General features: G+C 45.5%; 49 protein-coding genes (1 of these 49 running past the window's edge). 38 read left to right on the top strand and 11 right to left on the bottom strand.

What is annotated here, in order from left to right; all coding sequences use genetic code 11:
• Positions 1 to 574: the 5' portion of a peroxiredoxin C gene (locus tag EX191_RS18180; protein WP_005381738.1), read on the bottom strand. The gene continues 38 nt to the left of window position 1, outside the view; the window shows 574 of its 612 coding nt (coding positions 1–574); its start codon is at positions 572 to 574; the stop codon falls past the left edge of the window.
• A 199-nt stretch (positions 575 to 773) separates the two neighbouring features.
• On the opposite strand from EX191_RS18180, the gene EX191_RS18175 reads away from it, so the two are divergent.
• The 3 genes from EX191_RS18175 (at position 774) to aceA (ending at position 5348) form a co-directional block, all read left to right on the top strand.
• Positions 774 to 1679 carry a hydrogen peroxide-inducible genes activator gene (locus EX191_RS18175; RefSeq protein ID WP_005383681.1) on the top strand — a complete coding sequence of 302 codons (906 nt, stop codon included), beginning with the start codon at positions 774 to 776 and terminating at the stop codon, positions 1677 to 1679.
• 606 nt (positions 1680 to 2285) lie between these two features.
• Positions 2286 to 3914 carry a malate synthase A gene (gene aceB, locus EX191_RS18170; protein ID WP_193448209.1) on the top strand — a complete coding sequence of 543 codons (1629 nt, stop codon included), beginning with the start codon at positions 2286 to 2288 and terminating at the stop codon, positions 3912 to 3914.
• Positions 3915 to 4034: 120 nt separating this feature from the next.
• Positions 4035 to 5348 carry an isocitrate lyase gene (aceA, locus tag EX191_RS18165; RefSeq protein ID WP_005391585.1) on the top strand — a complete coding sequence of 438 codons (1314 nt, stop codon included), beginning with the start codon at positions 4035 to 4037 and terminating at the stop codon, positions 5346 to 5348.
• Positions 5349 to 5472: 124 nt separating this feature from the next.
• On the opposite strand, the gene EX191_RS18160 is transcribed toward aceA, so the two are convergent.
• A complete protein-coding gene (locus tag EX191_RS18160; RefSeq protein WP_005391583.1) occupies positions 5473 to 5922 on the bottom strand; it encodes a CBS domain-containing protein in 450 nt (149 codons plus the stop codon).
• A 323-nt stretch (positions 5923 to 6245) separates the two neighbouring features.
• Between EX191_RS18160 and EX191_RS18155 the strand changes: the two genes are divergently transcribed.
• From EX191_RS18155 to secF, 6 genes are all read left to right on the top strand, one after another.
• Complete coding sequence (locus tag EX191_RS18155) at positions 6246 to 7409, top strand: S1 family peptidase (RefSeq protein ID WP_193448208.1); 1164 nt, start codon at positions 6246 to 6248, stop codon at positions 7407 to 7409.
• Between the two features lie 270 nt (positions 7410 to 7679).
• Positions 7680 to 8732 carry a tRNA preQ1(34) S-adenosylmethionine ribosyltransferase-isomerase QueA gene (gene queA / locus EX191_RS18150; protein ID WP_046874341.1) on the top strand — a complete coding sequence of 351 codons (1053 nt, stop codon included), beginning with the start codon at positions 7680 to 7682 and terminating at the stop codon, positions 8730 to 8732.
• 150 nt (positions 8733 to 8882) lie between these two features.
• On the top strand, positions 8883 to 10031 hold the full coding sequence (tgt, locus tag EX191_RS18145) for a tRNA guanosine(34) transglycosylase Tgt (RefSeq protein ID WP_193448207.1): 1149 nt from the start codon (positions 8883 to 8885) through the stop codon (positions 10029 to 10031).
• Positions 10032 to 10197: 166 nt separating this feature from the next.
• Entirely contained in the window at positions 10198 to 10527 is a 330-nt protein-coding gene (gene yajC / locus EX191_RS18140; RefSeq protein WP_193448206.1) for a preprotein translocase subunit YajC, read from the top strand.
• 21 nt (positions 10528 to 10548) lie between these two features.
• Positions 10549 to 12405, top strand: a complete 1857-nt coding sequence (secD, locus tag EX191_RS18135; RefSeq protein WP_006741889.1) for a protein translocase subunit SecD — start codon at positions 10549 to 10551, stop codon at positions 12403 to 12405.
• 14 nt (positions 12406 to 12419) lie between these two features.
• Positions 12420 to 13367, top strand: a complete 948-nt coding sequence (gene secF / locus EX191_RS18130; RefSeq protein WP_005391572.1) for a protein translocase subunit SecF — start codon at positions 12420 to 12422, stop codon at positions 13365 to 13367.
• Between the two features lie 196 nt (positions 13368 to 13563).
• On the opposite strand, the gene suhB is transcribed toward secF, so the two are convergent.
• A complete protein-coding gene (suhB, locus tag EX191_RS18125) occupies positions 13564 to 14367 on the bottom strand; it encodes an inositol-1-monophosphatase (protein WP_047010191.1) in 804 nt (267 codons plus the stop codon).
• 231 nt (positions 14368 to 14598) lie between these two features.
• Between suhB and trmJ the strand changes: the two genes are divergently transcribed.
• The 20 genes from trmJ to EX191_RS18025 all read left to right on the top strand — a co-directional run bounded on the left by trmJ (position 14599) and on the right by EX191_RS18025 (position 33386).
• Positions 14599 to 15318, top strand: a complete 720-nt coding sequence (gene trmJ / locus EX191_RS18120; RefSeq protein ID WP_006741887.1) for a tRNA (cytosine(32)/uridine(32)-2'-O)-methyltransferase TrmJ — start codon at positions 14599 to 14601, stop codon at positions 15316 to 15318.
• 125 nt (positions 15319 to 15443) lie between these two features.
• Positions 15444 to 15950, top strand: a complete 507-nt coding sequence (gene iscR, locus EX191_RS18115) for a Fe-S cluster assembly transcriptional regulator IscR (protein ID WP_005381720.1) — start codon at positions 15444 to 15446, stop codon at positions 15948 to 15950.
• Between the two features lie 28 nt (positions 15951 to 15978).
• Positions 15979 to 17193, top strand: coding sequence for an IscS subfamily cysteine desulfurase (locus tag EX191_RS18110; RefSeq protein ID WP_005391556.1), 1215 nt, complete (start codon positions 15979 to 15981; stop codon positions 17191 to 17193).
• A gap of 38 nt (positions 17194 to 17231) precedes the next feature.
• Complete coding sequence (iscU, locus tag EX191_RS18105) at positions 17232 to 17615, top strand: Fe-S cluster assembly scaffold IscU (protein WP_005381718.1); 384 nt, start codon at positions 17232 to 17234, stop codon at positions 17613 to 17615.
• Between the two features lie 70 nt (positions 17616 to 17685).
• A complete protein-coding gene (iscA, locus tag EX191_RS18100) occupies positions 17686 to 18009 on the top strand; it encodes an iron-sulfur cluster assembly protein IscA (protein WP_005391554.1) in 324 nt (107 codons plus the stop codon).
• 55 nt (positions 18010 to 18064) lie between these two features.
• Positions 18065 to 18580, top strand: a complete 516-nt coding sequence (hscB, locus tag EX191_RS18095) for a co-chaperone HscB (RefSeq protein WP_012842113.1) — start codon at positions 18065 to 18067, stop codon at positions 18578 to 18580.
• A gap of 21 nt (positions 18581 to 18601) precedes the next feature.
• Positions 18602 to 20455, top strand: a complete 1854-nt coding sequence (gene hscA, locus EX191_RS18090) for a Fe-S protein assembly chaperone HscA (protein WP_046874339.1) — start codon at positions 18602 to 18604, stop codon at positions 20453 to 20455.
• Between the two features lie 13 nt (positions 20456 to 20468).
• Positions 20469 to 20807, top strand: coding sequence for an ISC system 2Fe-2S type ferredoxin (gene fdx / locus EX191_RS18085; protein ID WP_005391548.1), 339 nt, complete (start codon positions 20469 to 20471; stop codon positions 20805 to 20807).
• A gap of 44 nt (positions 20808 to 20851) precedes the next feature.
• Positions 20852 to 21046, top strand: a complete 195-nt coding sequence (gene iscX, locus EX191_RS18080; RefSeq protein WP_005391546.1) for a Fe-S cluster assembly protein IscX — start codon at positions 20852 to 20854, stop codon at positions 21044 to 21046.
• A gap of 161 nt (positions 21047 to 21207) precedes the next feature.
• Positions 21208 to 22506 (top strand): aminopeptidase PepB, encoded by a 1299-nt coding sequence (pepB, locus tag EX191_RS18075; RefSeq protein WP_048626046.1) that lies wholly within the window; start codon positions 21208 to 21210, stop codon positions 22504 to 22506.
• Positions 22507 to 22601: 95 nt separating this feature from the next.
• Positions 22602 to 23027, top strand: a complete 426-nt coding sequence (ndk, locus tag EX191_RS18070) for a nucleoside-diphosphate kinase (RefSeq protein WP_104971308.1) — start codon at positions 22602 to 22604, stop codon at positions 23025 to 23027.
• A gap of 378 nt (positions 23028 to 23405) precedes the next feature.
• Positions 23406 to 24533 (top strand): dual-specificity RNA methyltransferase RlmN, encoded by a 1128-nt coding sequence (gene rlmN, locus EX191_RS18065; protein ID WP_017633913.1) that lies wholly within the window; start codon positions 23406 to 23408, stop codon positions 24531 to 24533.
• Positions 24534 to 24968: 435 nt separating this feature from the next.
• Positions 24969 to 25919 carry a cytoskeleton protein RodZ gene (rodZ, locus tag EX191_RS18060; RefSeq protein ID WP_193448205.1) on the top strand — a complete coding sequence of 317 codons (951 nt, stop codon included), beginning with the start codon at positions 24969 to 24971 and terminating at the stop codon, positions 25917 to 25919.
• A gap of 6 nt (positions 25920 to 25925) precedes the next feature.
• Positions 25926 to 27044 (top strand): flavodoxin-dependent (E)-4-hydroxy-3-methylbut-2-enyl-diphosphate synthase, encoded by a 1119-nt coding sequence (ispG, locus tag EX191_RS18055; protein ID WP_005391537.1) that lies wholly within the window; start codon positions 25926 to 25928, stop codon positions 27042 to 27044.
• 26 nt (positions 27045 to 27070) lie between these two features.
• Complete coding sequence (hisS, locus tag EX191_RS18050) at positions 27071 to 28339, top strand: histidine--tRNA ligase (protein WP_046874336.1); 1269 nt, start codon at positions 27071 to 27073, stop codon at positions 28337 to 28339.
• Between the two features lie 126 nt (positions 28340 to 28465).
• Positions 28466 to 29080 (top strand): YfgM family protein, encoded by a 615-nt coding sequence (locus tag EX191_RS18045; protein WP_005391529.1) that lies wholly within the window; start codon positions 28466 to 28468, stop codon positions 29078 to 29080.
• 12 nt (positions 29081 to 29092) lie between these two features.
• Positions 29093 to 30253, top strand: a complete 1161-nt coding sequence (gene bamB, locus EX191_RS18040; protein ID WP_193448204.1) for an outer membrane protein assembly factor BamB — start codon at positions 29093 to 29095, stop codon at positions 30251 to 30253.
• A gap of 167 nt (positions 30254 to 30420) precedes the next feature.
• Complete coding sequence (gene der, locus EX191_RS18035) at positions 30421 to 31917, top strand: ribosome biogenesis GTPase Der (RefSeq protein ID WP_005391527.1); 1497 nt, start codon at positions 30421 to 30423, stop codon at positions 31915 to 31917.
• Positions 31918 to 31976: 59 nt separating this feature from the next.
• Entirely contained in the window at positions 31977 to 32852 is an 876-nt protein-coding gene (locus EX191_RS18030) for an alanyl-tRNA editing protein (protein WP_193448203.1), read from the top strand.
• 309 nt (positions 32853 to 33161) lie between these two features.
• A complete protein-coding gene (locus EX191_RS18025) occupies positions 33162 to 33386 on the top strand; it encodes a zinc ribbon domain-containing protein (RefSeq protein ID WP_031780210.1) in 225 nt (74 codons plus the stop codon).
• Between the two features lie 13 nt (positions 33387 to 33399).
• Here the strand turns inward: EX191_RS18025 and xseA are convergent, their stop codons facing one another.
• A complete protein-coding gene (gene xseA / locus EX191_RS18020) occupies positions 33400 to 34731 on the bottom strand; it encodes an exodeoxyribonuclease VII large subunit (RefSeq protein ID WP_193448202.1) in 1332 nt (443 codons plus the stop codon).
• Between the two features lie 231 nt (positions 34732 to 34962).
• Between xseA and guaB the strand changes: the two genes are divergently transcribed.
• The 5 genes from guaB to EX191_RS17995 all read left to right on the top strand — a co-directional run bounded on the left by guaB (position 34963) and on the right by EX191_RS17995 (position 42461).
• Complete coding sequence (gene guaB / locus EX191_RS18015; RefSeq protein WP_005391524.1) at positions 34963 to 36429, top strand: IMP dehydrogenase; 1467 nt, start codon at positions 34963 to 34965, stop codon at positions 36427 to 36429.
• A gap of 99 nt (positions 36430 to 36528) precedes the next feature.
• On the top strand, positions 36529 to 38082 hold the full coding sequence (gene guaA, locus EX191_RS18010; protein ID WP_005391523.1) for a glutamine-hydrolyzing GMP synthase: 1554 nt from the start codon (positions 36529 to 36531) through the stop codon (positions 38080 to 38082).
• 166 nt (positions 38083 to 38248) lie between these two features.
• Positions 38249 to 39772, top strand: coding sequence for a Na+/H+ antiporter NhaC family protein (locus EX191_RS18005; protein WP_193448201.1), 1524 nt, complete (start codon positions 38249 to 38251; stop codon positions 39770 to 39772).
• A 212-nt stretch (positions 39773 to 39984) separates the two neighbouring features.
• Positions 39985 to 41688 (top strand): chitinase, encoded by a 1704-nt coding sequence (locus EX191_RS18000; RefSeq protein WP_193448200.1) that lies wholly within the window; start codon positions 39985 to 39987, stop codon positions 41686 to 41688.
• 182 nt (positions 41689 to 41870) lie between these two features.
• Positions 41871 to 42461, top strand: a complete 591-nt coding sequence (locus EX191_RS17995; RefSeq protein WP_005391518.1) for an acetate uptake transporter — start codon at positions 41871 to 41873, stop codon at positions 42459 to 42461.
• Between the two features lie 99 nt (positions 42462 to 42560).
• Here the strand turns inward: EX191_RS17995 and EX191_RS17990 are convergent, their stop codons facing one another.
• Both EX191_RS17990 and EX191_RS17985 read right to left on the bottom strand, forming a co-directional pair.
• Positions 42561 to 44108, bottom strand: coding sequence for an alanine/glycine:cation symporter family protein (locus EX191_RS17990; protein WP_012842106.1), 1548 nt, complete (start codon positions 44106 to 44108; stop codon positions 42561 to 42563).
• 307 nt (positions 44109 to 44415) lie between these two features.
• Positions 44416 to 45672, bottom strand: coding sequence for a D-amino acid dehydrogenase (locus EX191_RS17985; protein WP_193448199.1), 1257 nt, complete (start codon positions 45670 to 45672; stop codon positions 44416 to 44418).
• Between the two features lie 106 nt (positions 45673 to 45778).
• Here EX191_RS17985 and EX191_RS17980 point away from each other — a divergent pair, with 106 nt between their 5' ends.
• Complete coding sequence (locus EX191_RS17980) at positions 45779 to 46696, top strand: LysR substrate-binding domain-containing protein (protein ID WP_193448198.1); 918 nt, start codon at positions 45779 to 45781, stop codon at positions 46694 to 46696.
• 63 nt (positions 46697 to 46759) lie between these two features.
• On the opposite strand, the gene EX191_RS17975 is transcribed toward EX191_RS17980, so the two are convergent.
• The gene (locus EX191_RS17975; RefSeq protein WP_193448197.1) at positions 46760 to 48499 is read right to left on the bottom strand and encodes an amidohydrolase; all 1740 of its coding nucleotides are present in this window, start codon (positions 48497 to 48499) and stop codon (positions 46760 to 46762) included.
• A gap of 289 nt (positions 48500 to 48788) precedes the next feature.
• Here EX191_RS17975 and EX191_RS17970 point away from each other — a divergent pair, with 289 nt between their 5' ends.
• From EX191_RS17970 to EX191_RS17960, 3 genes are all read left to right on the top strand, one after another.
• Positions 48789 to 50057 (top strand): O-acetylhomoserine aminocarboxypropyltransferase/cysteine synthase family protein, encoded by a 1269-nt coding sequence (locus EX191_RS17970; RefSeq protein ID WP_193448196.1) that lies wholly within the window; start codon positions 48789 to 48791, stop codon positions 50055 to 50057.
• Positions 50058 to 50264: 207 nt separating this feature from the next.
• Complete coding sequence (locus EX191_RS17965; protein ID WP_193448195.1) at positions 50265 to 51596, top strand: aspartate aminotransferase family protein; 1332 nt, start codon at positions 50265 to 50267, stop codon at positions 51594 to 51596.
• Positions 51587 to 52426: a beta-keto acid cleavage family enzyme gene (locus tag EX191_RS17960; protein WP_193448194.1), complete on the top strand. Its 840-nt coding sequence runs from the start codon at positions 51587 to 51589 to the stop codon at positions 52424 to 52426. The genes EX191_RS17965 and EX191_RS17960 overlap by 10 nt, the downstream gene beginning before the upstream one ends.
• Positions 52427 to 52501: 75 nt before the next feature.
• Here EX191_RS17960 and EX191_RS17955 read toward each other — a convergent pair whose 3' ends face one another.
• The 4 genes from EX191_RS17955 to EX191_RS17940 form a co-directional block, all read right to left on the bottom strand.
• Positions 52502 to 53869, bottom strand: coding sequence for a Na+/H+ antiporter NhaC family protein (locus EX191_RS17955; protein ID WP_168187822.1), 1368 nt, complete (start codon positions 53867 to 53869; stop codon positions 52502 to 52504).
• A gap of 180 nt (positions 53870 to 54049) precedes the next feature.
• Positions 54050 to 54637, bottom strand: coding sequence for a DedA family protein (locus tag EX191_RS17950; RefSeq protein ID WP_193448193.1), 588 nt, complete (start codon positions 54635 to 54637; stop codon positions 54050 to 54052).
• A gap of 204 nt (positions 54638 to 54841) precedes the next feature.
• Positions 54842 to 56377: a bifunctional GNAT family N-acetyltransferase/carbon-nitrogen hydrolase family protein gene (locus EX191_RS17945; RefSeq protein ID WP_005391488.1), complete on the bottom strand. Its 1536-nt coding sequence runs from the start codon at positions 56375 to 56377 to the stop codon at positions 54842 to 54844.
• Positions 56378 to 56496: 119 nt separating this feature from the next.
• A complete protein-coding gene (locus EX191_RS17940; protein ID WP_193448192.1) occupies positions 56497 to 57378 on the bottom strand; it encodes a LysR family transcriptional regulator in 882 nt (293 codons plus the stop codon).
• Positions 57379 to 57671 lie beyond the last annotated feature (293 nt).

Raw genomic sequence — 57671 nt, 5'->3', positions numbered from 1 at the left:
ACGCTGCAACACCTTTTGGAGATGCGTCCATACCTGCTTTACCTTCTTCCCATTGTGCAGGACATACTTCGCCGTGCTTCTGGTGGAAGTTAAGAGCGTCAACCATGCGTAGCATTTCGTCGATGTTACGGCCTAGTGGTAGGTCGTTAACTACTTGGTGACGTACAACGCCTTCTTCGTCGATTAGGAAAGAACCACGGAAAGCAACGCCTGCTTCTGGGTGCTCAACGTCGTAAGCTTTACAGATTTCGTGCTTAACGTCAGCAACTAGTGGGTACTTAACTTGACCGATACCGCCATCTTCGATAGCAGTGTTACGCCATGCGTTGTGAGAGAACTGAGAATCGATAGAAACACCGATTACTTCAACACCTTTAGCTTGGAAATCAGCTAGACGGTTGTCGAATGCGATTAGCTCAGATGGGCAAACGAAAGTGAAATCTAGTGGGTAGAAGAATACTACTGCTTTCTTACCTTTAGTGAACTCTGCAAAGTTGAAGTTTTCAACGATTTCACCGTTACCTAGAACAGCTGCTGCAGTAAAATCAGGGGCTTGACGACCTACTAGTACCATTTTTTTGCTCCTAAAAAGTATGGTTAGTTCCAAACCGAATTCAGTTGTGTCGGTTTGGTCCGTGTTTGTACGAGACAAACTATAGTACAGATTGTAGTATTGAAAAAAGCGAAATAAATAGATTGAGTTAATCGAAAAAAACGATAATAGCAAAACTCTTAACTCGATCACTGGAACGGCGGTAGATACAAATACAATTATGAATAAATGGCCCAGTTTGAAGCAGTTGCACTACTTAGTCACGCTGCATGAAACAAGACATTTTAGTGACGCTGCAGAGCGTTGTTTTGTCAGTCAGTCGACTTTAAGTAAAGGTATTCAAAACTTAGAGGAATTGATTGGTTGTCCATTATATGAAAAGAAAGACAAGAAAAGTCCACTGGTTTTTACCCAAACAGGAGAAATGGTAGTAAAGCAGGGGCGAGAGCTGTTAGCAAAAGGGCAAGATTTGGTCGAGCTTGGACGTATGTGCCAAGGCGACGATATGCAAGGCCAGCTAAAAGTGGGATGCATACCAACAATTGCTCCGTTTTTACTGTGTGATTTGGTGCAAGAGGTTAACTACCGTTTCCCACAACTGAATCTTTTATTAAGAGAAGACACGACAACAAACTTACTTCAAGCGCTTAGACACGGTGAGTTGGATGTGCTCATTTTAGCGTTGCCAGTGGAAATTGACGGTATGGAAAGTCGAGTGGTGGGTAAGGATCCGTTTCGAATGGTTATTAGTGCGAATCAAGCCCAATCGGTGCCTGTGCCGATTCGTTACGCAGATTTACCTGACGAATCCGTCTTTTTATTAGAGAAAGAGCATTGCTTAACGGAACACGCGGTATCTGCGTGTAAATTAACAGATAAAGAAAAAATTAATCCGTTTACAGCAACCAGCCTTCATACTTTGGTGCAAATGGTTGCGAATGGTTTGGGAACGACGTTCATTCCTCAAATGGCTATCGACCACGGCCTGCTGCATAACCAGAATTTAGTCGTGATCGATCCCCCAGGAAAGCAAGCCTATCGCGAAATTGGCTTAGTTTGGCGTCCGAGTTCATCAAGAACGAAAACATTTAATCAGCTTGCAGAAGTCGTTTCCGAACTGCTTTAGCTATTAGTATTAGCCTCTACATCTCCATTATTTATCTAAAAGCGCACTGAAAACAGTGCGCTTTCTAGTATTTTATTCTGTTGGTGAACTTTGACTTGTAAAATTTTACAGCTCTTCTTTGATGAAGCTTTCATAAAATAGTGAAATTTCACAATGTTAATTTTACACAAAACCTTGTATGTCTTGTTTGACCCTTGTTTGAATCCACCTTGCCAGCCCTTGTGAATACAAGGAGTTTGTTTACCAGTCTATATTCATACACTCGTTTGAAATGATAAATCGACCTTAAAATTAATGTAATTTAATTACGTAATAAATTACAAAAATAGGTGTTCGATAGGCGGTTTTTACCCTGCCGAATAAAACTTCGAATTTTCTGTTTTGTTTATCTTGGGGGTTTCGTTAAACCCTTTGTTGAGATAGCTTATTTAAAGGCCGATAAGACTTATGTCTAGATTGAAAATACACATAACATTACGCAATCTATCGACATGGCTAGACGAGTTGAACACAAAGTTAAAGGATGTAATTTGTTGTTCATAACTTACAAATGTAGCTTTACGCTGACTGCCCAAGATGGATAAAGCACGTTAAGGATGAATGATTATGCTTGCTCAGACAGAACAAAAAACACAACAACTAAAGCAAACCCAAGGCATGCTTGAGGTGAATGGAGTCGTTGCTCCAGAACATCAAGCAATTTTCCCTGTTGAAGCCCAAACCTTTTTATCTCTACTGTGTGAAAAATTTGCTGGACGTGTTGAGCAGTTGATGGAAGCACGAGAAGAGAAGCAAGCGCGTATCGATGCAGGTGAGCTGCCAGACTTTTTACCAGAGACACAAGACATCCGTGAAGGAAGCTGGAAGATCCAGGGAATCCCACAAGATCTGCAAGATCGCCGTGTGGAGATTACCGGACCAACTGATCGCAAGATGGTGATTAACGCACTGAATTCGAATGTAAAAGTGTTCATGGCAGACTTCGAAGATTCAATGTCTCCAGCATGGAGTAAAGTGCTGGATGGGCAAGTGAATTTACGCGATGCCGTGAATGGCACCATCAGTTACACCAACCCTGGCAATGGCAAGCATTATCAGCTGGAAGATGACCCAGCGGTGTTGATCTGCCGTGTTCGCGGCCTTCATTTAAAAGAAAAACACGTTACGTGGCACGGTCAGATCATTCCAGGTGCGCTATTCGATTTCGCTCTGTACTTCTATAACAACTACAAAGCGTTACTTCAAAAAGGCAGCGGCCCTTATTTCTACATTCCAAAACTGCAATCGCATCACGAAGCGAAGTGGTGGAGCGAAGTGTTCCATTTCACGGAAGACTATTTCGGTCTTGATACAGGCACCATCAAAGCGACTGTGCTGATTGAAACTTTACCAGCCGTATTCGAAATGGATGAGATTCTGTTCTCGCTTAAAGAACACATCGTTGGTTTGAACTGTGGTCGCTGGGATTACATCTTTAGCTACATCAAAACCTTGAAGAAGCACCCTGAACGCGTACTGCCAGATCGCCAAGTGGTCACTATGGACAAGCCATTCTTGAACGCTTACTCGCGATTATTGGTGCGCACTTGTCATAAACGAGGTGCTTTCGCGATGGGAGGAATGGCCGCCTTTATCCCAGCGAAAGACCCGCAAGAGAATCAAAAAGTATTAGACAAGATCCAGACTGACAAATCGCTAGAAGCAAACAACGGTCACGACGGTACTTGGGTAGCTCATCCAGGTTTGGCTGACACCGCGATGGAAGTTTTTAGTGCTGTACTGGGCGAGCGCACCAATCAATTGGATGTGAGTCGTTCAGAGGATGCACCTATTACAGCGGCTGAACTACTCGAGCCTTGTGAAGGCGAGCGTACAGAAGCCGGAATGCGCCACAATATTCGTGTTGCGCTGCAATACATCGAAGCTTGGATTTCTGGTAATGGTTGTGTACCGATTTATGGCTTGATGGAAGATGCGGCGACAGCTGAAATCTCTCGTGCTTCTATCTGGCAATGGATTCAACACGGCAAGTCGCTAGATAACGGATTGAAGGTCACTAAGGATCTGTTCGAGCTCTATCTAAAAGAAGAGATTGAAGTAGTGAAACAAGAAATTGGCGAGCAGCGCTACCAAGCGGGTCGATTTGAAGAAGCGGCAGACTTGATGGCAAGGCTCACTACGAGCGATGAGCTGACCAACTTTTTAACAGTTCCTGGTTATGACTACCTGGATTAATAAAGAATAACTGTAACACCAATAACGTGAAGGATTTTCAAGGCAGATAGGGAAGTACTGCCTGAGAACGGAAACTCAACGCACACGCATAAAGTGCAAATTATAAAGAGGGATAGACCAATGACTAACTTAACTCGCCGCCAACAAATTGAAGCTCTGGAAAAAGACTGGGCAACTAACCCGCGCTGGAAAAATGTAAAGCGTACATACACTGCTGAGGAAGTGGTGGAACTGCGTGGCTCTATGGTACCAGCTAACACAATTGCACAACGTGGTGCAGACAAACTTTGGTCACTGGTCAACGGTAGCGCGAAAAAAGGTTACGTAAACTGTCTGGGCGCGCTGACAGGCGGCCAAGCTGTTCAACAAGCTAAAGCTGGTATTGAAGCGATTTACCTATCTGGTTGGCAGGTAGCGGCAGACAACAACACCGCTTCAACGATGTACCCTGACCAGTCTCTATACCCAGTCGATTCTGTACCGTCAGTAGTAAAACGCATCAATAACTCGTTCCGTCGTGCAGACCAAATCCAATGGTCAGCAGGTAAATCGCCTGAAGATGAAGGCGGTATTGACTACTTCCTACCAATCGTAGCGGATGCTGAAGCGGGCTTTGGTGGTGTGCTTAACGCTTACGAGCTCATGAAATCGATGATCGAGGCAGGCGCAGCGGGCGTTCACTTTGAAGACCAGCTAGCATCGGTGAAGAAATGTGGCCACATGGGCGGCAAGGTATTAGTTCCAACGCAAGAAGCGGTACAAAAACTGGTTGCTGCTCGTTTAGCTGCTGATGTAGCGGGTACAACAACCTTGGTTATTGCTCGTACTGATGCGAATGCGGCAGATCTCATTACGTCAGATTGCGACCCATACGATAAAGACTTTATTGAAGGAGAGCGTACTCAAGAAGGTTTCTACCGCGTTCGCGCTGGTATCGACCAAGCCATCTCTCGCGGCCTAGCTTACGCACCGTATGCAGATTTGATCTGGTGTGAAACAGCGACGCCATGTTTGGAAGAAGCACGTAAGTTTGCAGAAGCGATTCACGCTGAATACCCAGATCAACTGTTGGCGTACAACTGTTCGCCATCGTTCAACTGGGAGAAGAATCTAGATGCAGAAACCATTGCTAAGTTCCAACAAGAGTTGGCAGACATGGGCTACAAGTACCAATTCATCACGCTAGCAGGTATTCACAACATGTGGTTCAACATGTTCGAACTGGCACACGCTTACGCTCAAGGTGAAGGTATGCGTCATTATGTTGAGAAAGTTCAGCGTCCTGAATTCCAGGCGGCAGAAAAAGGCTATACATTTGTTGCACACCAACAAGAAGTAGGTACAGGTTACTTCGATAGAATGACCAATACCATCCAAGGTGGTAACTCTTCAGTGACCGCATTGACAGGTTCGACCGAAGAAGACCAATTCTAATTGGCAGAGAAACACTTCCTTAATCAGCGTCAGTAATGGCATTTTGAGCGGCAACCCTGCCGCTCTTTTTTCGTTTAAAACGTTTAAGAAACGAAATTTACACCCAAGATAACGCGTTTGCGTATTATTCTTCTGGCTCGATTTCTTCGGGTTCCACTTCTTCTTGCAGTTCCAATAAGTTAATCGCAATGGTCACAAAGTCACTGTCAGTAATGATGCCTACCAATCGACCCTTGGTGACAACAGGTAAACAGCCAACTTTGTGCTTTTGCATGTAGATAGCGCTCTCTTTAAGCCCCGCGATGGGTTCGGCAGTCATGATGTTAGTGTGCATCATTTCGTAGAGCGGTGTATCTAGAGTAAAAGATTGTTCAGCCTCATCTGGGTGCAAGCTCGATTCTTGAGCAGCAAGAATGTCGCGTTGAGTCACCAAGCCTTGTAAGTGGTTATTGGCATCAACAACCGGAATATGGCGAATATCAAGCGCATCCATCATGCTTTTTGCATCACGCAAGGTGTGCGTGCGCAGTAAGGTATGAGGATTACGAGTCATCATGTCTTCAACCTTGATCATAGAGACCTCCAGCGGCATTGTCCTTCTCTTAAATATAGAGAATATTTTTCTGTATATCTGGGAGCTAACTCGTTTTTCATCAATTAAATAGCACAATACACTTGCGCTTCTTTTTGTCTGCGTAATCTGTGTCTTATCGACGTTTTTATTAATTTGAATAAGTCGGTTTGTGTGCGAGTCAGTTGGCATTTTTGATTGATATTGAATGGATCGCCAAGGTAATCCAATGAATTGAATCGCACATTTTTATTCGCTGGATTTTCCAAGATTCGTCTCTCGAAGAAGATACGTTCAGGCTTACCAAATTGAAGACAGCAACCTAAATGAAAAGAACAACGTGTAACAAACTCATTGCGCTGGCAGTGGCGGCATTCAGTGTGCAATCTGCACAGGCGATTGTGTTAGGAGATGAACTAACCGACTCTGTTGATCGTGTTACTTTACGAGCAAGTAATATGGCAGAGTTCCCACTGTGTGGCGGCACCATGCTGACGGAGCAGTGGGTGTTGACTGCGGCACACTGCGTGGTAATGGGGCAGGGAACGAACGAAGCAAGCTACTATGTGACCCCGCCGGGCGAGTTGTCGGTGAATGCGAATGTGCACGAACTTAATTCAGCAGGGCTTGATAACTTCTATCCGGTGTCTCACGTTGTGGTTCATCCTGATTACACGCGGATTTCAAAAGCTGAGACCGACAGTAATGGCAACGTGAAACCTATCCAAACCGGTTTAGACTCAGACATCGCGTTGCTGTATCTCACGCGCCCAGTGGCAAACGCGAGCTTTGCTGATTTAGCAAACAAAGCCGACATGGAGAGTATCGAAGCGCGTTTGGCTGCGGATTGGAACGATAATTACCTGACCAATCAACGTGTCGAAAATGTGCAAGTGTTTGGGTGGGGGACCACTCAGCCGGATGCTTCTGAACCTTCCAATACGCTCAAAACCACCATTAGTACATTTTTACCCATCGACAAATGTTATGAGCGTTTAGAAATTGGCAGCAGTTTTCCAGGGATCATCGACTCAAGAGAAAACCAAACCAAAATCTGTACGCTACCAACGAAAAACCGAGTATTAGAGCCGGATAGCCACACCCAATATGGTAACTCTGCATGTAAAGGTGACAGTGGTGGTCCGCTGGTCGATGTGGCGACGGGAAAACAGATTGGTATTGTTAGCGGTGGACCTCTCATTCTTCCGACTTGTGGCTCTTTGACGATTCCAAGTTTCTACACCAAGGTGAGCCAATATTACGACTGGGTACAGTCTTACATTACTGCCGATGTGCCACCAAGTAGCTACATCATTGCACCGAACTTTATTAAAGAGGCTAATAACGAAGTCGGCGGAGATAAAGAGTGTCACGACGGTATCGCAACCAATAACTGTGATTTCAAAGGGTCAGATGATGGTGGCAGTCTCGGTCTGTGGCTATTGGGTCTATTCGTGCCCTTGGCGTGGTGGCGAAGGCGTGAGGTTTGATAGGGCGATTTGAATACCAAACGAGTAAGCAGCGTTATGCGCTGCTTTGCTTTTTAATGTTCCATTTCTGTCGGCTTAAACTGAAAAACAATGCCAAGTGATCGCGGTTTTTCACGTTTTATTACACTCTTCATCATGGCTTTTACAGTGATATTCTGGGGATTTGCTTGCTATTGCAGCATGTAAACATATACTAGTCTGCTGCGAAAAACTCGTCGCAATTTTATCGTCGTCCTAGACGTGATTTGACCAATATATAAGACAAGTAACATGCAAGTATCAGATTTCCATTTCGACCTTCCAGATGAACTTATCGCTCGTTACCCTCAGCCAGAGCGTACCGCTAGCCGACTATTACAAATGGACGGCAATACCGGAGAGCTAATTGATGGCACATTTACTGATGTATTGGGCCAAGTTCAACCCGGTGATCTAGTGGTGTTTAATAATACTCGTGTTATACCTGCTCGTCTTTTTGGTCGTAAAGAGTCGGGTGGTAAGCTAGAGGTGCTGGTGGAGCGCATGCTTGACGAGAAAAGCATCCTCGCGCACGTTCGCTGCTCTAAATCTCCAAAACCAGGTACAACCATCATTGTTGGCGAGAATGATGAATACTCAGCAGAAATGGTGGCGCGTCATGACGCTCTATTTGAACTGAAATTTAACGCTGATAAGACGGTATTAGAAATTTTGGAAGAAATCGGCCACATGCCACTTCCTCCTTACATTGACCGCCCAGATGAAGATGCAGATAAAGAGCGTTACCAAACCGTATATAACCAGAAGCCAGGCGCAGTAGCGGCGCCGACAGCGGGTCTTCATTTTGATGATGTTCTACTAGAGAAAATCAAAGCGAAAGGCGCAGAGTTTGCTTACGTCACTTTGCACGTTGGGGCAGGTACATTCCAGCCAGTAAAAGTAGAAAACATCAACGATCACCATATGCACGCTGAGTACGTAGAAGTACCGCAAGAAGTCGTCGAAGCAATTAAAGCGACGAAAGCGCGCGGTGGACGAATTATTGCTGTTGGTACTACATCGGTACGCTCACTTGAAAGCGCAGCGCAAGACGCATTGAAAAAAGGGACTGAGTTGGTCCCATTCTTTGGTGATACAGAAATCTTTATTTTTCCTGGCTACGAATATCAGCTTGTGGATTGCTTGATTACCAATTTCCACCTGCCAGAATCCACACTGATCATGTTGGTGAGTGCATTTGCAGGTTATGAGAACACCATGAATGCTTACAAGCATGCGGTAGAAAACAAATATCGCTTTTTCTCATATGGTGATTCAATGTTCATCAAGAAGAAAACGATTTAGTAAAAAATAAGATTTACGAGTGCTAGCAGTAAGCTAGGAAATAGAGCAGAACCTCTGCTTTATCTCTCGCAAGGAAAAGCGACCGCTCCTTAAAGTAGGGTAGAGCCCTAAACACTCAGTCAGACTGTTTCTCTGACACCCGGAGGCATCGTGAAATTAAAATTCGATCTTAAGAAGAAAAACGGCAATGCGCGTCGTGGTCAACTGACTTTCGAACGTGGCACTGTTCAAACCCCAGCGTTTATGCCAGTTGGTACTTACGGTACGGTTAAAGGCATGACGCCAGAAGAAGTGAAAGGTACGGGCGCAGAAATCCTACTAGGTAACACGTTCCACCTTTGGCTGCGTCCAGGTCAAGAAGTCATGAAAATGCACGGCGACTTGCATGATTTTATGAACTGGCACGGTCCTATTCTTACTGATTCAGGCGGTTTCCAAGTATTCAGCCTTGGCAAGATGCGTACTATTACCGAAGAGGGTGTGCACTTCCGTAACCCAGTTAATGGTGACAAGATTTTCATGGACGCAGAAAAGTCGATGGAAATTCAAAAAGACCTAGGTTCTGACATCGTCATGATTTTTGACGAGTGTACGCCATACCCAGCGACACACGATGAAGCGAAGAAATCGATGGAAATGTCGCTACGTTGGGCACAGCGCTCACGTGATCACTTCGAGAAGCTAGAAAACCCGAACAACCTGTTTGGTATTGTTCAAGGTGGTGTTTACGAAGATCTACGTGATGTGTCGGTAAAAGGTCTAACGGAAATCGGTTTTGACGGTTACGCGGTTGGTGGCTTGGCAGTAGGCGAGCCTAAAGAAGATATGTACCGTATTCTTGAGCACACTTGTCCGCAGCTTCCAGAAGACAAGCCTCGCTACCTAATGGGCGTGGGTAAACCAGAAGACTTGGTTGAAGGTGTTCGCCGTGGTATCGACATGTTTGACTGTGTAATGCCAACGCGTAACGCGCGTAATGGTCACCTGTTTGTGACTGGTGGTGTGATCAAGATCCGTAATGCGAAACATAAAACGGATACAACCCCGTTGGATCCGCACTGTGACTGTTACACTTGTCAAAACTACAGTAAATCGTACCTTCATCACTTAGAGCGTTGTAATGAAATTCTGGGTGCTCGTCTGAATACGATCCACAACCTACGCTACTACCAGCGTCTGATGGAAAGTATTCGTAAAGCGATTGATGAAGATCGTTTTGATGAGTTTGTTACCGAGTTCTATGAGCGTCGTGGCCGTGAAGTGCCACCACTAGCAAAAGAACAGTCATTGACGGACTAAAAAGAATTAAAGCCTTTGGCATGTCGCCAGAGGCTTTTGCTAATAAAGTAGGCTAACGCACGTTATTTTTGAGAGAGTGATCGCTATTAGTTACTCTCAGACTTGAATCTAAAATGCGAAAGCCCAACTTGTTGGATTATCAATAAAATATAATGAGGATGTTTTAATGTTTATTTCTCAGGCTCACGCAGCAGCAGAAGGCGCGCCAGCAGGCGGTGGTTTTGAAATGCTAATCATGCTTGGCATGTTCGCAGTGATCTTTTACTTCATGATTTACCGCCCACAAGCGAAACGTGTAAAAGAGCACAAGAACCTAATGGCTTCTATGGGCAAAGGCGACGAAGTTCTAACTAGCGGTGGCCTAGTGGGTAAAATCACTAAGATTGCTGAAGACAATGACTACATTTCAATCGAGCTTAACGCGAGCAATGAAGTGGTAATCAAGAAAGACTTCATCACTGCAGTGTTGCCAAAAGGTACGCTTAAGTCTCTATAAAACAGCTAAAGGATCCTCGCTGTGCTAAACCGTTATCCATTATGGAAGTACTTGATGGTATTTTTTGCCATCATCACCGCTGCGTTATACGCACTTCCAAATATCTACGGTGAAGATCCGGCTATTCAAGTTACAGGGGCGCGTGGCGCCTCTGTAGATATGTCAACGCTGGATGCTGTCACTACTGCTCTTGATAAAGAGCAACTCTCTCATAAATCCATTGCTCTCGAGAATGGATCAATTCTTGTTCGTTTTAACGACACTGACACGCAAATCAGTGCTCGTGATGTCATCAGCGAAGCGCTTGGCAAAGACACAATTGTTGCACTTAATCTTGCTCCTTCTACACCCGATTGGCTAGAAGCGATTGGCGCGTCACCATTAAAGCTGGGTCTTGACCTTCGTGGTGGTGTCCACTTCTTAATGGAAGTAGACATGGACGCTGCGATGGAAAAGCTCGTTGGTCAGCAAGAAGAAGCTTTCCGTAGCGAACTTCGTGAGGCAAAAATTCGTTATCGTGCTATCCGCCCTTCTGGCAAAGAAGCGGTAGAGGTTCTGCTACGTAACGAAGAGCAATTAGCAGAAGCGAAAGCAATGCTAGAAAAGAATCACCCGGACATGCTCTTTGTCGAATCTGATTCAAATGGCCGTTACGCTCTTACTGCGACCTTTACCGAGCAACGTTTACAAGAGATCCGTAACTACGCTGTTGAGCAAAACATTACGATTTTACGTAACCGTGTAAACGAGCTAGGTGTTGCAGAGCCTCTCGTTCAACGTCAAGGTGCAAGTCGAATTGTTGTTGAGCTTCCTGGTGTTCAAGATACTGCTCGTGCAAAAGAGATTCTAGGTGCGACTGCAACGCTAGAATTCCGTGAAGTTGACGATAAAGCTGACCTATCAGCGGCGGCAAATGGTCGTGCGCCAGCAGGCAGTGAAATCAAAATGGACCGAGACGGTCGTCCGGTTGTGCTTAAGAAGCGTGTTATTCTTGGTGGTCAAAGCATTACGGATGCAAGCTCAAGTGTCGATGAATACGGTCGTCCACAAGTTAACATCTCGCTAGACAGCGAAGGTGGTAACAAGATGTCAGCGTTCTCTAAGAAGAACATCGGTAAGCTAATGGCTACCGTGTTTGCTGAGTACAAAGACAGTGGTCGTCGTACGCCAGAAGGCAAAGTCATCCTAGATAAGCATGAAGAAGTCATCAACCAAGCGACGATTCAATCGGCTCTTGGACGTAACTTCCGTATCACGGGTATAGACTCCGCAGCTGAAGCGCACAACCTTGCACTTCTATTACGTGCTGGTGCACTGATCGCACCTATCTCTATCGTTGAAGAGCGTACTATTGGTCCATCAATGGGCCAGCAAAACATCGATATGGGTATCCAAGCGTGTATCTGGGGTATGGTTGCCGTAATGCTGTTTACGCTGCTTTACTACCGTGGCTTTGGCTTGATTGCCAACATCGCTCTAATGGCTAACTTAGTGTTGATCATTGGTGTTATGTCGATGATTCCAGGCGCTACCATGACGCTTCCGGGGATTGCCGGTATCGTGTTAACGGTCGGTATGGCGGTTGATGCGAACGTACTGATCTTCGAGCGTATCCGTGAAGAGCTTCGTGATGGGCGTAGTCCACAACAAGCTATTCACCAAGGTTACGCGAATGCATTCAGTACGATTGCCGATGCGAACATCACGACACTGATTACTGCAATTATCCTATTTGCAGTCGGTACTGGTGCAGTGAAAGGTTTCGCGGTTACTCTATCTATCGGTATCTTAACTTCAATGTTCACCGCCATTATTGGTACACGTTGTATCGTGAACCTGATTTACGGTGGCAAACGCGTTGATAAATTGTCGATCTAAGGCTGGGAATTAATATGTTTCAAATTCTAAAAGCAGAGAAGACGATCGGCTTTATGCGTTGGTCGAAAGTAGCATTCGTTTTTTCAATCTTTATGATTGCTGCTTCTATCTTCACTTTGTCAACTAAGTGGCTAAATTGGGGCCTAGACTTCACTGGCGGTACGCTAATTGAAGTTGGCTTTGAAAAACCTGCGAACCTTGAAAAAATCCGAACCGCTTTAGATGCGAAAGGTTTTGGTGATGCGACAGTACAAAACTTCGGTAGTGCTCGTGAAGTAATGGTTCGTCTTCGTCCACGTGATGACGTTTCTGGTGAAACGCTGGGCAACCAAATCATTGGTGCTATCAAAGATGGTACTGGCGAAAGCGTAGAAATGCGTCGTATTGAATTCGTAGGTCCTAACGTTGGTGATGAGCTAACAGAAGCTGGCGGTCTAGCGATCCTCGTGTCGCTGATCTGTATCCTGCTTTATGTCTCGATGCGATTTGAATGGCGTCTAGCGGCTGGTGCGGTTATGGCATTGGCTCACGATATCATTATCACGTTAGGTGTTTTCTCATTCCTACAAATAGAAGTTGACCTAACCATCGTCGCGGCATTATTAACGGTAGTCGGTTACTCGCTCAACGATACCATCGTTGTGTTTGACCGTATCCGTGAAAACTTCCGTAAGATGCGTAAAGGTGAGCCAGCCGATATCATGGACGCTTCAATCACCCAAACGTTGAGCCGTACGTTGATTACCTCGGGTACAACATTGTTCGTGGTAATTGCACTGTTCATGCAGGGTGGTGCGATGATTCACGGCTTCGCAACCGCACTTCTACTTGGTATCACTGTAGGTACTTACTCTTCTATCTACGTAGCATCAGCACTAGCGCTAAAACTGGGCATCCAGAAAGAGCACTTGATGCCACCTCAAGTAGAAAAAGAAGGCGCAGAGTTCGACGAAATGCCATAAGGCAGGTTGAGAGTCGAAAACAAAAACCGCTGAGCAATCAGCGGTTTTTTTGTATCTGAATCGAGTTTTGTGCTTGCGGAACCTCACGGTATGAAGAGCCTTACATTGCAGCTAAGTAGATACAAAAAAAGCCCCGCTCATTGAGCGGGGCTTTTTAAAGTCATCAGCGTGACGGGCTAAATATGACTTTCAAATCTTACTTAAGGATCGCGCTGTTACCGTTTTCGCGGATGTGCTTAAGGATAGATTTTACGCCACGAGCGCTTGAAGCAACAATGTTACCAGACTTCATGTACTCAGTGCCGCCAGCAAAGTCAGTTAGGATTGCGCCAGCTTCACGAGCAATAAGCTCACCTGCTGCCATATCCCAAGGTTTTAGACCTAGCTCGAAGTAACCATCAACACGGCCAGCAGCCACGTAACATAGGTCAAGAGCAGCAGAGCCGCTACGACGGAAATCAGCACATTCAGTGAATAGCGCACCAACGATCTTGATGTAAGACTCAGCGTGTTGTTTCTGTTTGAATGGGAAACCAGTAGCTAGAACAGTACCTTGAAGGTCTTTTAGTTGAGCAACACGGATACGCGCACTGTTTAGTTGAGCGCCTGCACCACGTTGTGCAGTGAATAGCTCGTTTTGCATTGGATCGTAAACACAAGCAACTTCAGTTTTGCCTTTGATACGAACTGCGATAGAAACCGCGAAAGTTGGGTAACCTTTTACAAAGTTAGTGGTGCCATCCAGTGGGTCGATGATCCATTGTACGTCTTTATCTTTACCTTCGATAAGACCTTGTTCTTCAGCAACGATACAGTGCTCAGGGTAAGACTGCTTGATAGTATCGATGATGATGTATTCTGCTTCTTTATCTACATTAGTGACAAAGTCATTAGTGCCTTTAAGAGTAGATTCTACTTTATCAGTGTTTTCTAATGATTTAGCAATATGATTGCCTGCCTTTCGCGCAGCGCGAATAGCAATGTTTAGCATTGGATGCATACGAATTTCCCAACGGATGTTAAAGAACAAATGAAAGCGGCGGCGAGTATACCAGAGATCAGCAAAAAAGGAAGTGGTTATTTTTTGTTCTAAAGTCAGTGGTTTTATTGTATTTAGCTTGAGGCGAACGAGAACAATGACCAAGAATGAGAAGAGAGGCCTGCTTCGCCCTAGGGTGTGTTAAAAAACTATGGTAACATTCTGCGGTTTTAATTTAGGTAGCAAACACAGATGTTGGATCAAGTAAAAATTGTACTCGTAGGTACCTCTCATTCAGGCAATATTGGCTCAGCAGCTCGAGCTATGAAAGTGATGGGTTTAAGCCAACTAGTATTAGTCGATCCACAATGTGAAGTGGATGAACAAACTCTTGCTTTGGCTGCGGGTGCTGGTGATATTGCTCAAAATGCAAAGATTGTCGGCACATTAGAGGAAGCGGTTGAAGATTGCAGCCTTGTGGTGGGCTCCAGTGCTCGCTCTCGTACATTAGAATGGCCAATGCTTGAGCCACGTGAATGTGGTGAGAAATTTGCGGTTGAGGGTAGAAAACATCCTGTCGCGCTCGTGTTTGGTCGTGAAAGAACTGGTCTAACAAACGAAGAGCTGCAAAGGTGTCACTACCATGTTTGCATTCCTGCTAACCCTGAATATAGCTCGCTTAACCTAGCGATGGCCGTACAAACTCTGAGTTACGAAGTACGAGTTGCGCATTTGAACTTAGAGCAAAGCCAGTTTGCCCCAAATGAGCCGGAAGAGTACCCACGTCATAGAGAGCTCGAAATGTTCTTCGAGCATCTTGAAAAGGTGATGGTTGAGACCCAGTTTATCAATAAAGAGCAACCAGGACAGGTGATGAATAAATTGCGTCGCTTGTTCTCTCGTGCTCGGCCAGAAACCCAGGAGCTCAATATTCTACGCGGCATTTTAACCTCGATAGAAAAGAAGTTCTGAATAAAGAATAACCACTTTAGGTGTAAGGATGAATACCTGAGTAAAATGGTCAAATAAATACTTGACCAAATTACTCGGGTATGGAAAAATCTTAACCATTACAAACCATGTGGATACGGTGTGGTATGAAACTTACATCTAAAGGAAGATATGCGGTGACAGCCATGCTGGATGTGGCACTGCATTCGCAACAAAACCCTGTACCTCTTGCTGACATCTCAGAGCGTCAGGGGATCTCGCTCTCTTACTTAGAGCAGCTATTTTCAAAATTGCGTAAAGCAGGTCTCGTTGCCAGCGTTCGTGGTCCTGGTGGTGGTTACCGACTTGGTGCCGACGCACACAGTATCGCTATTGGTACCGTGATTGCAGCCGTTGATGAGTCAGTCGATGCAACCAAATGCCAGGGCAAAGGAGATTGCCAAGGTGGAACACGTTGCCTTACTCACACGCTATGGCGCGACTTAAGCTCTCGCATTAGTGACTTCTTGAATAACATCACTCTTGGTGAGTTGATGACAGACAATGAAGTCCTCGAAATTTCTGATCGTCAGGACATTGATCTGGCGGTAACCCATGGGCTATCAAACAAAAATACAACCGCCGCGCCCATCGGTGTAAACGTCCGCTCTTAGCGGTCAGCTTTTTACATTGGAGTAGAGAATGAAACTGCCGATTTATCTTGATTATTCCGCTACATGTCCAGTTGATCCACGTGTTGCTGAAAAAATGGTTCAGTACATGACAATGGATGGCACATTTGGCAACCCAGCGTCGCGTTCGCACCGTTACGGCTGGCAGGCAGAAGAAGCGGTCGATACTGCTCGTGAGCAAATTGCTGACCTTCTAAATGCAGATCCTCGCGAAATCGTATTTACATCTGGTGCGACAGAATCAGACAACCTTGCTATTAAAGGTGCAGCGCACTTTTACTCGAAGAAAGGCAAGCACGTAATCACTTGTAAAACAGAGCACAAAGCCGTTCTTGACCCATGTCGTCAACTTGAGCGTGAAGGCTTTGAAGTGACTTACCTTGAGCCAGAATCAAATGGCTTGATCGATCTAGAGAAGCTTAAAGCGGCAATGCGTGATGACACAGTGCTTGTGTCTATTATGCACGTAAACAACGAGATTGGTGTGGTTCAAGACATTACAGCGATCGGCGAATTGTGTCGTGAGCGTAAAATTGTTTTCCACGTGGATGCAGCGCAATCTGCAGGTAAATTACCAATCGACGTTCAAGAGATGAAAGTTGACCTAATTTCGCTTTCTGCTCACAAAGTTTATGGCCCTAAAGGCATCGGTGCACTTTACGTTCGTCGTAAGCCTCGTATTCGTCTTGAAGCGCAAATGCACGGTGGCGGCCATGAGCGTGGTTTCCGCTCTGGTACACTTCCTACTCACCAAATCGTTGGTATGGGTGAAGCATTCCGCATTGCAAAAGAAGACATGCAAAAAGATTACGATCACGCTTTAGCGCTTCGTAACCGTCTTTTTGATGGCGTGAAAGACTTAGAAGCAGTGACGGTAAACGGTGACCTTGAGCAACGTGTACCACACAACCTAAACATCAGCTTCGCATTCGTAGAAGGTGAATCACTACTAATGTCGCTTAAAGATCTAGCGGTATCTTCTGGTAGTGCTTGTACGTCTGCAAGCCTTGAGCCTTCTTACGTTCTTCGTGCCCTAGGCATGGATGATGAATTGGCTCACAGCTCGGTTCGTTTCTCGTTTGGTCGTTTCACGACTGAAGAAGAAATTGATTACGCAATTGAACAAATCCGCGTTGCAGTGACTAAGCTACGCGACATGTCTCCTCTATGGGATATGTACAAAGAAGGGATTGATTTGAGCACTGTTGAATGGGCTCACCATTAATCTCAGGGATTGAAATAGAGGATTCGAGGTAATTTATCATGGCATACAGCGAAAAAGTAATTGATCACTACGAGAACCCACGTAACGTTGGTTCATTCGATAAAGAAGACCCATCAGTAGGTAGCGGCATGGTTGGCGCTCCAGCTTGTGGTGACGTAATGAAGCTTCAAATCAAAGTGACACCGGAAGGTATCATCGAAGATGCGAAGTTCAAAACATACGGTTGTGGTAGTGCAATCGCATCAAGCTCACTAGTAACTGAGTGGGTAAAAGGCAAGTCAGTTGATGAAGCCGCAGCAATTAAAAACTCTGAAATTGCTGAAGAGCTAGAGCTTCCACCAGTGAAAGTTCATTGTTCAATTCTTGCTGAAGATGCAATCAAAGCAGCGGTTGCAGACTACAAGAAAAAACACCAAGAATAATTATTCCGTAATATAATGGGAGCTTTGACGCTCCCATTCCAATCGAAATTTAGACAGACTAAGGTGCAGTATGGCCATCACAATGACAGAATCAGCGGCAAGTCGCGTAAGAGCATTCCTAGATAACCGAGGCAAAGGTATCGGTTTACGTCTTGGAGTGAAGACGACTGGTTGTTCAGGCATGGCATATGTACTTGAGTTTGTTGATGAGCTTAACGAAGAAGATGAAGTTTTTGAACTCTCTGGAGTGAAAATCATCATCGACAAAAAAAGCTTAGTGTACCTAGACGGTACCGAATTGGATTACGTGAAAGAAGGGTTGAATGAAGGTTTTGAATTCAACAACCCTAACGCGAAAAGTGAATGTGGTTGTGGTGAAAGCTTCAACGTCTAATTGATTGTCCTTCTGGGCAAGCGAGTCCGGAAGGCTTTACTAGGACCCGAACTTAATGAATCACTTTGAATTATTTGGGCTACCAAGTCAGTTTAAGCTGGATGGTAGCCTTCTTTCTTCTCAGTTCCGAGAACTACAAAAACGCTTCCACCCGGATAACTTTGCAACGGGATCTGAACGTGACCGTTTGATGGCGGTGCAAAAGGCAGCGCAAATCAACGATGCCTATCAAGTTCTGAAAAATCCTATCTCCCGTGCCGAGTACATCCTCGCAGAGCAGGGAGTTGAGATCCGAGGTGAACAGCAGACAATGCAAGATCCAATGTTCTTAATGGAGCAAATGGAGCTGCGCGAAGAACTGGAAGAAATTGCTGACAGCACCGATCCTGAATCGGCGCTTTTTGACTTCGATTCTAAGGTCAGCAAAATGTACAAACAGCATCTGGCAAGCGTCGAGCAAGAGCTTGATGATGGTCTTTGGGCTGAAGCCGCAGACCGAGTTCGTAAGCTAAAATTCATTGCCAAACTAAAGAACGAAATTGAACTAGTCGAAGACAAACTCCTCGGCTAGTTAGCGTGACAAGGACCTATCATGGCACTACTTCAAATCGCAGAACCGGGCCAAAGCTCGGCACCTCATGAGCATAAGTTAGCAGCGGGTATCGACTTAGGTACTACCAACTCTTTGGTTGCTTCTGTACGTAGCGGCGATGCAACTCCACTTGCGGACGAGCAGGGCCGTACTATTTTACCTTCAGTCGTTAATTACACTGAGGAAACGTTAACGGTTGGCCACGAAGCCAAAGCCAAAGCAGAGCTTGAACCAGAGAACACTATTATCTCTGTAAAACGTTTGATCGGTCGTTCATTAAAGGACATTCAGTCCCGTTACTCTTCACTTCCTTATCGTTTTAGAGAGAGTGAAAATGGTCTTCCGATCCTGCAAACGCCTCAAGGTGACAAAAACCCGATTGAAGTATCTGCGGACATTCTAAAAGCGCTAGGTAAGCGAGCAGAAGAAACGTTAGGTGGTGAGTTAGCGGGTGTTGTGATCACTGTTCCTGCTTACTTTGATGATGCTCAGCGTGCAGGTACGAAAGACGCCGCGAAATTAGCTGGTCTTCATGTTCTCCGTCTGCTTAACGAACCAACCGCCGCGGCAATTGCTTATGGCCTAGACTCAGGCCAAGAAGGTGTGATTGCGGTTTACGATCTAGGTGGCGGTACTTTTGATATCTCTATCCTACGTTTATCGAAAGGCGTATTTGAAGTATTAGCAACAGGTGGCGATTCTGCCTTAGGCGGTGATGACTTTGACCATCTGTTAGCGGATTACCTAATGGAGCAAGCGGGTCTCGAAGCCCCACTTTCTGCTGAAAAAAACCGTACGCTACTGAACATTGCTACTGCGACTAAGATTGCTTTCTCTGAGCAAGACAGCGTTGATGTTGACGTGTTTGGCTGGAAGGGCACCGTTACTCGTGAGCAGTTCGAAGATCTGATTCGCCCATTAGTGAAGAAAACACTAATGTCTTGTCGTCGTGCATTAAAAGATGCTGATGTTAACGCAGACGAAGTACTCGAAGTTGTCATGGTTGGTGGTTCAACACGCACATTGCTGGTTCGTGAAATGGTAGGCGAGTTTTTTGGCCGCACACCGCTAACAAGCATTAATCCTGATGAAGTTGTCGCAATCGGCGCGGGTATCCAAGCCGACATTCTAGCGGGTAACAAGCCTGATTCAGAAATGTTACTTCTTGACGTGATCCCACTGTCGCTTGGTATTGAAACCATGGGTGGTTTGGTTGAGAAGATCATCCCTCGCAATACCACGATTCCTGTTGCGCGTGCGCAAGAATTTACCACATTCAAAGATGGCCAAACGGCCATGAGTGTTCATGTGGTACAAGGTGAGCGTGAAATGGTTGATGATTGTCGTTCACTGGCTCGTTTCTCATTGAAAGGCATTCCACCGATGGCGGCGGGTGCGGCACATATTCGTGTGACTTACCAAGTTGACGCTGACGGCCTTCTTTCTGTTACAGCAATGGAAAAGAGCACCGGTGTTCAGTCAGAGATTCAAGTAAAACCTTCTTACGGGTTAAGCGATAATGAAGTGGCGGATATGCTGCGTGATTCAATGACTCACGCTAAAGAAGACATGCAAGCTCGTGCGCTAGCTGAGCAGCGTGTTGAGGCCGACCGTGTGATAGAAGGTTTGATTGCAGCGATGCAAGCTGATGGTGACGAACTACTATCAGAACAAGAGAAACAAGACCTGATAAAAGCCATCGAAGCCTTGATTGAGCTGCGTAATGGTGATGATGCAGATGCGATTGAGCAAGGCATTAAAGATACCGATAAAGCGAGCCAAGATTTCGCATCGCGCCGTATGGATAAATCGATTCGAGCTGCGCTGTCAGGTCAATCAGTAGACGATATATAAGAGATAAGTAGTTATGCCTAAGATTATTGTATTACCACACGACGATTTGTGCCCAGAAGGCGCAGTGTTGGAAGCAAACACTGGTGAAACCGTTCTGGACGTAGCGCTAAAAAATGGTATCGGTATTGAACATGCGTGTGAAAAATCATGTGCTTGTACTACCTGCCACGTGATCATCCGTGAAGGTTTTGATTCGCTAGAAGAAAGTGAAGAGCTGGAAGACGACATGCTGGATAAAGCGTGGGGTCTAGAGCCTGAATCACGTCTAGGGTGTCAGGCGAAAATTGCTGATGAAGACTTAGTGGTAGAAATTCCTAAGTACACGCTAAACCACGCTTCAGAAGATCACTAAAACTATCTTCCCAATATAGGGGAGAAGCAAAAGGAAGATGAGCAATGAAATGGACAGATTCTCGCGATATCGCGATTGAACTTTGTGACAAGTTTCCAGATGTTGATCCGCAAACGGTGCGTTTTACCGATCTTCATCAATGGATCATGGAGTTGGATGAGTTTGAAGATGACCCAAACCATTGTAACGAAAAGATTCTGGAAGCCGTTATCATGTGCTGGATGGATGAAGCAGACTAAGTCTGTAAAACACAGCCTAGTTAACAATTCTTACTAAAAAAAGCGGACCTTTAGGTCCGCTTTTTTATCCAATTGACATTTTTGCCCTACATAATGCTAACATCCGTGAGTTATTAAAAAGAAGCAGCGTAGGCAACGCTGCTATAAGACAAGGAGAAACCATGTCTACACAGATGTCTGTATTTTTAAGTCAAGAGTCGGCAGCACCACATTGGGGTGAAAAAGCACTGCTTTCATTCGCTGAAAACGGCGCAACCATTCATTTAGGTGAAGGTCACGATCTTGGTGCAATTCAACGTGCAGCTCGTCAGCTAGATGGCCAAGGAATTCGTTCTATTTTTCTTTCCGGTGATAACTGGGATTTAGAGAGCGTTTGGGCTTTCCACCAAGGTTACCGTAACCCAAAAAAGCATGGCTCAGTTGAGTGGTCTGCATTGTCTGAAGAAGATCAAGCAGAGCTTCAAGCGCGTATTACTGCGACTGATTTTACCCGCGATATCATCAATAAAACCGCAGAAGAAGTTGCCCCTCGTCAGCTAGCGACAATGGCCGCTGAATTCATCAAATCTGTTGCGCCTAAAGGCACAGTGACAGCTCGTATCGTCAAAGACAAAGACTTGTTGGCAGAAGGTTGGGAAGGCATTTACGCCGTAGGCCGTGGTTCTGAGCGTACTTCTGCGATGCTCCAGCTAGACTACAACCCGACAGGTGACGAGAACGCACCAATATTCGCGTGTCTTGTCGGTAAAGGTATCACCTTTGATTCGGGTGGTTACAGCTTGAAGCCTTCTAACTTCATGAGCGCAATGAAAGCAGACATGGGTGGCTCAGGCACCATCACCGGTGGTCTTGCACTGGCGATTCTTCGTGGTTTGAACAAGCGTGTAAAACTGATCCTTTGTTGTGCAGAGAACATGGTTTCTGGTCGCGCACTCAAGCTTGGCGACATCATCACCTACAAAAACGGTAAAACCGTTGAAATCATGAACACCGATGCAGAAGGTCGTTTAGTGCTTGCTGATGGCCTTATCTACGCCAGTGAACAAAAACCTGAGTTAATCATTGATTGTGCAACACTAACAGGTGCGGCGAAGAATGCTTTGGGTAATGATTACCACGCACTAATGAGTTTCGATGACGAGTTATCGCATCAAGCGCTCACTGCGGCAAACCAAGAAAAAGAAGGTTTATGGCCGCTACCACTTGCTGACTTCCACCGTGGAATGCTGCCGTCAAACTTTGCTGACCTATCGAATATCAGTTCTGGCGACTACTCTCCGGGTGCAAGCACAGCAGCAGCATTCTTGTCTTACTTCGTAGAAGACTACAAAAAAGGCTGGCTGCACTTCGACTGTGCGGGTACATACCGTAAAGCCGCGTCTGATAAATGGGCTGCGGGAGCTACGGGTATGGGCGTTCGTACACTTGCTCGTTTCCTCAATGAGCAAGCTGTTAAATAAGATTGATTGCGGCACTCTCTTGCTTGAGTGCTGCTCTTACCCAGTAAGTCACTTTAAAAACACAACTATTATTACAAGTACAGAAAGGAAACTTTATGGCTCTAGAAAGAACATTCTCAATCATTAAGCCGGATGCGGTAGAGCGAAACCTAATTGGTGAAATCTATAACCGTATTGAAAAGGCTGGCCTACGTATTGTCGCTGCTAAAATGGTTCTCCTGACTGAAGATCAGGCAAGCGGTTTTTATGCAGAGCATGAAGGCAAAGAGTTTTTCCCTCCACTAAAAGAGTTCATGACATCTGGTCCTATTATGGTTCAGGTACTGGAAGGTGAAAATGCGATTGCACGTTACCGTGAACTGATGGGTAAAACTAACCCAGAGGAAGCGGCATGCGGTACGCTTCGTGCCGATTACGCACTTAGCATGCGTCACAATTCAGTTCATGGTTCCGATAGCCCTGAATCTGCAGCACGTGAAATTGAGTTTTTCTTCCCGGAGTCAGAGGTTTTCTCTCGCTAAATTAGGCGTGATACTTCACTTGTTAGTGATGCTCTGATACAGAAAAGCCTCGGAACTTTCCGAGGCTTTTTCATTTCATATACCTAAGTTGAGTGGCAATGTTGACTGCATAAGTGATCTCTTACACGCTAACTAGTCTGACTATATAATGGGCTTTAAAGCCCAGTAACGTGAGTTATTTTTAGTCTTTTCCCTTTACGATCTCTACGCTTTTACTTTTGATAGTGTAATAGCCACTTATAGCGCAAGGGGTGCTTAAAATTTAATCATTTTTATTTTAATGCCTTAGCAAACTCAGGGTCTTACACCCCTTGTTGTAGCTGCATAAAGGCTGTACAATTCGCGCCCTTATTCTTGTTTCAGTCATTGAGAGGCAACATGACCACTGAAAAAATCAATCTACTCGACTTTGATCGCAAAGGCATGCGTCAGTTTTTCGCGGAAGAACTTGGCGAGAAAGCGTTTCGTGCCGATCAGGTTATGAAGTGGATCTACCATTTCGGTGTAGATGACTTCGAAAAAATGACAAACATCAACAAGAAGCTGCGCGAAAAGCTTTTACACAAGTGTGAAATTAAAGCACCAACAGTCGCAGAAGCTCAGCATTCTTCAGACGGCACGATCAAGTGGGCAATGAAGGTTGGTGATCAGGATGTAGAAACGGTTTACATTCCAGAAGATGATCGCGCAACGCTTTGTGTATCTTCTCAAGTAGGTTGTGCATTGGAATGTAAGTTCTGCTCAACCGCACAGCAGGGCTTTAACCGTAACTTGAAAGTTTCAGAGATCATCGGTCAGGTGTGGCGTGCTGCACGTGAAATTGGTCTTGAGAAAGAAACAGGCCGTCGCCCAATTACGAACGTCGTGATGATGGGCATGGGTGAGCCGCTTCTTAATATGAAGAACTTGATTCCTGCATTGGAGTTAATGTTGGATGACCTTGGCTTTGGTTTGTCGAAGCGTCGCGTAACCGTATCAACATCAGGTGTGGTTTCTGGTCTTGATCAGATGACAGGCAAAATCGATGTCGCGTTGGCAATTTCCCTTCATGCGCCAAACGATAAGCTGCGTAGTGAAATCATGCCAATTAACGATCGTTGGGATATTCAAGATTTCCTAGCATCAGTTCGTCGTTACATCGCTTCATCGAATGCAAACCGCGGTAAGGTAACGGTTGAGTACGTACTTCTTGATCATGTGAATGATGACATGGACCATGCTCGTGAACTGGCTGAGCTGATGAAAGACACACCATGTAAGATTAACTTGATTCCGTTTAACCCGTATCCAGGTTCACCTTACAAGAAACCAAGTAACTCACGTATCGATCGCTTCCAAAAAACATTGATGCAATATGAGCATACAGTAACGGTTCGTAAGACTCGTGGCGATGACATTGATGCAGCGTGTGGTCAGTTAGTCGGTGATGTGATTGACCGAACTAAACGTACTGCAATGTTAAAAGCGTCGCGCGGTGCTGATACCATTGAAGTAAAAGCCGTATAAACGACCGGAACTCAAAAATAGCCAGAGCCATTTGCTCTGGCTATTTTGTTTAGCGATAAGGGCATTTCTGCCAAGATTTATGACGACAACTCTCCAACTCGAGGTTATTTGGGTATAATTTCGAATTCCTTTGTCAAAGTTTGGACAAAAGCTTGAGCTATCTGTTAGTTTGAGTGTAAAGAGTTTTTGTCTTCGTTACACATTCGCTTATCATGATATGTGACATTAACGATGACACCGATAATTCTCAGCATTTTCTCACATACGCTTTGCTGATTTTTGCAAAACGGGTATTCACACTCAAATCGCTGAGAGTTTCTTAAAATTATTATTTTGGTTAACGCGTTTAGGCTAGCTATCTTTTAAAGAGGCTTAAGAACAATAACGAAAATACATAACCACGTTAGCCACTAAAACAGATTAAATACCACCATTATGACAGAACACGAAAATACGAATGAAGTGCCACTTTCTATTGAAGCTGGCACATTACTGAAAAACAAACGCGAATCTCTTGGGATGAGTCAAAAGCAAGTTGCTGATCGCCTGAGGCTTCGCGTTTCTGTTATTGAAGATATTGAAAATAACCGATTTGAGTCTCAACAAGTTGCGACATTTACGCGTGGTTACTTGCGTTCTTACGCGAAGTTCGTAGGCCTTGATGAGAAGATGGTTTTGACTGCGTTAGAGCAGACAGCAGATGTACAGCCACAAGAGCAAGAAATTGAAATGCAGAGTTTCTCTCGCAAAACAAAAGATGAGAAGCACAATAGCCGTATCATGCTCCTGACTTGGGTTATCGGGTTGGTCATTATTGGTATTTCTGCAGCTTGGTGGTGGCAAAACCAGCAAGAGAATAGCCTAACGAAGGAAGTTACGGATTCAAGTGTTGAAGCGCCGAAGCCCACAGCGCAAGAGTTAGCTGATATCGATTTAATGACGGCTGAGGAGTTAATCGCAAGTACTCCTGAAGACGTTGTTTCAACAAGTAATAATGTTGTTGAAACGAGCGAAGTACCAGTCGAGCAGGGTAGCGACCCTCTGCTTGCTGAAACTGAAAATACAACAAGCGTAGATTCTGAAGAACCTGTTGCCGTGATTGAAACTGCGGAAGAGGAACAGCCTGCGCCAGTCGTACCTGAAGGCATGACACTTCTTACTATGAAGTTTAAAGCGGACTGTTGGATTCAAGTGAAAGACACCAATGGTAAAACGCTGGTAAGTGGTACTCATAAACCAGGACAAGATGTAGAACTTACCGGAAAAGCGCCGTTTAAAGTGATATTAGGCGCACCGGAAGGGGTTACAATGACATTTGCAAGTGAACCTGTCGACCTTTCTGGGTATACTTCAGGCAAAGTAGCTAGATTCACTCTACCGTTATAAAAAATTATGCAACACGAATCTCCAATTATTCGTCGTAAATCGACGCGTATTTATGTGGGTGATGTGCCAATTGGTGATGGTGCGCCAATTGCCGTACAGTCAATGACTAACACTCGCACGACTGACGTAGAAGCGACAGTCGCTCAAATCCGAGCACTAGAAAAAGTCGGTGCAGATATCGTTCGAGTTTCTGTACCTACCATGGACGCTGCAGAAGCTTTCAAACTGATTAAACAGCAAGTTTCTGTACCATTAGTGGCTGATATTCATTTCGACTATCGTATCGCGCTGAAAGTGGCGGAGTACGGTGTTGACTGTTTACGCATCAACCCAGGTAACATTGGCAATGAAGAGCGCATTCGCGCTGTTGTTGACTGTGCTCGCGATAAAAACATCCCAATCCGTATTGGTGTCAACGGTGGATCTTTGGAAAAAGATTTACAGATGAAATACGGTGAACCAACGCCAGAAGCTTTGGTTGAATCGGCGATGCGTCACGTAGATCATCTCGATCGTCTTAACTTTGACCAATTTAAAGTTAGCGTGAAAGCTTCAGACGTCTTCCTTGCGGTGGATTCATACCGTCTGCTAGCGAAGAAAATCGATCAGCCTCTTCACTTGGGGATTACAGAAGCGGGCGGTGCTCGCGCTGGCGCTGTTAAGTCATCTGTTGGCTTAGGTATGCTGTTGTCTGAAGGGATCGGCGATACGCTGCGTATCTCTTTGGCTGCCGATCCAGTTGAAGAAATCAAAGTCGGTTTCGACATTCTTAAATCTCTGCGCATTCGCTCTCGAGGCATCAACTTTATTGCTTGTCCAAGTTGCTCGCGCCAAGAATTTGATGTAATTGGTACGGTGAACGCACTTGAGCAGCGTTTAGAAGACATCATCACGCCAATGGATGTGTCTATCATCGGTTGTGTGGTAAACGGCCCTGGTGAAGCAGAAGTTTCTCACTTAGGTCTAGCAGGCAGTAACAAGAAGAGCGCATTCTACGAAGATGGCAAACGCCAGAAAGAACGCTTTGATAACGATGACCTTGTGAATCAGCTAGAAGCTAAGATCCGTGCGAAAGCCGCCATGATGAATGGCGAAAACCGCATCGAAGTTAAAGTACAAGATTAATCTCAACGAGAATTACGGTAAGTATTGTGGCAAAAACAATTCAAGCAATTCGAGGCATGAACGATTGCCTCCCAACTCAGTCGCCACTGTGGCAAAAACTAGAAAACACAGTGAAAAATGTAATTAGCGCATACGGTTATAACGAAGTGCGCATGCCAATCGTTGAAGAAACAAACCTATTCAGCCGCGCTGTTGGTGAAGAGACAGACGTCGTTTCAAAAGAAATGTACACCTTTGATGATCGTAACGGAGACAGCCTAACACTTCGCCCTGAAGGTACGGCGGGTTGTGTACGTTCATGTATTCAAAACAGCCTGATCAACCGTGATGAACAGCGTCTGTGGTACATGGGGCCAATGTTCCGTCATGAGCGTCCGCAGAAAGGTCGTTACCGTCAATTCCACCAGTGTGGTGTTGAGGTGTTTGGTCTAAATGGTCCAGATGTTGATGCAGAGCTTATCATGATGACGGCGCGTCTATGGCGTGAGCTAGGTATCAATGAACATGTTCGTCTTGAGCTGAACTCTATCGGTTCTCAAGAAGACCGCGCAGACTACCGTACTGCACTGGTTGCGTTCCTTGAGCAACATATTGATGTGCTAGACGAAGATTGTAAGCGTCGCATGCACACGAACCCACTGCGTGTTCTGGATACGAAGAACCCTGACGTTCAAGCTATTTTAGGTGATGCACCTCGCCTTTCAGATTACTTAGGTGAAGAATCTAAAGCACACTTCGCAGGTCTATGTGAACTTTTAGACGCCGCAGGTATCGAATACACAGTTAACGAACGTCTAGTTCGTGGTCTGGATTACTACAACCGCACGGTATTTGAATGGATCACTGAGAGCCTAGGTGCTCAAGGCACCGTTTGTGGCGGTGGTCGTTACGATGGTCTTGTAGAGCAATTAGGTGGTAAACCAACACCAGCAGTTGGCTTTGCAATGGGCCTAGAGCGTCTTGTTCTGATGCTAGAAACACTAGAACTAACAGACGTTCGTCGCAGTGTGGATGTTTACGTAGTAACAGCAGGCGAAGGCACCATGATGGCAGGAATGAAGCTAGCAGAGCAGCTTCGTGAGTCTATCCCTGGCGTTCGTGTGATGAATCACTTCGGTGGTGGTAACTTCAAGAAACAGTTTAAACGCGCAGACAAAGTTGGTGCTGTAGTAGCATTGGTTCTGGGCGAAAACGAAGTTGCGGATAACACCGTAGTACTGAAAGACTTGGCTGGTGGTGAGCAAGAGACTTACAACCAAGCCGAAGTTGCAGAAAAGATCGCAGCACTGATTTAAGTCTTTTAGTAATCTAACAAAATTACATCCTAGTTCGTAAGCTAAGGCTCCCAAATGTGGAGCCTTTAAACGAAATAGGAACAATGGCAGCTAAGCTGCCATTTACATGTTTTAAGAGGACAGGAAGTGGAACTTTACGATACTGAAGAACAACAAGTTGAAGCCATTAAAGACTGGTGGAAGGAAAACGGCAAAGCCGTCATCATCGGTGCGGTTGTTGGCTTAGGTGGTCTATTTGGCTGGCGTTACTACCAGGATTCTGTGATTCAGGCGAGTGAAGCAGCTTCTCAAAGCTACACGACAGCAATGAATGCTTTGCAAGATAAAGGTACTGATGCTCAAGCTGACGTGAAAGCTTTCATTGAGTCAAATGAAGTAAAAGAATATTCAGTATTGGCTGCGCTTCAACTTGCTAAAGCGCAAGTTGAAGCTCAAGATCTTTCTGCTGCATTAGAGCAATTGAAGTGGGCGCAAAGCAACACTCAAGATGCTGCGCTGTTACCATTGATTAGTTACCGCATTGCGCGCATTGAAACGGAAATGGGTAACTTCGACGCTGCAACGGCAGAGCTAAGTAACGTCACTGATGCAGCATGGACAGGTCGTATTGCTGAACTTCGTGGCGATATTGCGATTCGCCAAGGTGACAAAGATGCCGCATACGCTGCGTATACTGAAGCTCAGCAAGCGGCAGACGCAAGCCCGACACTACAAATGAAATTAGACGATCTGGCGAAATAAGGACCGCATTGGATGAAAAGAGTCTTTAAGAAAGCCTTGCTAGGGGCGTTAACAATGGGAGTACTTGCCGGTTGTGCAGGTGAGAAAGACACCATTGTAATGGCGCCACTACCTCAGGTAGACAGTCAGTTTACAACCAGTAGTGAGTGGAGTACATCGGTTGGCGATGGTGTTGGTCATTACTTTTCAAAGCTATCCCCTGTATTTGCGAATGATACATTGTTCGTGGCAAGTCGCGATGGCTTAGTAAAAGCGCTGGATCCTGAAAACGGTAAACAACGTTGGCAAACGGACCTAGAAGAAGAGGTCATTGCTCGTCTCTCTGGTGGTATCACAGCAGCATACGGAAACCTTTACATTGGCTCTGAGAATGGTGAAGTCATCTCTCTTGACCAAGAAACAGGTGAAATTGTTTGGCGTGTAAAAGTTGGTGGTGAGGTACTGGCGAAGCCAGTTGCAGACTCAGGCCTTATTATCATCAATACTAGCCGAGGCATGTTGATTGCCCTTAATGAGAGTACTGGTGAGCAACGCTGGGCATTGAGTACAGAAGTGCCGAACCTAACTTTACGTGGTGACAGTACTCCGACTGCAATTGGCGGCGGTGTATTTTGGGGAACGGCAAATGGCCGACTCGCAGCTGCTATCGTTGAGCGTGGTCAGCTGATTTGGCAACAGCCTGTTGGTACGCCAAAAGGCGCGACAGAAATTGATCGTTTGGTTGATGTTGATTCATCGCCAATTGTGTTAGGCGGTACTCTTTTCACCATTGGATACAATGGTCAACTTATCGCCATTGATTTGCGTTCAGCGAACCCTATTTGGAAGCGTAATTACTCATCTGCAACAGACATTTCTACAGATGGTAGCCGCATCTTTGTGATAACGGAAAAAGATCATGTTGTTGCCGTTGATTCACGAAGTGGGACTGAGTTGTGGGAAAACAGCTTGCTTGAGCACCGACAACTTACAGCGCCAGTTATTGTCGGCAATTATCTCGTTGTCGGTGACACGCTTGGTTACCTTCACTGGATGGATCGCTCAACGGGCGAATTTGTTGCACAGCAGTTTATCGATGATAGCGGCTTGGCCGTTGGCCCGACGTTATTGTCGGATGGTTATGTGATTACAACTCGCAACGGCGATGTAAAGAAACTAACCATTAACGAATAATATCGTGATATAATTCACATTCGGCTCCTGGCTGGTGACAGCTAGGAGCCGTTTTGTTGTTTGAATTTATTAACCCTGACGTGGTTATAGGTAAAAAGCTGGTTTGATTTGGCATCGAGCAAGTCGTTACCTATAACTACAGAAGAAAGATTATTGTAGAGGTTGTTATGGTACCTGTTGTAGCTCTAGTAGGGCGTCCGAACGTAGGTAAATCTACACTATTTAACCGATTGACTCGCACTCGTGACGCGTTGGTTGCGGACTTTCCAGGCCTAACGCGAGACCGTAAGTATGGCCAGGCGAGACTTGGTGAAGAGCACGAATTCATTGTGATTGATACCGGCGGTATTGATGGCACAGAAGAAGGCGTGGAAACAAAGATGGCAGAACAGTCATTAGCCGCGATTGATGAGGCTGATGTTGTATTGTTCCTTGTTGACGGTCGTGCTGGTCTGACTCCTTCAGATGCAGCAATTGCTGCGCATCTGCGTAAAATTGAAAAGCCAGCGATGCTGGTGGTAAACAAAATAGATGGTATTGATGCCGATGCAGCGTGTGCTGATTTTTGGCAGCTCGGCGTGGATGATATGTATCAGATTGCGGCCGCTCATGGCCGTGGTGTGACCGCTTTGCTTGAGCGTGCTTTATCTCCATTCTTTGATGATCTATTAACAAGTGAATCTGAAGAAGGTGAGATTGAAGACCTGACTGGATTCGAAGACGAAGAGCCTCTTGTTGAAGATTACACTGAAGAAGACGCAGAAGCTGAATTCAAGCGCCTTCAAGAGCAGCCGATTAAGTTGGCGATCATCGGTCGTCCGAACGTAGGTAAATCGACACTGACTAACCGTATTCTGGGTGAAGAACGTGTGGTTGTATACGATATGCCTGGTACGACGCGTGATTCTATCTACATCCCGATGGAGCGTGATGGACGCGAATACGTACTAATTGATACCGCAGGTGTTCGTCGTCGTGGTCGTATCAATGAAACGGTTGAAAAGTTCTCTGTTGTTAAGACGCTGAAAGCGGTAGAAGATGCAAACGTCGTTCTACTGGTGATTGATGCACGTGAAAATATTTCAGACCAAGACCTAAGCTTGCTTGGTTTTGCACTGAATGCTGGCCGCTCAATTGTCATCGCCGTTAACAAGTGGGATGGCCTAGACAGTGACGTGAAAGAAAGCGTGAAGAAAGAACTGGACCGCCGTCTAGGATTCGTCGATTTCGCGCGTATCCACTTTATCTCTGCGCTGCACGGTACTGGCGTTGGTCACTTGTTTGAATCTATCCAAGAAGCATATAACTCGGCGACAACGCGTGTGGGTACGTCAGTACTGACGCGTATCATGAAGATGGCAGTGGATGATCACCAACCGCCAATGGTTCGTGGTCGTCGTATCAAACTCAAATACGCACACGCAGGTGGTTACAACCCACCGATCGTTGTTATCCACGGTAACATGGTTCGTGAATTGCCAGATTCGTATAAACGTTATCTAATGAACTACTTCCGTAAGTCTCTGGAAATTATGGGAACACCGATTCGCATTAACTTCCACAACAGTGATAACCCATACGAGAACCGTACGAATAAGCTTACGCTATCACAAGAGCGTAAACGTAAGCGTATGATGTCGATGGTGAAAAACCGCAATAAATAATGAAATTCGAATACCCAAGTTTCTACTTGGGTATTTTTTTATCAAAAGTAATCGTAAAAATGACTATCACAGCAACAAATACTCGTTTTTGTCATCAAACATGGCAATTAGAAGCACAAATACAGCTCGTTCAATCTACGGAAGAAGTGACTTACGTTATTACAGATGTCACGCCGTTCCATCCCGTTAGTCACATATGGCCGGATCACCCTGCAGACAAAGGAACGTTGAAGGTGAATGGGGCTGAGCATGACGTGGTAGATTGCCAAGTTGGAGCAGTGGAGCAGAAAAGTGGTGCGCTGTATGTGGGTAGTGACATCCCTGTAAAGCGTGATGCTGAAGGTTGGGTGTTTGTCGTCGTGCATGTTTTATCACGTACGGAATCACTTGCAATTAATGACTTGGTGACATTAGCGGTAGATAAAGACTATCAAAATGCTTTGAGCCGAGGCCACACTGCAGGACACTTAGCGTATTTGGCGTTGAATAAAGTACTAGCGGAAGACTATTGGCGAAAAGACGCAGACCGCAAAGACCCACATGGTTATTATGACTTTAATAGCTATGCGCAAGTTACGAGTTATGTCACTCCAGACAAGTGCCTCGATACGTACCGTTTAGGCAAAACACTCCGTAAAAGAGGATTAAACAGTGCAGATATGCTGAATGACCTCCAGGCGATTGCAGAAAAAGTGAATGGCCAACTGGTTGAATGGCTTCAAAGAGATACGATGATCACCATGGAATGCCACGGCGATAGATTAACTGATTCTCGCTATTGGAAGTGCGATTTAGGGGAAGGTCAATTAGCGGTAATCCCTTGTGGTGGAACGCATGCGAGCCATTTAAATGAGTTTGCTTTTATCCAAGTTAAACTCGTTGAGCTCGACGCTCAAACTATCGAAATGCACACCAATGTAAACACTGCTTTCTGAATAAGATCTTTTTATTAAATTCTAATTTTTCGTTTAATTAAATTCAAATTAGGTTTTTTATTCTGCCTTAAATTGGAATGCAGAATATGTAACTTATGCTTTCGGTGTGTGGTTATATAAATATTCTTTTAAGGGGTGATCGCTGATCAAGGAGTAAATATCAGACGATCAGTATAAGATCCTACGTATCAAGTATGGTTAGCGCCTCGTGAAACTTGTTGGGGTGGTGATGAAGATCAACATACTTGTTCGTTATTTTGAGTAGCATGCGTTACTCGAAATTGCTTAGTTTAGAGAGAGGAACGGGATATGCAGCAGAACATTTGCCCGACTTGCAATGTCGAACTGGAATGGACAGGACAATACCATTGTGAACAGTGTGAATCGGATTTTAAAAAAGTAGGTTTTTGCCCTGATTGTGAGGCGGAGCTGGAGAAGCTGCAAGCATGCGGTGCTGCGAGTTACTTTTGCAATGTGTGTAATGAACTCAAATCAAAATCACGTGTCCGATTTGAGTTCCAGAAAATCAGTTAACCAGAGTTTGTATTCAGTTAACGGTAGAACGAACGTCGCCTTCGGCTAATCGAGTAATCAATACATCTCCCGACTTTACATCTGAAGATTGCGTAATTACTTTACCTTGCTCAGTTTGAGTAATTGAGTAACCTCGTTTTAATGTCGCTAGTGGGCTGACGGTGTCCAACTTCTCTGCGGCAATCTCGAGTTGATGGCGCATAGTCAGTAACTTGCGATCCATTGCATCCATCAGCTTTTGCTCAACACGCTCTAATTTGGACTTCTGCTCGGCAAGGTGTGTTACAGGAGAATTCAATTGCAGCCGATAATGTTGACGCTCGATTCGCTGTTGGCGCAAGGCAATAAAACGACTCATCGCTCGCTGTAAGCGCATGTCCAACTCATCTAACTGTTGCGTCTGACGCTGCAAGCGATAGCTTGGGTGCTGTCTCTCTAGACGGTGCACTAATTGCGCAGATTGCTGCTTTTGTTGTGCTAGGTAGTAACGCATCGCGCTCGCTAACTTATGCTGGCGGGTAACTAAAGCTTGATCTTTGTGGCTGTTATCACGGCTTACTAGCTCAGCTGCTGCTGATGGAGTAGGCGCGCGTACGTCGGCGACAAAATCAGCTATTGTCACGTCGACTTCATGTCCAACGGCGCTAATAATAGGAATTTGGCTTGCTGCAATCGTGCGAGCTAATATCTCGTTGTTAAAGCACCATAAGTCTTCCAATGAACCACCACCTCGGCCCACAATTAGCACATCACATTCATCACGGCTGTTAGCGCGACCAATGGCTTGTGCGATTTGAATGGCTGCATCTTCACCTTGTACCACTGTCGGATAAATCACAACGGGTAGGGAAGGATCACGACGTTTCAATACGTCTAAGATATCGTAAAGCGCGGCACCAGTTTTCGATGTGATGACGCCAACACGTTTTGGGTGTTCAGGCAAAGGTTGCTTATTGGTTTGAGCGAACAACCCTTCTGCGGCAAGCTTCATTTTCAGCTCTTCAAACTCTTGCTGAAGACGGCCGTCACCTTCCGGTTGCATGCTTTCGATGATCAATTGGTAGTCACCGCGAGGCTCATAAAGAGAAAGACGAGCTTTTACTAGGACTTGATTACCGTTAGTGGGCTTGAAAGTAACGCGGCGATTGTTACCACGAAACATGGCACATTTAACTTGAGCGCGAGAGTCTTTAAGAGTGAGGTACCAGTGACCAGAGACAGGAGCTGAAAAGTTGGATATCTCTCCGACGAGCCAAACGATCCCCATTTCGTTTTCAAGGAGTAAACGAACTTCTGCGTTGAGACGAGAAACAGTAAAGATGTTTTGATTGGTCTTGGAGAGCACAGCTAATCTCTTAGACGTGAGTATGGAAATTAGCGGCAATATAATACATAGCAAGGGGGTAATTGCAAGAAAAAAATTAAAAAATTTGTGGTCAAGCGATTGCGTTAACCGTATAATCCCTCCGCAATATCTAATCCAAATGTAGCTTGTTGCTAACACAGGTTACCCTCATTATGCGAAACGATGAGATTGGATTGTTCTTTTTACTCCTCTAATTGTGAGATATTGCAAATGCTAAGAATTGCCAAAGAAGCGCTGACATTCGATGACGTACTACTTGTGCCAGCACACTCCACCGTTCTCCCAAACACAGCTGATCTTCGCACTCAGCTAACTAAGAACATCACCCTAAACATCCCAATGATTTCAGCGTCTATGGACACTGTTACTGAAGCTCGTCTAGCGATCGCGCTAGCGCAAGAGGGTGGCATTGGCTTTATCCACAAGAACATGTCTATTGAGCAGCAGGCAGCCGAAGTTCGTAAAGTTAAGAAGTTCGAAGCTGGTATGGTAACTGACGCGGTTACTGTAAACCCTGACGCGACCATCGCTGATGTTGTTGCGCTCACTGAAAAGCATGGTTTTGCAGGTTTCCCTGTTGTCACTGAGAGCAATGAGCTTGTTGGTATTATCACTGGTCGTGACGTTCGTTTTGTGACGGACCTTTCTAAGAAAGTATCTTCAGTAATGACGCCAAAAGAGAAGTTGGCAGCGGTTAAAGAAGGTGCTACACGAGAAGAAGTGCAAGAGAAAATGCACGAAGCTCGCGTAGAGAAAGTATTGGTTGTGAATGATGAGTTCCAACTAACCGGTATGATTACTGCGAAAGACTTCCACAAAGCAGAACGTAAACCAAACGCATGTAAAGATGAGCGTGGTCGCCTACGTGTTGGCGCAGCAGTTGGTGCTGGTGCTGGTAACGAAGAGCGAGTTGCTGCACTAGTTGAAGCTGGCGTTGACGTTCTACTTATCGACTCTTCACACGGTCATTCTGAAGGTGTTCTAAGCCGCATTCGTGAAACACGTGCAGCTTACCCAGATCTAGACATCATCGGTGGTAACGTAGCAACTGGTGCTGGTGCTAAAGCACTAATCGAAGCTGGCGTAAGCGCAGTGAAAGTTGGTATCGGCCCTGGTTCTATCTGTACTACTCGTATTGTAACGGGTGTGGGGGTTCCACAAATCACTGCAATCGCAGATGCGGCAGAAGTGGCTAATGACTATGGTATTCCAGTTATCGCTGACGGTGGTATCCGTTTCTCAGGTGATATCTGTAAAGCAATCGTAGCGGGCGCATCATGTGTGATGGTTGGTTCTATGTTTGCAGGTACTGAAGAAGCGCCGGGTGAAGTGATTCTATACAACGGCCGTTCTTACAAGTCTTACCGTGGCATGGGTTCTCTTGGTGCAATGTCTCAAGGTTCTTCTGACCGTTACTTCCAGTCTGACAACGCAGCGGACAAGCTAGTACCAGAAGGTATCGAAGGTCGTATCGCATACAAAGGCCGTCTAAAAGAGATCGTACACCAACAAATGGGTGGTCTACGTTCAAGCATGGGTCTAACTGGTTCTGCAACTATCGAAGATATGCGTACGAAAGCTGAATTTGTACGTATCTCTGGTGCTGGTATGCAAGAGTCTCATGTACACGATGTTCAAATTACTAAGGAAGCACCGAACTACCGTCTAGGGAACTAATTACCTAACGGAAACGTTTGCTTTTTCCTTGAAGCATTAAGAAGAGGCGAGTACACTCGCCTCGGTTTTAATCACTTAGCCTTAAAAAGACTGCTCAAAATGACTAAAAATATCCATGACCAACGTATTCTGATCTTGGACTTCGGTTCTCAGTACACTCAATTAGTAGCACGCCGCGTACGTGAAATCGGCGTTTACTGTGAACTATGGAGCTGGGATGTAGAAGAAGCGGATATTCGCGAATTCAACCCAGATGGCATTATCCTATCTGGTGGTCCAGAAAGCGTAACGGAAGAGAACTCTCCACGCGCGCCTCAATATGTGTTTGATTCTGGTGTTCCTCTACTTGGCGTATGTTACGGCATGCAAACTATGGCGGAACAACTAGGTGGCAAAGTAGCAGGCTCTAACGAACGTGAGTTTGGCTACGCTCAGGTTAAAGTTTCTGGTGAATGTGCCTTATTTAAAGATCTTGAAGCAACTCAAGACGTTTGGATGAGCCACGGCGACAAAGTAGTAGAGATCCCAGCCGATTTCGTAAAAGTTGGTGAGACAGACACTTGTCCTTACGCTGCGATGGCGAACGAAGAGAAGAAATACTACGGCGTTCAGTTCCACCCAGAAGTAACACACACAAAAGGTGGCCTACAAATGCTTGAGAACTTTGTTCTTGGCGTATGTGGTTGTGAGCGTCTATGGACATCGGAATCTATCATCGAAGACGCGGTTGCTCGCATTAAAGAGCAAGTGGGTGACGATGAAGTTATCCTAGGCTTATCTGGTGGTGTGGATTCATCTGTTGTTGCGATGCTAGTGCACCGCGCAATTGGCGACAAGCTAACGTGTGTATTTGTCGATAACGGTCTACTTCGTTTAAACGAAGGCCAACAAGTGATGGATATGTTTGGCGATAAGTTCGGCCTAAACATTATTAAAGTTGATGCAGAAGATCGTTTCCTTGAAGCTCTGAAAGGCAAGTCTGACCCAGAAGAGAAGCGTAAGACAATCGGCCACGTATTTGTAGATGTATTCGATGAAGAGTCGAAAAAGCTGAAAAATGCAAAATGGCTAGCGCAAGGTACCATCTACCCAGACGTAATCGAGTCTGCGGCATCTAAGACTGGTAAAGCGCACGTGATAAAATCACACCACAATGTGGGCGGTCTACCAGATGAAATGGAAATGGGTCTTGTTGAGCCACTACGTGAGCTGTTCAAAGATGAAGTACGTAAGATTGGTCTAGAGCTAGGCCTGCCTTATAACATGCTTTACCGCCACCCATTCCCAGGTCCAGGTCTAGGTGTTCGTGTTCTTGGTGAAATCAAGAAAGAATACTGTGACTTGCTACGTCGTGCTGATGCTATCTTCATTGAAGAGCTTCACGCTGCAGACCTATATGACAAAGTATCTCAAGCGTTCACGGTATTCCTACCAGTTCGCTCTGTAGGTGTAATGGGCGATGGCCGTAAATACGACTGGGTTGTATCACTACGTGCAGTAGAAACCATCGACTTTATGACGGCACACTGGGCGCACCTACCATACGACTTCCTAGGTAAGGTATCTAACCGTATTATCAACGAAGTTGATGGCATTTCTCGTGTTGTTTATGACATTTCAGGTAAGCCACCAGCGACTATCGAGTGGGAATAATTTTCCTCTAGACTGTTGAGTTTATAAGAACCAGCCTCCGGGCTGGTTTTTTTTGTGCTTCAAATTTGTGAATAGGGGACTCAACTTTTTTGCAGGAGATATATACATGCGATAAAATTAAATATACATTCATTTTAATTGTTTGAATATTATAAATGGTATTGCTATGGAACAGGCTGAAGTTACCTCTCTAATTCCCATCCTTATTACTCTTTTCCTCGCGCTGACCACGAGAAATGTCGTTGTTGGTTTATTCGCGGGTGTGGTGAGTGGTGTCGCTATGCTCGAAGGGACATTTGTCGAACAAGGACCACTAGACTCGTTTAGTGCGTTGATGAAAAGCTATCTACTGCCGCAACTTACCGATAGCTACAATGCTGGTGTGATTTTATTATTAGTGTTCATTGGTGGTTTCGTTGCGCTGATGGAAAAGTCTGGTGGTGGTGTTGCTTTTGCTAAAAAGGTTACTCAATGGGTTGCGAGTAAATGCCAAGCTCAACTGTCCGCATGGTTCGGTGGTGTGGTTATTTTCTTCTCAGACCTTGGTACACCGTTGATTGTTGGTCCTGTTTTTCGCCCTTTATTTGATAAGTTAAAAGTATCGCGCCAAAAATTAGCTTTTATTATCGATTCTACTTCCTCTCCCGTCGCAATCTTGATTCCTTTTATCGGATGGGGTGTTTACATCATGGGGTTGATTCAAAAAGAGTTTACTGCCCTGAATGTCAGTATGAGTGATTGGGATGCTTTCATTGGCGCGATCCCGTATCAGTTTTACGCCTTTCTTGCGATCGCGATTGTGCCGATTGTCTCTTTCTTCAAATTAGATTTCGGACCGATGGCGAAAGCAGAACAATTAGCAGAGCAGGGCTCCGACTTTGGGAAAGTGCAGGAGTCTATGAATGTGTTTACGCATAAAAATGCAAAATCCAGTTTTGTATGGGCACCTTTGCTCGTTATGCTGGTGGTTCTATGTACTATCCTCGTGCCACACGGTTTCCCATTTCAAAAAGTGGCAGGCTCAACGTTTAGGGCTGCACTCTCTTCTGCATATTTCTTCGCGGCCTTCACTTTAATTGCGCTGATGGCGTTTTATGGCGTAAGAAAGCTTTCGGATGGTATTCAGGTTTATCTGAAAGGGATGTCAAACATGATGTCAGTGGCGGTGATTCTGGTATTGGCTTGGGCGCTTAGCTCGGTTGGGAAAGAATTAGGTGCAGCTGCATACATTGCTGAACAAGCTCAAGCCGGTTTCCCTTACTGGTTATTGCCAGCGGTTGCGTTTTTACTGGCCGGTATTATCTCGTTTGCGACGGGATCATCTTGGGGGACGTTTGCCATCATGATGCCATTAGTGATCCCAACGGCCGTCGCGATTGATGCTCCATTGTTAGTTTGTATTGGTGCGGTGTTATCTGGTGGCCTGTTTGGCGATCACTGTTCGCCAATCTCTGAAACGACGATTTTGTCGTCGACAGGGGCAGGGTGTGAGCAGTATGAGCACTTCCGTACACAGTTGCCTTACGCATTACTCAATGGAATGATTGCATTAGGGTGTTTCCTTTTAGCTGGAATCAACGCCTCGCCAGTGATTGTGCTTGCCGCTATTGTTGCTCAGTGTGTGGTTTATTTTGTGTTGTCTAAACAAAAATCAACCGCGAAGCTAGACGTGGTTTCGGCAGAACAATAAAGGTAGAAATATCATAAAGCGGAGGCTCATTGGGTCTCCGCTTTTCTTTTGAGTCAAGGTAACATTTTTCTTGTGACAAAATGTGTGCGAGGACTTATTTATTCATTTTGTCTCGCAGAATCAACGCACTTAGCTCGGCGTTTTGTATATATGATCCACTATATGTCTAGTTATTCCTTGTATATTGTATTGTTAAAATCCGGAGACTAGACATGTTTGCACTCAAACATCTTCCTCTTGCATTGAGTTGTGTCCTAGCTGCACAAGTGAATGCGAGTATGAATATCCAGCCCGACCCGCAGAATCCAAACGGTTATGTCATTGCTCGTGGTGACGTTCAAGCCGTAGAGCAAAGCAAAACCTCTGACCCTATGTATGCCATTTGGTCACAAGCATTAGAGACGCGCCCGAACTCAGTGGTGGAGGCGATTGTTCCTGGAGCGGCAACCAATCCAGAAAACGTGAAGCGTGTAGAGCGTGTGTTCCCTGAAAGTGAGTGGGACTTCCTGACTCAAATGGCGGCACCTGAATACACTTACACGCGTTTCCTACGTGCAATTGGTAAGTTCCCAGCATTCTGTGGTGAGTATACGGATGGTCGAGATTCGGATGCGATTTGTAAAAAATCGATCGTGACAGCCTTTGCTCACTTTGCGCAGGAAACTGGTGGTCATATTTCGATTGATAACGTATCGGATAACCCTCTTGGATTGGAAGAGTGGCAGCAAGCTTTGGTTCATGTGCGTGAAATGGGCTGGTCAGAAGGTCAAGAAGGTTACACGACAGGTTGTGGTCAGAATGACTGGCAAAATAAGCGTTGGCCATGTGAACCAGGACAAGGTTACTTTGGACGTGGTGCTAAACAGCTTTCTTACCATTTTAACTATGGCGCGTTCTCTGAAGTGATGTTTGATGGTGATGCATCTGTATTGCTAAAAAATCCAGGCTTGGTTGCGGATTCATGGTTGAACTTAGCATCGGCTATCTGGTTCTTCCTAACTCCACAAGCACCGAAACCTGCAATGCTACATGTGATTGACCGTACTTGGGTGCCTTCACAGCGTGAGCTTGATGCTGGTATTGGTTACGGCTTTGGTACCACCATCAACGTGATCAATGGTGGTATTGAGTGTGGTGAGCAAAACAAGGATAAAGGTCAACCTGTTAACCGTATTCGTTATTGGGAAGGTCTTGCCGCCCATTATCAAATTCCAATTGAAGCTGATGAAACAAACACTTGTTGGCAGCAGACGCCTTACGGCAGTCTGAACCTAAATGGTGCGACAGACGTGCTTTACACCAACTGGGATGGTAACTGGAAATACTACTCAGATCGCCCTGGAGGCCATTCGTTTGAATGTGAGTTGGTTGGTTTCCAAACGGCTTACTCTGCGCTAGTTGCGGGTGATTACGAGAAGTGCGTAACTAACTTCTACCAATCTCATGCGGGTTGGCCTGAAGTTCGTGTGGTTGACAAGTTAGATCCTGTAGATCCGGTCGATCCACCTGTAGGTGGCGTGGCGGCTTGGGATGCAGGCAAAGTGTATAACACTGGTGATCAAGTTTCTTACCAAGGTGCTGTTTACGAAGCGAAATGGTGGTCACAAGGTAATGAGCCAACGCAAGGTGACCCTTGGAAGTTGGTTTCAGGCACTCCGACGGAGCCGCCAACAACGGAACCTGAACCACCGGTGACTGAGCCAGAGCCGCCCGTCACAGAACCTGAGCCACCAGTCACCGAGCCAGAACCACCAGTGACAGGTAATTTTATTCAGTGGGAGCCGGGCGTAACGCAAGTGGCTAACGGTGATAAAGTGACGTACCAAAACAAATGCTTTGTCGCAAAAAACGGCCCTGGAGTGTGGGAAACCCCAACGCAAAGTAACTGGTTCTGGGACGAAATCTCTTGCCTGTAGTTGATTGAAAAATAGTCTAACTATCTATAAAGACTCTGCTTTTTAGCGGGGTCTTTTTTTATTTGAGCGGCTGCTTATTTATGGAATCTAAGTTTTCAATAACAGTTTTTCTCTTTTGTTCTGGGGCCCATTAAAATTCGCGCGCATTTTTTATCAACATTTTTGAAAAAAGGTATTTGTACATGTCGACAAAACTGGCTAACCCAGCACCGCTAGGTCTAATGGGTTTCGGTATGACCACTATTCTGCTCAATATTCATAACGCAGGATTTTTCCCAATTGACTCTATGATTCTAGCGATGGGCATCTTTTACGGTGGCCTTAGCCAAGTAATCGTTGGCATCATGTGCTTTAAACGCGGCGACACGTTCGGCACAACTGCGTTTACTTCTTACGGTCTATTTTGGCTAACACTAGTAGGCTTGATCGTAATGCCTCACATGGGTCTTCCTGCAAGCCCAGCAAGCTTTATGGGTTGGTACCTAGCGCTTTGGGGCATCTTCACTGGTTTCATGTTCATTGGTTCTCTATGCTACCCAACAGCGAAGCAAGTGGTATTTGGTTCTCTAACTATCTTGTTCTTCCTACTCGCAGCTCGTGACTTTACTGGTAGTGAAGTGATCGGTGCTATCGCTGGTTTCGAAGGTATCTTCTGTGGTGCAAGCGCGATTTACTTCGCAATGGCACAAGTACTAAACAACGAATTTGGTCGTGAAGTTCTACCTGTAGGTAAAGCAAAAATCGCTCGTAAAGTTGAAGCTGTCGCTGCTTAATCCTTTACACATAATGCAGAAAAGGGGATTAACCAATGGTTAATCCCCTTTTTTATGCTCTTAAACGGACCACTGCTTTTTCTTGTTTATGCGTTAAGGCTATGTTGATGGTTGTTCAACAGTTTCTGTAGTACTGTTGTCTGCCGTTGGTGCCTTACCCGTTTTACGCTTGTACTTATCTTCCCAGTAATCTGCGCCTTTAATGCCTAGCGCTACAGGGTTGAATGTAAAGTCGGTCACACCACGTTTTTGTTGTTCTTCGTAATCGTTCAATGCTTTGAGAGCTGGTTTCGACATAAAGAAGATGATCAAAATACCGACGATGTTAAGCCATGCCATTAGACCTACACCTACATCACCCATCGCCCAGGCTAAGTTGGCGGTTTTCACGGTTCCGTAGAACACGGATGAAATAATGATGACTTTCAGAATAAACATCAGCCCATTTACTTTGAATGTACGACGAATGTAAGCAATGTTCGTTTCTGCAATGTAGTAGTAAGCCAGAATGGTCGTAAACGCAAAGAAGAAGAGTGCGATTGCGATGAATGGCTTACCCACACCAGGTAGCGCACTTTCGATCGCCATTTGCGTAAATACAGGACCATTCGCACCAATATCAGCCGGTAGGTTTTGAATTAGGAACGTACCTTCAACTGCACCATTTACGTTGTACGCGCCAGTGATAAGAATCATAAACGCGGTTGCTGAACACACAAGTAGTGTATCGATGTAAATAGAGAAAGATTGAACAAGACCTTGCTGAGCTGGGTGATCAACACTCGCTGCAGCTGCAGCGTGAGGACCAGTACCTTGACCTGCTTCGTTGGAGTAAACGCCACGTTTTACACCCCAACCGATTGCCGCACCAACACCTGCCATTGGTGTGAACGCGTCACCAATGATCATGCCGAAAATGCGTGGAACCTCACCAATGTTTAGAAGGATGATGACAAATGCAGTGATGATGTAAGCCAGCGCCATAAATGGCACAACGATTTGGGTAAAGTTCGCAATACGTTTTACGCCACCGAAGATGATGAAGGCCAGAATGACACAGACAACCGTACCAGTGAAAATTTTAGCAAAACTGAAGGTACCAATAGCGGTTTCAATCATGTCACCTGAGCCAAATGCTGCTTCTACTGCGTTACCGATGCTGTTCGATTGAACGCCAGGAAGTAGAACACCACATGCAAAGATGGTTGCGATAGCGAAGATCCAAGCGTACCATTTTTGTCCCATTGCTTTTTCAATGTAGTAAGCAGGACCACCACGGAATTCACCTTCGTCTTCTTCTTTATAGATTTGCGCAAGTGTCGACTCTGCGTATGCGGTTGCAGCGCCAAAGAAGGCAACGACCCACATCCAGAATACGGCGCCTGGGCCACCGAAACCGATAGCGGCAGCAACACCAGCAATGTTACCTGTACCTACACGGCCAGATAGTGAAACGGCAAGTGCCTGAAATGACGATATCCCTTTTGTTGAACTCTTCCCTGAAAGTAATAAGCGCCACATCTCAAAGAAGTGACGAATTTGTACAAAACGCGTCATGATTGAATAGAACAAACCTGCGCCAAGGCACAGATAGATCAGTACCGGGCTCCAAATAATTCCATTCAGAAAATCAACTAATGACTGCATGAGTATTTTCCCTGTTAGTTGTGTTTGTGGTTGTTTTTCACACAATACATTACCCTTTATGTAATGCAAATGTTAACTTTTTTGGCTATAAATCCTTTGTAGCGTGATGGTGAACACAGAATGGAGAGTGATTGTTAAAATTTAGTTCTTGTTGCTTATTTGCTCCTTTGGGGTAGAAGATTTGTCTGATGATTAAATATGCAGCATATTGTCATTAAAATGTGCTGCATATTTGATGAGTTAAAAATGCCAAATGTTATGCATTTTGTAGAGTAAAGGCCTGTTTGTTTTTTATGCAGATATGTCCTTATGCATAACGGCAAAGGTTAAGCTCTGTGTCATCCATCACTTTCGCTTTTTCGCCAGCCATAATGCTCGCTAGCAATTGGCCAGAACCACAAGCCATAGTCCAACCCAGAGTGCCGTGTCCGGTGTTAGTAAAAAGGTTATCGTATTTAGTTGCGCCAATAATCGGTGTGCCATCAGGCGTCATTGGTCTAAAGCCACTCCAAAACTCGGCTTGGTTAAAGTCGCCGCAGCGAGGGAAAAGATCACGGATGACCATTTCGATGGTATTTTTTCGTTTTTGCGGAAGGGAGGCATCAAACCCTGCTAATTCTGCGGTGCCCGCTACGCGAATTCTGTCATCAAACCGAGTCATGGCGACTTTATAGGTTTCATCCATCACAGTAGAGCGAGGAGAGAAGTGCTCATCTTCCATTGGGATGGTGAGCGAATAGCCTTTTACTGGATAGACAGGAATCTCAATGTCGATTTGCTTGAGTAGCGCTGTAGAATAGCTGCCAGAGGCAACCACATATTGGTCCGCTTTAAACTGTCCTCGGTTCGTTTGGACACCCATGATCTTTTTACCTACTGTAACCCAATTGCTTACTTCGGTGTCGAACTCGAACCTGACGCCATGGGCCTTAGCGAGCTCTGTTAGTTGTTGGCAAAACTGATAGCAATCGCCTGTTTCGTCATCTGGCAGGTGCAAGCCACCAACCAGCTTATCTTTCACAAGATCCAGTCCAGGTTCTTGTTCAATGCAGCGTTCTACGTCCATCAACTCAAACCGAATCCCGCTTTGCTCTAGAAGCTGCATATCCTTTTCAATGGCTTGCAGCTGTTGAGGCGTTCGAAATACTTGCAAGGTGCCGAACTGGCGACCTTGATATTCAATGGCATGTTCTTGACGTAATTGTTCCAGACACATGCGGCTGTGGTTAGCAATAGAAAGCATGCGAGCTTTGTTGACTTGATAGCGAGACAGGGTGCAATTGGCCACCATCTTACTTGCCCAACTGATCATATCGGCATTGAGGGTTGGCTTGATTTTGAGTGGAGCATGCTCTTCCATTAACCACTTTATGGCTTTAACAGGAACACCAGGCGCAGCCCAAGGCGAAGAATAGCCGTACGAGATCTGCCCAGCATTGGCGAAACTTGTTTCCATTGCACTGCTTGGTTGACGGTCAATAACGGTAACTTGATAGCCTGCTTGAGATAAATACCAAGCAGAGGTTAAGCCGATGACGCCGCTGCCTAATACGATGACTTCCATTGATGTACTCCACACATTTATCTGAGTGGTTAGTTTCTTTTCTTTACCTTTTGTTAACAATCGATATAAATTACATACAGCGTTTAGAAAAACTATAGGCTCAAGGATGAGAAGTAATTTAATAAGTAGCTTGTGTCTGTTTAGCCAAGTCGCGGAGCACAGCAGCTTTACTGGCGCGGCTAAGTTTTTGCACCTCACTACGGGAGCCGTGAGCCAACAAATTATTCATTTGGAAGCGTTATTAGGTTTTACTTTATTTGAACGCCATTCCCGCGGTATTCGTTTAACCGCTAAAGGCACTCAGTTACACCAAGCGACGCAGTTTCACTTTTCCGAGCTGAGCAAACTGCTTGATGAGCTCAAAGTAGAAAAGCACACCAATGAGATTCGCTTAAAATTAACGCCTTCTTTTGCTTTTAAATGGTTAGTCCCAAAGCTGGAAAGTTTTCATCACGAGAACCCGGATATCCAAGTGCAAATCTTCGCGGAAGGGGCGTTGGTAAATAGTGAGATAAAAGATTATGACGTCGCGATAGACTATGGTCTTCATCCTTACCGAAATGCTAACGCGGAGTTGATTTTGGATGAGCAACTGCTGCCCGTAATGAGTCCGAAGTACCTTGAGGATCATGGTTGGCTAAAAGTGCCTTTTGATGAACAAGAATCCTCAATGTCAGTGAAGAAATGGCAGGAGGCGACGCTACTACACGATGCGATGCCATGGGAAAAAGCGACGCGTGACTATGAGTGGCTATATTGGGCGTCAGCAATGGGATTAGACTTTAAAACCGATGTTGGACACTTTTTCAATAGAACGGATATGGCGATGTCTGCGGCGGAAGCAGGAGTTGGGATTGCGATGGCACGAATGGCACTGATTGAGGATGAATTGACGACAGAGCGTTTAGTTTCTCCCTTTCAGCCGGTTCCAGCCAATGCAGGGTACTACTTGATCATGAACACACGAAGCCAGTCCACAAACAAGTTTCGTACTTGGTTATTACAGCAAGTGGCAAACAAATAGATATAGTACTTGGTGAGTCAGATAGAAAACACCGCCTCGATGACGGCGGTGTTTTATTTGGGATTACTGCCGTTGATAAACCGACTCGCCTCGGCTGATGGTTTCTTCCACGTTTAGGTCTTTTAGCACCTTAGGTTCCACTTTCAATGGATTGTTATCGAGGATGATTAAATCCGCATTTTTGCCCACTTCGATAGAACCTTTATACGACTCCTCAAAGTGTTGGTAAGCCGGCCAAATGGTCATGGCTTGCAGCGCGGTGTACGTGTCAACGCGCTGATCTGGCCCCAGTACTTTATCGGTTCTGGTGGTGCGATTGACGGTCGCATCCAATACTCGGAATGAACTTGGCAGCGCCACAGGTGCGTCATGGTGTGTACTGAATTTTAACCCCGCCTTTCTCACCGCTTGAGTTGGTGAAATGAAATCGGCACGAGGATGGCCGAGTACCGAGTCCACATGCCAGTCACCCCAATAAAAAGTATGCATTGGGAATAGAGAAGGAAAGATGCCTTGCGCAGCTAAGCGATCCACTTGGTCTTGGCGCATGGTTTGGCCGTGAATGAGTACAGGTCGGCGGTCTTGTTTTCCTAGCTTTTCATTTGCTTTGGTCACTGCGTTGATAAATTGCTCGATCGCAGCGTCACCATTGGCATGCGTCAGCACTTGCCATTCATTTTTAAAGGCCGTTTCTACGTAATCGTAAGCTTGTTGATCTTCAAAGGTTGGGTAGCCAGCGTAGTCTTTATCTTGTCCATGTGGAGGGTGGAAGTAAGGCTGACTTAGCCATGCCGTTTTACCTTGTGGAGAGCCATCAAAGTTCAGCTTTACGCCACCGATGCGGAAATGGTTTTTGTACTCTGGCGTGTTGTATTCCGAGTCCATAAAATCACTGCTCGATACCATATCGGCGTAAGCAACCAAGTCGATCATTAGCTTGTCGTTTTTCGATGCGCGTTTCATCGCTTCATAACCTTCTGATGTTGCTCGTCCTTCTTGAGCCGTGGTATAGCCATATTTCGCGTACAAACCTTGCGAGGCTTCTAACATGCGATCTTGAAGTTCTGAATCAATCAACTTATTGAGGTTGAACAGCATTGCAAAGTGCGCGTTTTCTTCTAGGACCCCATTTGGTTCTTGGCTGTTTTCCATTCGGCGGATAATGCCACCTTTTGGATCTTCCGATTCTGATGTGATGCCTGCTAGCTCTAACGCTTTACTGTTTGCGACACTCAAATGCCCCGAAGTATGGATGATTAATACAGGCTTATCTGTGCTGACTTTATCGAGATCCGCTTTGGTAGGGTAGTAATCCAGTTGGGCGTCGTCGTAACCAAAACCTAAAATCCATCCGGTTTTCTCAATGAATAGGCGTTGCGTATTATTGTTCTCGGCATTTTTCAGAGTTTCGATGATTTTCGCAACGGTATCGGCTTCGCCATCAGGAGATGGCAGCACGTTTGCGACCATGGCTTGCAGACCAACACCATACACATGACTGTGCGGATCAACAAAGCCAGGCAACATAGTTTTGCCTTTTAAGTCGACCAACTGTGTTTTACCGAACTTGTGTTCCATCGCTCCATCTTTGCTGCCGACATAAATGATTTTCTCGCCTAATGTCGCGACGGCTTCGGCGTACTCTGGCTTATCGCTAGCCATGGTTAGGATATCGCCACCATAATAAATTTTGTCTGCGGCGGTTACTTTTAGCGGCTCGGCGACGGCTTCTTTCGCTTCTTCAGAAAAACACCCCGTTAAAGCAAGCCCAGATAGGGCAATGGGGATCCAGTTTTTGTTCATCGGTCATCTCCATACAGAGTAAGGTTTTTGCCTATTGCCCCCATCTCAATGAGTTTGAGAACTCAATAGGTCAAATTCACTTTAGTTCATATTGAAGGAGGATTATCAACAAGATTAAAGACTTTCAATCAAGCGCAAGTTATACCTATCGATGAATATCAAAAATGTTACCTTTTCCCATTTCATAAACGTTTCTGGACTTGGGCAATGTGACCCATAACGAGGTTCTGTGGTTAAAAAGTCGGCATGATAAGTCCACGATTTATCTCGATGACGCTCAAGGAAGAACATGAAAGACGAAACGCTATCCATCCATTTTGGTTACGAAACTGACCCTACCACTAAATCTGTCGCGACGCCGATTTATCAAACGGTCGCGTACGAGTTTGATAACGCGCAGCACGGCGCTGATCTGTTTAACTTGGAAGTACCGGGGAATATCTACACTCGCATCATGAATCCGACTAACGACGTTCTGGAAAAGCGCATGGCGGTGTTAGAAGGCGGCATTGCCGGGTTGGTCGTGAGTGCGGGGAGTGCAGCGATTAACTATGCGATTCTGACGTTAGCACAAGCGGGCGATAACATCGTCTCTACGCCGCAACTTTATGGCGGTACTTACACCTTGTTTGCGCACATGTTGCCAAATCAGGGGATTCAGGTGAAGTTTGCCAAAGATGACAAACCAGAAAGTTTGGCTGAGTTAATTGATGAAAATACCAAAGCGGTGTACTGCGAGAGCATTGGTAACCCAGCCGGTAATATCATTGATTTAGAACGTGTAGCGGAGCTTGCTCACGCACAAGGCGTACCTGTGATTGTGGATAACACCGTCGCGACACCAGTACTGTGCAAACCCATCGAATTCGGTGCGGATATCGTCGTTCACTCCCTCACTAAGTACGTTGGTGGACACGGCACCACATTGGGTGGCGTGATTGTGGATTCCGGTAAATTCCCTTGGGCGCAGCACAAAGACCGCTTTCCCGTTTTCAACCAACCAGAACCTTCTTACCACGGCGTGGTGTATACCGAAGCGTTTGGTGAGGCGGCATTTATCGGGCGCGCGCGTACCGTACCATTGCGTAATACCGGATCGGCATTATCACCGATGAATGCATTTATGCTTATGCAAGGGCTAGAAACGTTACCGCTGCGTATGGAGCGCCATACCGAGAACACTCTCAAAGTGGCTGAGTTCTTGGAACAGAATGACAAAGTCAGTTGGGTGAGTTATGCCGGATTGCCAAGTTCTGAACACTTCCATCTCGCCGAAAAATACATGAAAGGTAAGCCTTCTGCGATTTTGTCGTTTGGTTTAAAAGACGGCTATGACGCAGGTGTGCGCTTTTATGACGCTCTGAAAATCTTTAAGCGTTTGGTGAACATTGGCGATGCAAAATCATTGGCTTGCCATCCAGCATCGACGACTCATCGTCAGTTGAGCGAAGCAGAACAAAAACAAGCTGGTGTGTCACCAGAGATGATTCGTTTATCTGTAGGTATTGAGCATATTGACGATATTCTAGCCGATTTAGAACAGGCACTAAACGCGTAAACGATTCTGTTTTTAGCTTTTGGTTACCCATAGGCCAGCCTTTAAAAAAGCTGGCCTGTTTTTATTTTATTATTTAAATATCAAAGGCTTTGGTTCTTTTGGTTTGTGGTATTCCAAAAGCTCATAGAGGGTGAAATTTATTCCCTTGTCACGTTTGGGGTTGTTCCTGATGATGTGTGCAAATCTTATACATTGGAAGGGACTCAAATGTCTTACGTATTTCACCGTCATTGCCATGCCACGCTGCCAATCATCGATAAAGGTGAGGGTGTTTATCTATTCGATAAGCATGGAAAGCAATATTTTGATGCTTGTGGTGGTGCTGCGGTATCAAACCTTGGCCACAGTCATCACGCAGTTAAAAAAGCGATGTTGGAACAGCTCGAGCGAGTGCCATTTGCTCATACTGGATTTTTTACTAGTGACAACAGTGAGCGCCTAGCAGAATTGATTTGTCAGCACATGCCTGAACAGTTCAACCATGTGTACTTAGTCAGTGGCGGATCAGAAGCGGTGGAGTCGGCACTAAAGATGGCGCGGCAGTATTTCGTGGAATCAGGTAAGCCAGAGAAAAAGCAATTCATCGCGCGTCAGCAAAGTTATCACGGCAATACGTTGGGAGCTCTGGCGGTCGGTGGTAATGAATGGCGACGTGAACCGTTCAAACCCATCTTGCATCCGAGCCATCACATTGCCCCTTGCTATGCTTATCGGTATCAGCAGACTCATGAGTCGGAATTGGATTACTCATTGCGAGCGGCGAATGAACTTGAGGCAAAAATTCTTGAGTTGGGGGCTGAGAATGTAATGGCTTTTGTCGCCGAGCCTATTGTGGGAGCCACCGCTGGAGCTGTGCCTGCAACGCAAGGTTACTTCAAACGTATTCGCGAAATATGCGGCCAATACGATGTGTTACTGATCTTGGATGAAGTCATGTGTGGCATTGGGCGAAGTGGCAGTTTTTTTGCGTTTGAGCAAGAAGAGGCAGAGCCCGATCTGGTTTGTATGGCTAAAGGGCTTGGTGCGGGTTATCAACCTATTGGCGCGGTGGTTGCGAATGATCGAGTCTATCAAGCTATTGCTGATGGAAGCGGTTTTTTCCAACACGGTCATACCTTTATGGCACACCCTGTGGCGTGCGCTGCCGCCGTGGCAACAATTGAAACCATCTTCCAAGATGACTTATTAACGGCGGTGAATCGGCAAAGTGTTTTGCTGCGTAATGAGCTTACTTCTGCATTGGCCCATTTACCGTACATTGGCGACATTCGTGGTAAAGGCTTGTTTTTTGGCATTGAGCTGGTGGCGGATAAAGAAAGCAAGTCGCCTCTGAGTAAAGCCACATTGGCAGACAAACGCATCAAACAGCGAGCCATGGAAAATGGCTTAATGTGCTACCCAATGGGCGGAACGATTGATGGCGTTAATGGGTACCATATTTTGCTCGCACCGCCATTCATTATTCAGTCTCATCATATTGATGAACTAGTCGGCAAACTCTCACTGACGTTAAAAGAGGTGGCGGAGACATGGAAGTAGCAAACCAATATTTGCGAGAATCTATCGCCATTATCGTGGCTCCAAACGGCGCAAGAAAAACCAAGCACGATCACGTCAACTTACCCATGACAACAGACGAACTGGTTGCAGAGGCTATCGCTTGTCAAACGGCAGGGGCTGCCATGATCCATTTGCATGCTAGGGGCGCTAACGGACGTCATTCATTAGACATCGACGACAACATGGCAATTTACCATGCCGTGAAAGAAGCGGTGGGAGAAACCATGATGGTACAGCTCACCACAGAGGCGGTGGGCTTGTATTCTCCGCCACAACAGATGGCGTTAGTTAAAGCTGTGAAACCAGAAGCGGCTTCTTTCGCATTGAGGGAGTTAATCCCCGATCGCGCAAGTGAGAAAGAAGGGCATGCCTTTTTCCATTGGTTGGCAGAAAACAACATCGTGAGCCAAATTATTCTCTACGATACAACCGACATTGAACGTTATTTTCAACTGCGTGATGCGGGCGTGTTACCTAAAACGCATCAGCATGCATTAGTGGTATTAGGGCGTTATCAACAAGCTCAACAGTCTTCGCCATGGGATTTGCGAGGTTTGAATTTGGCGCGTTTTGTCGAAGAAGAAATTCGATGTGCCATTTGTGCTTTTGGCGCGCGAGAGCAAGACTGTTTAGCGAGTGCGATGTTACTTGGATTCGATGTGAGAGTGGGGTTTGAGAATAACCACGTCGATGTGGCAGGCGAGTTAGCAATCAGTAATGCGGCTCAGGTGGAAGCTCTACGCGATGTGGCTAGACACTTTGCGATTCCTTTACACAGTGCGCAAAGTTTGCGTTCAGTTTTGAAGTAAATCTGTTCGCGGCAAGAAAAATAAAGAAGAAAGGAAAGTAAAAAGGCTCCATCGGAGCCTTTTCGGTATTTGTCGTTAGTTTTCGGTTTGCACTGCGGGTTGGCGTGCGGGATGTTTGATAAACACCGCAACAACAGCAGCTATCGCTAATGCAAAGCAGTAGTAAGAATTAGCAACTACTTCAATTGGCGATAGGTTGAATACGGAACCTAGCAGCAACACTTGAGCGCCGTAAGGCAACACGCCTTGCACCACGCATGAGAAAATGTCTAACAAGCTTGCTGAGCGGCGAGGAGAGACATTATTCTCTTCCGCCAGTTGGCGAGCAACGCTGCCCGATACAATGATGGCTACGGTGTTGTTTGCCGTACAGCCATTGACCATCGACACCAAGCCTGCGATACCTAGCTCACTCGCGCGGCTGTTGGCATGCTTAGAGTGGCTAGAGCCAAACGCGTGGATAAGGCTGCTAACGAAATTGGTTAGGAAAGCAAGGCCGCCTTGACGACGCATCAGTTCACTCAAACCACCAATTAGCATGGACAACAAGAAGATCTCTTGCATGTTACCAAAGCCTTTATAAACGTCTTGGGCTAGATTAGTCAGTCCGTAATTGTCAATCGATGCCAAGCTCACGCCGCCAGCCAAAAGGATACCAATCGACAGAACCACAAACACATTCACACCAGATACCGCTAGGATCAAAATAGTGATGTACGGCAAGACTTTTAGCCACTCAATATCGCCAGTTGCAGGCACTTGAGTCGCTGTACTGTTGAAAGCGAACACTGCAATCGCGATCAACGCCGCAGGCAAAGCAATACGAATGTTCTCTTTAAACTTGTCTTTCATCTCACAACCTTGAGAGCGTGTCGCCGCGATCGTGGTGTCAGAGATGATAGAAAGGTTGTCACCAAACATAGCGCCGCTCAGCACAACGCCTGCGGTTAACGGTAAGCTCATCCCGGCTGATTCAGCAATGCCTAACGCTACGGGTGCAACGGCTGCGATGGTACCCATCGAAGTGCCCATTGCTGTTGCGATAAAAGCAGAAATCAGAAAAATGCCCGGTAAAATCATACTGGTTGGAATTGCGGATAAACCAAGGTTCACCGTTGCATCAACACCGCCAGAGGCTTTTGCTACAGCAGCAAAGGCACCAGCAAGAAGATAGATCATACACATTGCGATGATGTCTGGGTGGCCAACACCACGCATGAAGTGTTCGATTGAGCGGTTAAGTTTCTCTTTACTTAAAAGAAACGCAATGATGATGGCTGGTAATACCGCGATGGGTGCAGGCAGCTGGTAGAAGGCAAATTCAACGCCTTGCAAAGATAAGTAAGTGCCTACGCCAATAAACAGCGCAAGGAATACAATCAATGGGATCAGTGCGACCGCAGAAGGTGCAACTGTTTTAGTTGTTTGTTGGGAACCGGACATGTAAACGACAATGTTAATAATAAGAGAGAAGAGCAGACTAATATCACATTTACGCATTGTCAACGTCTAGACGTCTAAATGGCTGTTTAAATTTTGCACGTAAAGAAAAAGATAAAAGCTCGTATTACGTATCTCACTGATACCACGAGCTTTAGTTATGCGCCAATGAAGAGGCTGTCGTTATTGCATTGATTTGGCTTTTTTGCGTTTAACAATACCTAAAACCATCCACGTAAATAAGACTGCAGCAAATGCCCATACCAGATATTTGTATTCGGTGTACAGGTTGCTCAACACGCTTAAATGTTCAAATGCAAAGTGAGTTAACAAGCTGAATACCAATACCCAAACCGTCGCCGCGAGGGCGTTACCGAGCAAAAACTCTCTACGTGGCATTTTCGCGATACCGCACGCAAGAGGCATAAATTGCTTCATTCCTTCAATAAAGCGACTGACGACCAAGCACGTAGGGCCGTATTTCTGGATAGTCAGTTGAAGTGTTTGCATCTTCGGGCCAGAGATATAGCCTTTTTTATCCAACCAGCCTTCAAAGTAATACCCGATTAGGTAACCACAGGTATTCCCCAAAAAGCAGCTTAGCCACGATACCATCATAACCATACTTAGGTTCATGACTTGTTCTGAAGAGAGCAAAGATGCCGCGATCATCAGCGATTGACCAGGCATCGGTACACCTATCCCTTCTAGAAATATACTGACAATCAGCGCCAAGTAGCCGTATTGCTCGAGCAAAGGCTTCATTGACATGAGAAGTTCGTTAATGTGTTCCAAAAGCTTTCCCCTAATAAAAGCGGAACGAAGTTGGAGTGATACTCCGAATGTCCTACTGGGTCAATTCTTGTTTCTTACCGCTGAGAAAAACTGACATGCCTCTGATTATTGTGCGGAATCAATCTGCTGCTTGTTTTATTCGCCGCCACGCTCCCGTGTGGCGGCGAATAAGGTACACCATTATGACTCTTTAGCTTTAGTAAATGCGCCATACAAATCAAGGCGTCGGTGACGTAAGTTGGTTACTGAACCCTCGGTATTAAGTTGCTTCAACTTAGTCAAATCAACATCGGCGAAGATCATCATTTCGGTGTTGGCGCTTGCTTCTGTCAAGGTTGCATCGTGCGGGAAGTAGATATCCGACGGTGAGAATACGGCAGATTGCGCGTACTGGATGTCCACGTTATCAACACGAGGTAAGTTACCAACACTGCCACCAATTGCAACATAGCATTCGTTTTCAATGGCACGAGATTGGGAACAAATTCGTACTCGTTGATAGCCATTTTTTGTGTCCGTCCAGAAAGGAACGAATACAATTTGTGCGCCTTGTTCTGCTAACATTCTTCCCAATTCAGGGAATTCGCTGTCATAACAAATAAGTATGCCGACTTTGCCCGCATCGGTTTCGAACACTTGAACATTGTCACCACCGTCGATCACCCAGTCTCTTTGTTCATGAGGCGTGATGTGGATTTTATATTGAGCGTTAATTTCACCATCTCGTTGCAGCAAGTAGGCCACATTATACAGTTTGCCATCTTCGATAACGGGCATACTGCCTGCAATAATGTTGATGTTGTAGGTGACTGCCATCTGCGAGAAACGGTTTTTGATCTCTTCCGTAAAGCTAGCCAAAAAGCGGATTGCTTCAACGGAATTTTTGTCGTTTTGCAAGCCCATCAGCGGTGCGTTAAAGAACTCAGGGAATAGGGCGAAATCGGCCTTGTAATTCGCAAGAGAAGAAATGAAGAACTCAGCTTGATCGAGCAAATCCTCCAGGTCATTCATCGCGCGCATTTGCCACTGTACAACACCAATTCGAATCAGAGTCTTTTCTACATCGTGTACGGATTGAATATCCTCTTCGTAGAAAAAGTTATCCCACTCCAGCAGTGTCGCGTAACCTTTAGAAGCACTGTCCTCTGGCAAGTATCCACGCATGATACGTTTTACATCGAAGTCGTTAGCAAGCTGAAAAGACAAAATAGGGTCATGAAGCTCACGGCGTTTTACTTTGTCGATGTACTCTGCAACGCTCAGTTCATCGGCGTATTGGTGGTAATTAGGAATGCGACCACCGGCTAAAATTGCTTTGAAGTTCTTACTACGGCAAAGCTCTTTACGCGCATCATACAAACGTCGACCCAAACGTAGCCCTCGATAGTCCGGGTGGACAAATACATCGAGACCATACATTGCATCACCAGTTACTTGATTCTGTATGACGTTGTTTTCGGTAATGATGTCGGTATATAGGTGAGGAAGAGAAAAGCGGTTGTAGTCCACTTTAATGGTTAATGCTGCACCGACTATTTTGCCGTTATCTTCAATACAGATTTGGCCATCAGGAAACTGATGAATGAGATCCATAATAGTCAGCCGTGGCCATGAGCCGCCAACATCAGGAAACACTAAGTCCATTAGTTCTGCAAGCTCAGGGTAATCCGTTGGCTCAATGGTACGTAATGAGAGTTTGGGCGAATTGCTGTCCATATCTTTCAATCCATTTATCCTTTTGAAACAGTGTTAATGAGAATGCCACAATTTGGAGCAGACAGATACTGAAGTCTTTGAGTTGTTTGGGTTACCAAAAGCATATCAAGAAAACAATATTAGCTTAATTTGCTCTTCAACCATTCGTAAAACGCCGCCACTTTCTTAGCCGATAGGCGATAATTTGGGATCATCACGTAATAACCATAACCACTCTGTAAAGATAGGTTAAGAATACGTTGGATATCCCCTCTTAAAATAGAATTCTGCGCCATAAAATCAGGAAGTAAGGCGAGTCCTTTTCCCATTTTGACGGCTTCGTAAGCTAGGTAAAAATGTTCAAAGCCTACAGAGTGATAGGTAACGGTTGATTCTACTGCATGCGCAGCCTTAAATTGCTCCCACAACTGAGGACGAGTGATTTGAGGTATCAGCGGATAGTCGCTAACAGCGTGCACATTCTTGAGTGCAGGAGCGTTAATACAACCGACCAATAGTAGAATTTCTTCGCATAGTAAGTGGCTGTATTCATAATGCGTGGACAATGGAAGACAACGAATATGCAAGTCGCTTTCACCGCTTGAACCTTTTACGTTCCCATCTCCGGTACAGATTCTTACACGGATATTGGGATGTCGCTGGTGGAAGTCATCAATATGAGGTACCAACCAAAGGCTAGCGAAAGAAGGAGTAACATCCACGGTGAGCAATTCTTGCTTTGAATCTGATTGTATTAAGTTGGCGGTTGCATTCTGAATAAGTTCTAGTGCTTCTGTGACTTGCGGTAGGTAGCGTTTTCCTTCCTCAGTTAACTCAATACCATTCGAGCCTCTTTGTATTAAAGGTAAACCCACTAGTTGTTCAAGCGCGGCAATTTGTTTGCTTACTGCACTTTGTGTAATGCATAGGGCATCCGCCGCTTTAGAGAAGCTGAGGTAATTTGCAACCGCGACAAACGTCCTTAATGCTCGGATAGAAGGGTACTCACTGCCTTTTAACATACTTCAGTCCCATGGAGATAGCCTATTCACAGAGTAGGAGATTTACCTATTGAAGCAAAGAGAGAAAAAGCCGATGTGTGATTACCTTCCTTACTCGTTCATAAAGAACCCAGACCAAAAATTAAGAATCCTAAATATAATGGGCTGTCTCTTATACACATCTGACGCTGCCGACGAATAGCAAAAAAACAAACAATTACCTAATTCGAGAAAACAACCCCACGATGAAATCAACAAGTTTATCTTGGCATTTGTACATACTACTTAAGCTAACGTCTACGCTGGCTTTGCTG

The organism is Vibrio chemaguriensis, assembly GCF_012275705.1.
GTDB lineage: Bacteria > Pseudomonadota > Gammaproteobacteria > Enterobacterales > Vibrionaceae > Vibrio > Vibrio diabolicus.
The sequence above is the reverse complement of the archived record's forward strand: the minus strand, read 5'-3'. Positions and strand labels throughout refer to the sequence as shown.

Bases quoted from the DNA above. Each gene is read 5' to 3' on its own strand.
- hscB (WP_012842113.1), top strand. From the start codon at position 18,065: ATGAATCACTTTGAATTATTTGGGCTACCAAGTCAGTTTAAGCTGGAT.
- EX191_RS18155 (WP_193448208.1), top strand. From the start codon at position 6,246: ATGAAAAGAACAACGTGTAACAAACTCATTGCGCTGGCAGTGGCGGCA.
- EX191_RS17970 (WP_193448196.1), top strand. From the start codon at position 48,789: ATGAAAGACGAAACGCTATCCATCCATTTTGGTTACGAAACTGACCCT.
- ndk (WP_104971308.1), top strand. From the start codon at position 22,602: ATGGCTCTAGAAAGAACATTCTCAATCATTAAGCCGGATGCGGTAGAG.
- bamB (WP_193448204.1), top strand. From the start codon at position 29,093: ATGAAAAGAGTCTTTAAGAAAGCCTTGCTAGGGGCGTTAACAATGGGA.
- aceB (WP_193448209.1), top strand. From the start codon at position 2,286: ATGCTTGCTCAGACAGAACAAAAAACACAACAACTAAAGCAAACCCAA.
- EX191_RS18110 (WP_005391556.1), top strand. From the start codon at position 15,979: ATGAAACTGCCGATTTATCTTGATTATTCCGCTACATGTCCAGTTGAT.
- guaA (WP_005391523.1), top strand. From the start codon at position 36,529: ATGACTAAAAATATCCATGACCAACGTATTCTGATCTTGGACTTCGGT.
- EX191_RS17990 (WP_012842106.1), bottom strand. From the start codon at position 44,108: ATGCAGTCATTAGTTGATTTTCTGAATGGAATTATTTGGAGCCCGGTA.
- rodZ (WP_193448205.1), top strand. From the start codon at position 24,969: ATGACAGAACACGAAAATACGAATGAAGTGCCACTTTCTATTGAAGCT.
- guaB (WP_005391524.1), top strand. From the start codon at position 34,963: ATGCTAAGAATTGCCAAAGAAGCGCTGACATTCGATGACGTACTACTT.
- EX191_RS18160 (WP_005391583.1), bottom strand. From the start codon at position 5,922: ATGATCAAGGTTGAAGACATGATGACTCGTAATCCTCATACCTTACTG.
- rlmN (WP_017633913.1), top strand. From the start codon at position 23,406: ATGACCACTGAAAAAATCAATCTACTCGACTTTGATCGCAAAGGCATG.
- hscA (WP_046874339.1), top strand. From the start codon at position 18,602: ATGGCACTACTTCAAATCGCAGAACCGGGCCAAAGCTCGGCACCTCAT.
- der (WP_005391527.1), top strand. From the start codon at position 30,421: ATGGTACCTGTTGTAGCTCTAGTAGGGCGTCCGAACGTAGGTAAATCT.
- EX191_RS18030 (WP_193448203.1), top strand. From the start codon at position 31,977: ATGACTATCACAGCAACAAATACTCGTTTTTGTCATCAAACATGGCAA.
- EX191_RS17980 (WP_193448198.1), top strand. From the start codon at position 45,779: ATGAGAAGTAATTTAATAAGTAGCTTGTGTCTGTTTAGCCAAGTCGCG.
- queA (WP_046874341.1), top strand. From the start codon at position 7,680: ATGCAAGTATCAGATTTCCATTTCGACCTTCCAGATGAACTTATCGCT.
- aceA (WP_005391585.1), top strand. From the start codon at position 4,035: ATGACTAACTTAACTCGCCGCCAACAAATTGAAGCTCTGGAAAAAGAC.
- EX191_RS17945 (WP_005391488.1), bottom strand. From the start codon at position 56,377: ATGGACAGCAATTCGCCCAAACTCTCATTACGTACCATTGAGCCAACG.
- EX191_RS17955 (WP_168187822.1), bottom strand. From the start codon at position 53,869: ATGTCCGGTTCCCAACAAACAACTAAAACAGTTGCACCTTCTGCGGTC.
- yajC (WP_193448206.1), top strand. From the start codon at position 10,198: ATGTTTATTTCTCAGGCTCACGCAGCAGCAGAAGGCGCGCCAGCAGGC.
- iscU (WP_005381718.1), top strand. From the start codon at position 17,232: ATGGCATACAGCGAAAAAGTAATTGATCACTACGAGAACCCACGTAAC.
- iscR (WP_005381720.1), top strand. From the start codon at position 15,444: ATGAAACTTACATCTAAAGGAAGATATGCGGTGACAGCCATGCTGGAT.
- EX191_RS17975 (WP_193448197.1), bottom strand. From the start codon at position 48,499: ATGAACAAAAACTGGATCCCCATTGCCCTATCTGGGCTTGCTTTAACG.
- EX191_RS18005 (WP_193448201.1), top strand. From the start codon at position 38,249: ATGGAACAGGCTGAAGTTACCTCTCTAATTCCCATCCTTATTACTCTT.
- secF (WP_005391572.1), top strand. From the start codon at position 12,420: ATGTTTCAAATTCTAAAAGCAGAGAAGACGATCGGCTTTATGCGTTGG.
- ispG (WP_005391537.1), top strand. From the start codon at position 25,926: ATGCAACACGAATCTCCAATTATTCGTCGTAAATCGACGCGTATTTAT.
- EX191_RS17985 (WP_193448199.1), bottom strand. From the start codon at position 45,672: ATGGAAGTCATCGTATTAGGCAGCGGCGTCATCGGCTTAACCTCTGCT.
- EX191_RS18000 (WP_193448200.1), top strand. From the start codon at position 39,985: ATGTTTGCACTCAAACATCTTCCTCTTGCATTGAGTTGTGTCCTAGCT.
- pepB (WP_048626046.1), top strand. From the start codon at position 21,208: ATGTCTACACAGATGTCTGTATTTTTAAGTCAAGAGTCGGCAGCACCA.
- fdx (WP_005391548.1), top strand. From the start codon at position 20,469: ATGCCTAAGATTATTGTATTACCACACGACGATTTGTGCCCAGAAGGC.
- EX191_RS17940 (WP_193448192.1), bottom strand. From the start codon at position 57,378: ATGTTAAAAGGCAGTGAGTACCCTTCTATCCGAGCATTAAGGACGTTT.
- iscA (WP_005391554.1), top strand. From the start codon at position 17,686: ATGGCCATCACAATGACAGAATCAGCGGCAAGTCGCGTAAGAGCATTC.
- EX191_RS18175 (WP_005383681.1), top strand. From the start codon at position 774: ATGAATAAATGGCCCAGTTTGAAGCAGTTGCACTACTTAGTCACGCTG.
- EX191_RS17965 (WP_193448195.1), top strand. From the start codon at position 50,265: ATGTCTTACGTATTTCACCGTCATTGCCATGCCACGCTGCCAATCATC.
- suhB (WP_047010191.1), bottom strand. From the start codon at position 14,367: ATGCATCCAATGCTAAACATTGCTATTCGCGCTGCGCGAAAGGCAGGC.
- EX191_RS17995 (WP_005391518.1), top strand. From the start codon at position 41,871: ATGTCGACAAAACTGGCTAACCCAGCACCGCTAGGTCTAATGGGTTTC.
- trmJ (WP_006741887.1), top strand. From the start codon at position 14,599: ATGTTGGATCAAGTAAAAATTGTACTCGTAGGTACCTCTCATTCAGGC.
- EX191_RS17950 (WP_193448193.1), bottom strand. From the start codon at position 54,637: ATGTCAATGAAGCCTTTGCTCGAGCAATACGGCTACTTGGCGCTGATT.
- EX191_RS17960 (WP_193448194.1), top strand. From the start codon at position 51,587: ATGGAAGTAGCAAACCAATATTTGCGAGAATCTATCGCCATTATCGTG.
- iscX (WP_005391546.1), top strand. From the start codon at position 20,852: ATGAAATGGACAGATTCTCGCGATATCGCGATTGAACTTTGTGACAAG.
- EX191_RS18025 (WP_031780210.1), top strand. From the start codon at position 33,162: ATGCAGCAGAACATTTGCCCGACTTGCAATGTCGAACTGGAATGGACA.